Source organism: Plantibacter sp. CFBP 13570, from assembly GCF_014841395.1.
In the GTDB taxonomy this organism is placed as follows: Bacteria; Actinomycetota; Actinomycetes; order Actinomycetales; family Microbacteriaceae; genus Plantibacter; species Plantibacter auratus.
Genome location: NZ_JACYTW010000027.1, coordinates 1 through 49,219 on the forward strand (window position 1 = coordinate 1; position 49,219 = coordinate 49,219).

At 63.4% G+C, this 49,219-nt stretch carries 35 protein-coding genes and 5 pseudogenes; 19 read left to right on the plus strand and 21 right to left on the minus strand.

Going from position 1 to position 49,219, the window contains the following annotated elements:
• From IFT89_RS10725 to IFT89_RS10750, 7 genes and pseudogenes are all read left to right on the plus strand, one after another.
• Positions 1–203, plus strand: a pseudogene (locus IFT89_RS10725) (hypothetical protein); the annotation flags it as partial.
• A gap of 196 nt (positions 204–399) precedes the next feature.
• Positions 400–711: pseudogene (locus IFT89_RS10730) on the plus strand (tyrosine-type recombinase/integrase); the annotation flags it as partial.
• 525 nt (positions 712–1,236) lie between these two features.
• A complete protein-coding gene (locus IFT89_RS10735) occupies positions 1,237–3,057 on the plus strand; it encodes a hypothetical protein (RefSeq protein ID WP_202938927.1) in 1,821 nt (606 codons plus the stop codon).
• Between the two features lie 230 nt (positions 3,058–3,287).
• Positions 3,288–5,948: a hypothetical protein gene (locus IFT89_RS10740; protein WP_192018403.1), complete on the plus strand. Its 2,661-nt coding sequence runs from the start codon at positions 3,288–3,290 to the stop codon at positions 5,946–5,948.
• A 1,427-nt stretch (positions 5,949–7,375) separates the two neighbouring features.
• Complete coding sequence (locus tag IFT89_RS20045; RefSeq protein WP_213014250.1) at positions 7,376–7,561, plus strand: hypothetical protein; 186 nt, start codon at positions 7,376–7,378, stop codon at positions 7,559–7,561.
• A 221-nt stretch (positions 7,562–7,782) separates the two neighbouring features.
• The gene (locus IFT89_RS10745; protein WP_137243535.1) at positions 7,783–8,370 is read left to right on the plus strand and encodes a recombinase family protein; all 588 of its coding nucleotides are present in this window, start codon (positions 7,783–7,785) and stop codon (positions 8,368–8,370) included.
• 208 nt (positions 8,371–8,578) lie between these two features.
• Positions 8,579–9,349, plus strand: coding sequence for a COG4705 family protein (locus IFT89_RS10750; protein ID WP_202938928.1), 771 nt, complete (start codon positions 8,579–8,581; stop codon positions 9,347–9,349).
• A gap of 20 nt (positions 9,350–9,369) precedes the next feature.
• On the opposite strand, the gene IFT89_RS10755 is transcribed toward IFT89_RS10750, so the two are convergent.
• The 4 genes from IFT89_RS10755 to IFT89_RS10770 all read right to left on the minus strand — a co-directional run bounded on the left by IFT89_RS10755 (position 9,370) and on the right by IFT89_RS10770 (position 13,118).
• Positions 9,370–10,782, minus strand: coding sequence for a sensor histidine kinase (locus IFT89_RS10755; protein WP_202938929.1), 1,413 nt, complete (start codon positions 10,780–10,782; stop codon positions 9,370–9,372).
• Positions 10,783–10,790: 8 nt separating this feature from the next.
• Entirely contained in the window at positions 10,791–11,471 is a 681-nt protein-coding gene (locus tag IFT89_RS20785; protein ID WP_137243538.1) for a response regulator transcription factor, read from the minus strand.
• A gap of 57 nt (positions 11,472–11,528) precedes the next feature.
• Complete coding sequence (locus IFT89_RS10765; RefSeq protein WP_137243539.1) at positions 11,529–12,371, minus strand: COG4705 family protein; 843 nt, start codon at positions 12,369–12,371, stop codon at positions 11,529–11,531.
• A 105-nt stretch (positions 12,372–12,476) separates the two neighbouring features.
• Positions 12,477–13,118 (minus strand): DedA family protein, encoded by a 642-nt coding sequence (locus tag IFT89_RS10770; protein WP_240044053.1) that lies wholly within the window; start codon positions 13,116–13,118, stop codon positions 12,477–12,479.
• A gap of 195 nt (positions 13,119–13,313) precedes the next feature.
• Between IFT89_RS10770 and IFT89_RS10775 the strand changes: the two genes are divergently transcribed.
• Together IFT89_RS10775 and IFT89_RS10780 are read left to right on the plus strand one after the other, a co-directional pair.
• The gene (locus IFT89_RS10775) at positions 13,314–13,703 is read left to right on the plus strand and encodes a VOC family protein (protein WP_137243540.1); all 390 of its coding nucleotides are present in this window, start codon (positions 13,314–13,316) and stop codon (positions 13,701–13,703) included.
• Between the two features lie 60 nt (positions 13,704–13,763).
• Positions 13,764–14,228 carry a phage tail protein gene (locus IFT89_RS10780; protein ID WP_137243541.1) on the plus strand — a complete coding sequence of 155 codons (465 nt, stop codon included), beginning with the start codon at positions 13,764–13,766 and terminating at the stop codon, positions 14,226–14,228.
• A gap of 300 nt (positions 14,229–14,528) precedes the next feature.
• On the opposite strand, the pseudogene IFT89_RS20920 reads toward IFT89_RS10780, so the two are convergent.
• Positions 14,529–14,612: pseudogene (locus IFT89_RS20920) on the minus strand (hypothetical protein); the annotation flags it as partial.
• Between the two features lie 815 nt (positions 14,613–15,427).
• On the opposite strand from IFT89_RS20920, the gene IFT89_RS10790 reads away from it, so the two are divergent.
• Positions 15,428–16,201, plus strand: coding sequence for a hypothetical protein (locus tag IFT89_RS10790; protein ID WP_137243542.1), 774 nt, complete (start codon positions 15,428–15,430; stop codon positions 16,199–16,201).
• A gap of 408 nt (positions 16,202–16,609) precedes the next feature.
• Here IFT89_RS10790 and IFT89_RS10795 read toward each other — a convergent pair.
• Positions 16,610–17,502: pseudogene (locus IFT89_RS10795) on the minus strand (IS5 family transposase); the annotation flags it as partial.
• A gap of 764 nt (positions 17,503–18,266) precedes the next feature.
• Between IFT89_RS10795 and IFT89_RS10800 the strand changes: the two are divergent.
• Together IFT89_RS10800 and IFT89_RS10805 are read left to right on the plus strand one after the other, a co-directional pair.
• Positions 18,267–18,455: a hypothetical protein gene (locus tag IFT89_RS10800; protein WP_137243543.1), complete on the plus strand. Its 189-nt coding sequence runs from the start codon at positions 18,267–18,269 to the stop codon at positions 18,453–18,455.
• Positions 18,456–18,908: 453 nt separating this feature from the next.
• Positions 18,909–19,670: a hypothetical protein gene (locus tag IFT89_RS10805; protein ID WP_202938930.1), complete on the plus strand. Its 762-nt coding sequence runs from the start codon at positions 18,909–18,911 to the stop codon at positions 19,668–19,670.
• Positions 19,671–19,701: 31 nt separating this feature from the next.
• On the opposite strand, the gene IFT89_RS10810 is transcribed toward IFT89_RS10805, so the two are convergent.
• From IFT89_RS10810 to IFT89_RS10855, 10 genes and pseudogenes are all read right to left on the minus strand, one after another.
• Entirely contained in the window at positions 19,702–21,327 is a 1,626-nt protein-coding gene (locus IFT89_RS10810) for an L-lactate permease (RefSeq protein ID WP_202938931.1), read from the minus strand.
• Positions 21,328–21,332: 5 nt separating this feature from the next.
• On the minus strand, positions 21,333–22,286 hold the full coding sequence (locus tag IFT89_RS10815; RefSeq protein ID WP_202938932.1) for an L-lactate dehydrogenase: 954 nt from the start codon (positions 22,284–22,286) through the stop codon (positions 21,333–21,335).
• Between the two features lie 37 nt (positions 22,287–22,323).
• Complete coding sequence (locus IFT89_RS10820; protein WP_307783496.1) at positions 22,324–23,172, minus strand: universal stress protein; 849 nt, start codon at positions 23,170–23,172, stop codon at positions 22,324–22,326.
• Positions 23,173–23,593: 421 nt separating this feature from the next.
• The gene (gene nrdF / locus IFT89_RS10825; protein ID WP_244650688.1) at positions 23,594–24,586 is read right to left on the minus strand and encodes a class 1b ribonucleoside-diphosphate reductase subunit beta; all 993 of its coding nucleotides are present in this window, start codon (positions 24,584–24,586) and stop codon (positions 23,594–23,596) included.
• An 85-nt stretch (positions 24,587–24,671) separates the two neighbouring features.
• Positions 24,672–25,070 (minus strand): class Ib ribonucleoside-diphosphate reductase assembly flavoprotein NrdI, encoded by a 399-nt coding sequence (nrdI, locus tag IFT89_RS10830; protein ID WP_192018390.1) that lies wholly within the window; start codon positions 25,068–25,070, stop codon positions 24,672–24,674.
• A 271-nt stretch (positions 25,071–25,341) separates the two neighbouring features.
• A pseudogene (locus IFT89_RS10835) lies at positions 25,342–25,804 on the minus strand (ATP-binding cassette domain-containing protein); the annotation flags it as partial.
• 14 nt (positions 25,805–25,818) lie between these two features.
• On the minus strand, positions 25,819–26,115 hold the full coding sequence (locus tag IFT89_RS10840; RefSeq protein ID WP_192018389.1) for a type II toxin-antitoxin system RelE/ParE family toxin: 297 nt from the start codon (positions 26,113–26,115) through the stop codon (positions 25,819–25,821).
• Positions 26,112–26,345: a type II toxin-antitoxin system ParD family antitoxin gene (locus tag IFT89_RS10845; RefSeq protein WP_192018614.1), complete on the minus strand. Its 234-nt coding sequence runs from the start codon at positions 26,343–26,345 to the stop codon at positions 26,112–26,114. The genes IFT89_RS10840 and IFT89_RS10845 overlap by 4 nt, the downstream gene beginning before the upstream one ends.
• Positions 26,346–26,432: 87 nt before the next feature.
• Positions 26,433–26,708, minus strand: coding sequence for a hypothetical protein (locus tag IFT89_RS10850; protein WP_202938935.1), 276 nt, complete (start codon positions 26,706–26,708; stop codon positions 26,433–26,435).
• A gap of 217 nt (positions 26,709–26,925) precedes the next feature.
• On the minus strand, positions 26,926–27,690 hold the full coding sequence (locus IFT89_RS10855) for a CPBP family intramembrane glutamic endopeptidase (protein ID WP_202938936.1): 765 nt from the start codon (positions 27,688–27,690) through the stop codon (positions 26,926–26,928).
• 659 nt (positions 27,691–28,349) lie between these two features.
• Here IFT89_RS10855 and IFT89_RS10860 point away from each other — a divergent pair.
• From IFT89_RS10860 to IFT89_RS10880, 5 genes are all read left to right on the plus strand, one after another.
• Positions 28,350–29,609, plus strand: coding sequence for a hypothetical protein (locus IFT89_RS10860; protein WP_202938937.1), 1,260 nt, complete (start codon positions 28,350–28,352; stop codon positions 29,607–29,609).
• Positions 29,609–32,140, plus strand: coding sequence for a DUF7507 domain-containing protein (locus IFT89_RS10865; RefSeq protein ID WP_202938938.1), 2,532 nt, complete (start codon positions 29,609–29,611; stop codon positions 32,138–32,140). Before IFT89_RS10860 ends, IFT89_RS10865 begins: the two co-directional genes overlap by 1 nt.
• 1,210 nt (positions 32,141–33,350) lie before the next feature.
• Positions 33,351–35,795: a helix-turn-helix transcriptional regulator gene (locus tag IFT89_RS20575; RefSeq protein ID WP_274605573.1), complete on the plus strand. Its 2,445-nt coding sequence runs from the start codon at positions 33,351–33,353 to the stop codon at positions 35,793–35,795.
• 362 nt (positions 35,796–36,157) lie between these two features.
• The gene (locus tag IFT89_RS10875) at positions 36,158–37,726 is read left to right on the plus strand and encodes a SpaH/EbpB family LPXTG-anchored major pilin (protein WP_202938939.1); all 1,569 of its coding nucleotides are present in this window, start codon (positions 36,158–36,160) and stop codon (positions 37,724–37,726) included.
• Positions 37,727–37,891: 165 nt separating this feature from the next.
• Positions 37,892–38,809, plus strand: coding sequence for a class C sortase (locus tag IFT89_RS10880; RefSeq protein ID WP_192020021.1), 918 nt, complete (start codon positions 37,892–37,894; stop codon positions 38,807–38,809).
• Positions 38,810–39,076: 267 nt separating this feature from the next.
• Here the strand turns inward: IFT89_RS10880 and IFT89_RS10885 are convergent, their stop codons facing one another.
• From IFT89_RS10885 to IFT89_RS10905, 5 genes are all read right to left on the minus strand, one after another.
• Entirely contained in the window at positions 39,077–39,556 is a 480-nt protein-coding gene (locus IFT89_RS10885; RefSeq protein WP_192020020.1) for a hypothetical protein, read from the minus strand.
• 47 nt (positions 39,557–39,603) lie between these two features.
• Positions 39,604–41,823: a SpaA isopeptide-forming pilin-related protein gene (locus IFT89_RS10890; protein ID WP_192020019.1), complete on the minus strand. Its 2,220-nt coding sequence runs from the start codon at positions 41,821–41,823 to the stop codon at positions 39,604–39,606.
• A 721-nt stretch (positions 41,824–42,544) separates the two neighbouring features.
• Positions 42,545–43,270 (minus strand): DsbA family protein, encoded by a 726-nt coding sequence (locus tag IFT89_RS10895; protein WP_202938940.1) that lies wholly within the window; start codon positions 43,268–43,270, stop codon positions 42,545–42,547.
• Between the two features lie 163 nt (positions 43,271–43,433).
• A complete protein-coding gene (locus tag IFT89_RS10900) occupies positions 43,434–43,991 on the minus strand; it encodes a PepSY domain-containing protein (protein WP_192020017.1) in 558 nt (185 codons plus the stop codon).
• Positions 43,984–44,670 (minus strand): hypothetical protein, encoded by a 687-nt coding sequence (locus IFT89_RS10905; RefSeq protein WP_192020016.1) that lies wholly within the window; start codon positions 44,668–44,670, stop codon positions 43,984–43,986. Before IFT89_RS10905 ends, IFT89_RS10900 begins: the two co-directional genes overlap by 8 nt.
• 1,584 nt (positions 44,671–46,254) lie before the next feature.
• On the opposite strand from IFT89_RS10905, the gene IFT89_RS10910 reads away from it, so the two are divergent.
• Complete coding sequence (locus IFT89_RS10910) at positions 46,255–46,797, plus strand: hypothetical protein (protein WP_202938941.1); 543 nt, start codon at positions 46,255–46,257, stop codon at positions 46,795–46,797.
• Between the two features lie 2,015 nt (positions 46,798–48,812).
• Positions 48,813–49,219: iron chelate uptake ABC transporter family permease subunit (locus tag IFT89_RS10925; RefSeq protein WP_202938943.1), on the plus strand; the 407-nt coding region annotated here is incomplete at its 3' end.

Consider the following 49,219-nt stretch of genomic DNA (forward strand, 5'->3'; position numbering starts at 1 on the left):
TCCTTCACGATCTCAACCAAGCCGCACGCTACGCCGACCACATCATCGCGATGAAAGACGGTGAGGTCGTCGACGCCGGAACCCCGGCCGAGGTCATCACCGAGTCGCTTGTGTCCGAAGTGTTCGGACTCGACGCGCGTGTCATCCAGGACCCGGAATCGGGCAGTCCCCTCGTCCTGCCGCGTTGGCCGCACCCCGTATAGAGGCGTACTTCCGTTGCCGTTGCCGTGACTATCGATCATGCGCCTGCGTCGGAGCGAGACGAGAACCCAGGAGAGTGTTCCGTCCAACATCACGCAAGGAAGGGACCCCACACGCGATCAATGACTCACGGTTCCCATAGTCGTCGTCGACGCGCTGCCGCCCGTGCTGGCGGTGTAGCTACTCAGGCGATCAAATTCTGAGCCGCACTCGGCGCACCGCGACATGCGCCACACCTGCGCATCCTTGCTCCTCTCGCAGGGTGTGCAGATGCCCGTCGTCATGGAAAGTCTTGGACACTCGAACATGGCGATCACCTCCGACATCTACTCGCACGTCGCTCCAGCGACGCTGAAGAGCGCTTCTGCGGAGATGAACTCCGTGCTCGACGCCCGAGGTCCAAGCCTCAACCGACCGCTGTCGTGCGCCGGCGTTCGTCGTCGTGCTTTGGCATTGCCGTCAGCCGTTGCTGCCAGCGTTGCTGTCAATCGGGCCGAAAACCACACCTGACGACCAATGCCAGAAGACGTGTGCGGCCGGCTCGGGGCAAGAAAATAGCCGCTGACCAGGGGTGTCCAGGGCAACGGCCGGGTGGTGCTGGTGGAGCCACCCAAGGGAATCGAACCCTTGACCTTCTCATTACGAGTGAGGGCGACGGGGTCCGTGGCGATCCGCACTGGTCCTCTGATCAGGGAATTTCCTGGCCCTGGTTCGCTGAAGTTTGCCATACCGGTCCCGCGTTGCTGTCATCTGTGCCTCGCGAATGAGAACACCGTCGCCACCCTGCTCCCCTGCGCTCATCGGGTTGAACAGTGCCGCCCTGCCGTCATCAATCCGACTCCGGACGAAACCCCACCCTCTGAGGTTTCGAGCAGTTCGGGTTTCGACAACGAGTTCTGAGCACCCGACACAAGCGGAATCTCGCCACATCGCCCGACCGACTGGCGGGTGGTCAGAAACGATCGTTTGCGAACGGCGTGAACCTAGACGCGCGTCCATCCCCTCCGGTTTCCTAAGAGCTGACACCATATGCCTATGGTTGACGTCGAAAAACGAGGGACGATTGCGGTCGAAGACCGTCTATCACTGTGCCCACATCTAGCCTCGTACATCGACACGCGCGACACGACACCTCTCACAGACGGCTTCATCCAGGTCTACAACAGCCTCAGCCACTCAAACGCAGACACGGCAGGTCGCCTCGACGTGCAAGTCAAAGGCCGTACCGCGTCCGGGAAGCTTGCACCGACCTCTTTCCCGATGTCGCGGACCGACCTCGAGGCGTTCCGACGACATGGAACAGTGCTCTTGTTCGTGGCGCACGTGTGGCCCAATGGCTCTTGGCACGGTGGTCTGAAGTACGCCATTCTGGCGCCATTCACGGTGGGCATGTTTCTCTCCGAGATGAAGAAGCGAGCGAAGTCATTCTCCGTACCACTGCAGGACCTCCCTGAGGACCCACAGGCGATCGAGAGCATTGTCGGCATCGCGCTCAAGACCCAAAAACAGAGCTTCTTCCTAGACTCAGCGATTGACCTGGAAGGAAGCAGGAGCTTCACGATCAATAGCGCTCGCGAGCTCAACCTCGACGAGCCCCAGGTGATCTCATCCAGAACAGGCGATTTCGCCATCGAGGTTGAGAATCAAGATGGGGTGATTCTGCCCCTGAACGGCGAGATTCACATCTTCCCCGCCTCGTACACAGAACGCCCACTCGGTTCCTCCGTCCGGTGTGGCGACACGACCTATGACACCCCAACGATTCGGCAGACAGACGCTAGCCACTACGAATTGAAACTCTCTTCAGGACTGCACCTCACGCACTCAATGGGCGATGGGGCTTCCCACGCAGGAACCACCTCCCTCAACCTGGTTGCGAATCTTGCAGAACGCGTGAAAGATATCGACTTGTTCCTGGCTCTCGCCTCCGGCGAACCGTTCTTTGTGAACGATCAGGAATTCACGCTCAAGATGAACAAGCCCCAGAAACACGCCGAACTTCGATCCGTGCGTGCCCGTCTAGAGGACCTGCTCGATCTGTTCGACCGGCTACACGTCGACCCCGCATTGATCGACCTGGACGACATCACTGACGCACAACACGCGACGCTTCGAGAGCTTGGCGGGGCCATGAGGAGCGAATGGGGGTTGTCGATCGAGAAGACCGCCCACGTAAATGTGGAGGTGGGGAGTTGGCGCCTCGTTGTCCTACTGATTCGTGATGAGAAAACCGGCGCCGCCCTGCCACTGAGCCTGTTCGACCCCAACTCTCGAGACCAGTTCAAGCTCTACCGCTCCGACGAATCAGGGCAGTCGGTCGAGGCACGAGCAACGATCTACGACGCATACGCAGATCAGGACCTGTCGATGATCCTGAACCTCAACCTCTCCTCCGTCGTCGACGCATACCAGTCGATATCGGATGTGGAGAATGTCGCATGGATGGCAAACCGCTTCGTCTTGCAGTTGATCCACTCAGCCGATCAGAGCAGTGCCAGGCGACAAGAGTTCCTAGACGCAGCGGACGCGCTCAACGGGTGGCTCGCCGAATCCGACAGCGAGGCGGTACACACCGCTCTCAATCGATTCCAGATACAAGCCCGACGACCGTCCGGACTCAGCGCAGACCACCGGGCTTCGATACGTGCACTCCGGCGTCAGATCTTGCGTACGCACGACGCTTCTCCGATGCAGGAAGCCGGCTGCGCGATTCTGCTCGGTGATGCAGACGATGTACAGGACTGCCTAGGCCGACTTTCTCAGCGGGAACGAGAAGAACTCGAGTCGTACCCAATCTGGTCGCTCGTGGATTCACAGGATCCCGCCGCTCTGGAGCAGTCCGCTCTGAGCTTATAATATACCTTATGTCAGTAATGACTCTTCTGCTGTCAACGTGGTGCGTTCAGCGCCCCTCGAGACGGCTTTTGACTACGAGCTTTCGACACATAGCAGATACCCAGAGAAAGAACCAGACTTGTGTCGCCGACTTGACACCTCGATGATCAAGCGTTCACAAAAAAATCTCTGGGGGAAAATTGAAAAAAGAGAGTCCCGTGCGAGGTTCATCCTCGGGGGCCAGGAAGAAGATGGTTGCCGCGCTCAGCTTCATTGCGGTCCTAGCCGGCTTCACTACGTTCACAGCGCCTTCGTCAGCCGAAGCGGCAATCACCGGGTCCTTGGTGACCGCGGCGGATGCCCAGGCCCTGTCTCTGACCATGGCCAAGACAGCATTCCCGAGCGGATCAGCGAAGGTTGTTATCGCTCCGAAATCTAACGCGACTCTGGTGTACCAAGCAGCTGCGTTAGCGAGCAGTCTCCAGGCTCCTCTGATTCTCAGCACATCCATCACGAGCGCATCAGCGATTAGCCCGACACTTAGCACTCTCGGCGCTACATCCATCTACCTCATCAGCGAGGCAACGACATTCTCATCAGCGTTCCGCTCAGGTCTGCCAGCTGCATCGTCGATCGCACTGGACGTGAAGTCGAACAGCGCCTTCACGCGCTCGACTACTATCGCCGGCGCCCTTCCGGTCGGGCCTCTCATTGTTGGCAACACAACTGTCGCCAACTCTCTCAATGCCTCCGGCGCCATGGCTGTCGCTCGTGGCCTCCCTCTAATTGTCCTTGACGGATCAGAGGCCGCGGCGACAGTTCAAAGCTTCTTCGCTACGAGGACGGACCACTTCATCGGCCTGATTGGTGGCGGCGCGGTGATCGATCCGTCGTTGCTACCCGCCATGCCTGACAACGGTCTCATGATCATCAATACTGCCGATCCGGTCGGCGCGTTCCGCGAGATCGCGCTCCAGCAGATCGGTGGAGAGCTGGCGGTGTCCGGCTCGACACTGTGGACCGCCCCGATGAACAACTCTCAGTCGCAATCGCTCGCGGCCTTGTCGGCAAAACTGTCGCAGACAACTTTCCTCCCTGCCGGCGCATCTACGGCGTTCACCTCGAACAGTCCCAGCCATGACTTCATCCGTCTTTGGGGGCCAGAGGCAACAAAGGTCACTCTGGCGGCCAGCTCCGCCACGTCGGCACAACTCAACACCCTCACAGCGGCGGCAAGCGTGACGCGCGATGCCACTCCAAGCTGGACGGTGACGAACATGCAACTCAACGCCTCGAACTACACAATCACGGTCAAAGCGAAGTCGGGAGCGACGAAGTACCAAGCCCGCACCCTGGGCGATGCGGTCGCAGGTGAGTCCACGTCACCCACAATCACGGTCCCAGGCCTTCCCGGAACTGTGACTTACATTGCAGCGCTCAACTCGGCAGGTGCCATCATCGACACCTTCCCTATGCGAACGAATCAGTACCAAGAGTCCATCGACAGGGAGTCGACGGTCGTCGCAACGATCCGAGATGGGAAGCACCATCTCAATTGGGTAGATGATCGACGAGTACCTCGCCTGATCACGCGATATGCCATCGACCCATTTGTGGATGATCCCACCGCCGCTCCGGTAGATCCGGCCTCGGCCGCCTATATGGCGATTACGTGCGGCACGGAGTTCACAACCCCGGCAAGCGATCTGACGAAACAATGGGCTTACGAAGTTAAGATACTCTCGACTGACGCTGCGAGCTGCGGAACGCGAGGAGCGTCTGGGATGGCCGCGGCAGTGTCTTCAGGTATCAATCTGCCGTTCATGCAATTTCCTGCTTCGATGCGCTCGGCCTCGTCGAGCGAGACTCCAGCGGAGTCGCCAGACGAAATTGTCCCGATGCCTGGGTACACCATCGGAGATCTGTTGATCGTGGAATCGGGCAAGCTCAACACACCGCCGCCGCCGGTTGCCGAGTCCGCAACTGCGCGATCAGCGAGTGACGATTCGCCCGACTCTGATGGAACTACCGAGCCGACGCCTGTTCCTAGCTCGTCGCCCGAGAATCCAACGTCTCCGCCCGAGGATCCAACGTCTCCGCCCGTAGAGCCCACACCCGTTGCCACGGATGAACCGTCCCCGGACACTTCCGATGAAACCGATGCTGACCCCGTAGCCGAGATCATCACCGAGTCCGCGAAGGATATTCTGGCCGACTCACCAGACGCGATCATTATCGACGGACCTCCAAGCTTTGGGAAGCAGACAGTCGGTCCAGCAGCGACAATTGGTCCGGCCGCTGCCGTTCCCGGCGATGACATGGCGCCGATAGCTCTCTTCTACAGGACATATATTCCCGGCGAGTATCTCGAGTTCCCTGGCTACTCGGGAGACCCGAATAAGCCTGTCATTGCATTCGGCGCAGACAATCGGGAGTGGTCAGACCTGAACAGCTCGAATCGAACATCACTCGAGTCGTATATCTTCTTTGGCGCAAACTATCAGGTAATCACTGGGAAGGATATCGGTGAGAGCCACAAATACAAGTGCAAGAACGGCCTCACCAGCTGTGAGCTCACGGAAAGAGGTACAGCTTCGCTGAGCACGGTCGGCGCCACCGCCGGCTCCGGTGCCACGAGGGCCGTAGTCGGTCACTGGGTTCATTCTCCGAACCCAGTCCAAGCTTTCGCCCCCGCAATCGACGGCGTCGCGCTTTGGGATATGAAGCGGGGGGGATCTACTCTTCGCGCGGAATTCGACCGGATGCCCGTACACCAATTCTGGTACGGAACTTTCCAGTCGGAAGCACATCTCTTGTACAGCAACAAGCACTACGAGCCGTACTGCCTCCTAAACGGGACGACGGCTATCCATATCCCGCTATGCACCATAGCAATTAATAGCCAGTTCTAGGGCCAATTTGAAGAGGGTGACGTGAAACTATTTCGTTCGCGTCACCCTCTTGGCAAATAAGAAAGTAGAGCGAGAGGATTACCAAACCATAGTACGGGATAGCAGACAAGTAACAGCAATACAGAGAAAGCAAAGATTAGCATTGACGTTTTGCGATAGTGGTGAAGCGCAAATGTAATTAACGACAAGACGATTGCAATCACAACAAGCAAAAATAATATTGGTGCGATTCCGAGGATCAGATAAGACCAATACACCGCTTCACCAGGTTGGCCATAAATGGGCCCCGGTAGCCACATCCATACGTACATATGCGCGAATAGGTTCAGAGCAGCTCCCGCCGCTCCCACGGATGCGCACAGGAGGGCCTTTGAGGATGGGCCTTGGCTTGAGGTACTCATGCTGACAGTTTGGCCCATGGTGGCGCCTTTTTGTGACCATGCCCATAGGGCAACACCGCGTGTTCTGCTCGACGAGGCGCCTTCGACCTCCCGTCTGAACACGGCTGTCCTCCAGCGAAATCCCGAACAGGCAAAGCTTGTTGACGTTCAGCGCTGAACCAAACACGACGTCGTCGACAAATGACGAACCCGTGTCCGCCGCAGCCCGCGGATCGCGCACCGGCCCTGAACGGCCCGAAGAGAGCGCCAGCCATGCGCTGAGGCGCGGTGGCTCTCTGTATAGCCACAGCCCAAGGATGCCGTTGCGGTAGCTGCCCAGAGGATGAGGTCGGCGCCGTGGCGGGACGCGAATCGCACGCCGTCGTATGGGCCGCCGTGCGAGGCATCCATGCTCAGAATCTCGCGGCCAATGCGCTGAGTCAGTGCTCGAGGTCGACTGTTCTGGATGGCTGAGCTGTCGAAGTCCGCGAGGTCGAACTCTGTAATTGTCTGCGCGGCGAACGAGACACGCAGGGCGGCGATCGAGTCCGAATGTGTGACGTCGCAGTATCGCCCGGTGAGCTCGGCGCGCCCGATCCTCCGCTTCGCGATCACAGTCTTGTAGGTTGGGGCGCGAAATCGCTCCCCTGAGTTGGATCAGGCGCAGCTTGAAACTAGCGCCGCATGCCTGCTCCGTGTCACACTTGTCCTGCCTACTACACCTCTGCCCACCCGGCCACATGAGCCGGGTTTTTTCGTATCGGGGCAGAATCCTTGACAGGCACGGCGTGTCACCCCCTAGAGTGAAAACTGCCTTCCTTAATGGGAAAGCGACAGAAGCGCAACGGCAACCTCCGCCAGCGCGATCCACAAGCCGGCCTCCGAGTGAGACCGGCTTCTTTCATGCCCGGACGGGATCTGAGCAACACCTGCTCTCCTGGCCGTCTTCTGCTCTGCCCGCGCTTCGCGTGCAGCACGAGCCTCATCGCGCCACCCGGCGCGGTGTCACCTGGGCGCGCTCGCGCCCGAACCTGCGGAGGTCACATATTGAACCTGCTGCTCGAGTCACTGAAGGAGGTGGACCCCACCGTCGCGCTTGTGTGCACCACGAGCTATTTCGCGCTCCGATACCTGATCAAGAAGATCGAGGACTTCCTCATCCTCTTTGGCCAGAGCCCGGAGCCCGCGCGACGCAAGGCCCTCCTGATGAAGAACCGCACGCCCAAGGCGTAGCGAAACTCGAAAACGCCCACCTCCTCCGCAAGGGGAGAGCTCTATCTACTGGCGTCTCGTAAACCTACAGGTTTACAAGACACGTGGTGCGTCGACGTCCGTGCCGAACTCAGGTCCGGAAAGCTGCAGGTTTCACCGGCGGGCGCCCGTCTCGGAAACTCGTCTCACAGAGCGGTGTGTCTCATTGAGGGTCGCGTGGGTTTCTGAGACATGCTGGTGCCATGAGGCAGATCGGGTACACCAGAGTCAGCACCGCTGGCCAGGACGCACAGCTGCAGCTCGACGCGCTCCTCGCCGCCGGCGTCCAGAAACGCGACGTGTTCGCAGACGTGACCTCTGGCAGCAAGACCGCGATTGAACGTCCCGGCATGACGAAGCTGCTCGAGTACGCCGAGGCCGGCGACACCGTGATCGTGTGGCGCATCGACCGGCTCGGGCGCTCCCTCATCGACGTCCTCAACACCGTCGAGCTCCTGCGGGGCCGCGGGATCCACGTGCGATCCCTCTCCGATGGGATCGATCCCGCGACGTCGACCGGCCGGCTGATGCTCCATATGCTCGCCACCCTGGCCGAGTACGAGCGCGAGCTCATCGTCGAACGCGTCAACGCCGGCATCGCCGCAGCACGCGAATCCGGCACCCGCTTCGGGCGCCCACCCGTGAACCCCGACATCATCGCCGAGAAGCTCGCCATCGTTGCCGAAGCCCGCGATCGCGGCCGCACAGCAGCAGAAGCCGCCGCACTCGTCGGCTGGAGCAGAGCAACGCTCTATCGACACCAGACCGGCGCTACGGCACGAACACACTGACGGTCCGGGGCAGGACGCCCGCGGCAACCTGAAACGCTTCCCAGATCGGAGCCGGTCGTCATGGTGCCGGCGGACCTCATCGTGGCTGGGGCTGGTTGCTCGCCTGGCTTGCCGACACCGAGCGGGATGGCGCTGGCTGAGAGTGCTCTCAGAGCTCCGCGCTCGCTTTCCGTGTCATCTCTCCGGACGCCAGTGCAGGCTGCACTTCATGACTGTTCCATCTGGGCCCGCGTTGTCCGTCGCGTCGAAGGTGCCCGAGGTCACGGCGGTCTTTTGGGTGCTGAAGCTCCTGACCACGGGGTTGGGTGAGACTGCGTCCGACTGGATGGTCGTGCACCTCGATCCGGTACCGGTCGTCCTGGGCACCGCGGTGGTGTTCGGCGTATGCCTGACCATCCAGCTGCGGGCGCCGCGGTATTCGGTGTGGCGGTACTGGTTGTTGGTGGGCATGATCGGGGTGTTCGGGACGATGGTCGCCGATGTCGCGCACATCGTCGTCGGGGTGCCCTACACCGTCTCGACGGCGGCGTTCGCCGTGGCACTCGCCGTGGTGCTGGGCGTGTGGTGGCGGTCCGAGGGCACGTTGTCGATCCACTCGATCACAAGCCGGCGGCGGGAGGTGTTCTACTGGGCGACGGTGTGCGCGACCTTTGCGCTCGGCACTGCCGTCGGTGACCTCGCCGCGCACGACCTCGGTCTCGGCTATGGCGGGTCCGCCATCCTCTTCGGCGTACTGTTCCTGCTACCGGGTCTGGCATACCGGTTCTTGGGTTGGTCGGCGGTCGCGATGTTCTGGGCGTCGTATATCGTCACGAGACCGCTCGGCGCGTCGATTGCGGACGGGCTCGCGGTGGTGCCGTCGCGAGGCGGGCTGGGTTTCGGAACGGGTCCGGTGACGCTGGTCGCTCTCGCCCTCGCGATTGGACTCGTCGCCGTGTTGGCGCGACGTGACGCTCGGAACCTGATGCCCGCCGGATGAGTATCAGGCTGCGGATCGGGTCAGCTGTCAGGCGATGGCGCCGCCTGAACGGCAGGCAGGCCGATGCGGATCGTGAGCCCGTCGCCCGGCCGGTTGTCCAGCTCGATGGTGCCGTCGGCGTTCCGAACGAGCGCGGCGACGATCGCGAGTCCGAGACCGGTTCCCTGGCCGCCGGTTCGGGAGGCATCCTGGCGGGTGAAGCGGTCGAGCGCGAACGGCTCGAACGCCGGGTCCATCCCGCCGCCGGTGTCGGTTACGAGGAGCCACGCGAATCCTCCTCCAACCGTCAGCTGGACGTCGATCACCCCGCCGTGGCCGACGGCGCGCAGTGCATTGTTGAGCAGGTTGTCCAGGATGCGTCCGAACGCCTCAGCGCCGATCGGGAAGCTGCCGGTGTCCTCGGTCCCGTCGTCGGACGCCAGGAGCTCCGGCCCGTCGTACAGAATCGAGACCTCCGTGTCCTGTGCGCGGAACCGAGCACGGTCGGTCGCGTCATCGGCTTCACGACCGAGGGCTCCGATCGAGCTTCGAACACCGTCGTGGGCAGCTTCAATCGCCGAAAGTTCCAGCAGGGAGGTCACGAGGGCCGCCAGGCGGGTGACGTTTCGTCTGGCACCGTCGACGTCTCGCACCATCTGTTCCACCGAAGACGCCTCAGCGACCGCGACCTGCAGTTGGGTGTTCAGCAACGCGATCGGCGTGCGGAGCTCGTGGCTGGCGTCAGAGACGAATTGCCGTTCCCGGCGGGCGGAGTCGCGCAGCCGCTCGATGAGCTCATTCAACGTGCGGGCGAGGTCCGAGATCTCGTCGCGAGCCTCGCCGACCGCGAGGAGATCCGAGGACGACCCAGCGCTGAGGGCATCAGCACTCCGGCGAAGGCGACGGACTGGGCCGAGGGACAGACTCGTGAGCGCCCAGGCGGTCCCGGCAGCACCGACGGCGATCACCGCGAGGCCCGTGAACAGCAGCGTTCGCATCTGCGCGAGCACGGTCGTCTCCTCCTGCGCGTCTCGGGCGGCCACCACAACCCAGTCCCCATCTGCGACTGCGACCGTCGTCGACAAGACGATGAAGGACGCATCTCCCACCCGGACGTCGTGCGCCTGCCCGGATCCGCCCACATCCGGCAGCTTGTCGGCCAGCGAAGCCGGCAGTGTGTTGATGGGCGTCGAACCGTCGGGAGCTAGGACGGCGACGAGTTGTGACGGCCCTGGCGCGTCGAAGGAGTCGTCCGGTTCCGTCTGCAGGGCGACGACGTAGGGGGCGCTGTCGCTTGAGAGGACCGAGCTGGTGCCGTCACGGACGATGCGTTCGATCTGCGCGTTCAGGACGATGCCCGCGGCGACTGCGATGAGGATCGCGATGAGGAGACTGCCCCCGGCGATCCTCATCCGGATGCCGAGACGGTCGATCAGCCTGCGGGTCGTCGCCACGGGGACCCTCACGAACCCTTCGAGGCGACGAGCCGGAAGCCGACGCCGCGGGTGGTCACGATGCGCACGCCCGCCCCGCTCTGCTCGAGCTTCCGCCGCAAGTAGCTCACGTACTGGTCGACGATGTTCGGGTCGATGTGCGCACTCGTCTCCCAGACCTCCGCGAGGATGTCCGCGCGGGTCACGGTGTCATCGACACGAAGCGCGAGGACACGGAGCACGTCGAACTCCGTGCGGCTCAGCGGGATCTCCCGATCGCCCAGCCGGGCGCGATGGCGTGCGAGATCGACCGTCAGGTCGCCGAGCAGGATACGGGCGGGTGCGTGCAGCGCGTCGCGGCGGCGGACGGCTCTGATGCGCGCGGACAGTTCGGCCAGGTCGAACGGTTTGACCATGTAATCGTCAGCACCGGCGTCGAGCCCCCGCACCCGATCGTCGACGGCGTGCCGAGCGGTCAGGAGGATGATCGCGATCGTGGGATCCAGCTCTTTCAACCGGCGGCTGAGCTCGAACCCCGACATCCCCGGAAGCATCACGTCGACGACCGCGAGCTCGAACCCCGTGTCCGTCGCGAGTCCGATGGCGTCGATACCGTCGTGTGACTCGACGACCTCGTGGCCGTCGGACGCCAGCCCGCGAGCAAGCAGTTCCGTCATCTCGTGCTCATCGTCGACGACGAGGATCCTCACGACCTGCCCCCTCCCGCCTGTTGCCGGCGATGCCCGCCCGGCCCCCGTTTCCACATCCTAGGACGCAGCGTGTCGCCGGGCGCCGGCTACCGCTGAGACGACCGACGGATCGGACGCCACGAGCTGTCGACGCTGACGCGCGAGCTGCACTGTCATGAAGACGACGAGGGCGATGATGACGATGCCGAACACCGCGCTCGTGGCGGTCGTCCCGAGCCCCAGCCCGCCGTCCGCGACCGGTTGGGAGGCGAGATCGCCGAGTGAAGCACCGAGCGGGCGGGTGAGGACGTAGGCGATCCAGAAACACACCACGGCGTTGGCATGGAAGACGACATACGCGATGGCGACGGCCGCGATGACCGCGGCGAACAGGACCGCGGCGAGCACGTAGCCGAGGCCGAGCGCCTCCGACAGGAAGTCTCCCGCCGCAGTACCGAGCGCGAAAGTGAACAGGATCGCCAACCAGTAGAACGCCTCGCGCCGGCGGGTCACGATGGAGTGGATCGACAGGGTCCGCTCGCGCCGGAACCACACCGTGAAGGTCGCCCCGAGCAGGACGGCGAAGCCGAGCGTCGAAGCCCACAGCGGCACCCCCACGACGTCGGTGAGGTTGTCGGTGATGAGGGTGCCGACGACGCTGATCAACACGACGGTGATCCAGTAGACCGTCGGCACGTAGCGGCGCGTCCGGAACTGGACGGCGAGGGCGATGAGGAACAGTGCGCCCGTCACGATCGACGTCGCCGTCAGTCCGAAGCCGAGCGTGTCGTTGAAGTAGTCGGCCGCGGTCTCGCCGACGGTAGTGGAGAACACTTTGATCACCCAGAAGGCCAAGGTGATCTGGGGGACCTTGCTGAGCAGCAAGTCACTGACGCGAGTGGATTCGAGTGTCGAGGTCATGCCTCAACGCTCCCGCTCCACCCTGCAGCCGGCCTGACGTTGACGACCCGCATTCGTGAGGGTGCTCACAGAATGCGCGGCGCCCGCGCGTCCCGGACGGCCGGTTCAGCGGTCCGTGCGTCCCGCGCGACGACTCCGGATCACGCTGACGATGATCGACAGAATGGAGATGACAACGATGCCGCCGAGGATCAGGTCGATGTATTGCGACACGAAGTCCGCCACGCCGGGGATCTGTCCAAGGAAGAACCCAGCGAGAATCAGCAGGGTCGGCCAGGCGATGCCGCCGACAATGTTGAAGAGCAGGAACCGCGGATAGTGCATCCGGGCCGTGCCGGCGGCGACCGGTGCGACGGTGCGGACCACGGGGACGAACCTCGCGATCGTCACCGTCGCCGAACCGTATCGGTCGAAAAATCCGTTCGTGCGCTCGAGGGTGGCCCGACTGATGAGTCCCGCGGCCTTCCGCTCGAAGACCCGAGGGCCGAGCCGCCTCCCGATGAGGTACCCGAGCTGATCCCCTGCGACCGCCGACACGGCGACCGCGAGAATGACGACTGCGACGGGCACGTCGATCACGCCGGAGAACGTCAGCACCCCCGTGAAGAAGAGCAGGGTGTCGCCGGGAAGCACGAACCCGATCAGCAGTCCCGTCTCGACGAAGATGATCAGACACACGACGGCAAGCGCCCACCCGCCACTGCTCTGGATGATGGACTGAGGGTCGAAGAGACCGGTGTGGATCATCTCCCGAGCCTCGCACGCCAAGCGGCGCTGCGCCCTCGAACGCGGACTGACGCCCTGAGAGTTCTGACAGAACCGACGCCAACGCGCCCCCACCAGACCTGCCGGTGACACACCCGCTTGTCGAAACACGTGCCGGCCGAGCACACTGGAGCACGACGGGCATTCGAACCCGTGATCGTCGCGAAGGAGTGCCCGGTGCAGTGGAGTCTCGAAGTCGTTCCCGTCAGCGTCGCCGACGTCGATCAGGCGAAGGACTTCTACGCCCAGCAGGTCGGATTCCACTTGGACCTCGACGTCCGAATCAGTGACGAGCTCCGCATCGTGCAACTCACACCGCCCGGCTCAGGTAGCAGCATCCAACTCAAGACCGGTGAGACCCGGCTGGAGGGCTTGCAGCTCGTCGTCGACGACATCGATCAGGCACGCGCCGAGTTGGCCGACCGCGGTGTCGACGTGAGTCCAGTGACACACTTCGAAGACGGCGTCCGCCTCGAGGGCCGAGGTGGCGACTGGAACTCATTCGTCTTCTTCGCCGACCCCGGCGGGAACGCCTGGGTGATCCAGGAACGCCCCCAAACCAGCTGACGGCCACCGCGTGTGCATTTCGCCCTACAGTCGGATGGGTCGGTAACCGAGGAGGAACCAATGTCGTACGTCGTCGATTTCGTCACGGTGTCGGAGGTCGGGCTCGAGTCGTCGCCGGTGGCTGCGGCACTGGCCGGACTGCGGGCCAACGAGGCCCGCTACTTCAAGAACAAGTACGACCACGTCTTCACCGTCAGCCCCGCGAGCCAAGTGCCGGAGATCATCGAACGAGTGCACCGCATCTTGCAGGACGAGCGCAGCCTGACGATCGAATCCAGACCGCTCGAAGCCACCAGGTTCGAGGTGGAGGGCATCGACATGTCCTATGTGTTTTACGAGTCCGGACTCTCCATCAACGTCATGTACACGATCGAGGACGGTGGGAAACGCGCCGTCGGGTTCAAGCTCTCCGACGGTATGGACGTGCCTGCCGAACTCGAGTCGAGGTTCAAGTTCGCCCGCCAGAAGTCGAAACTCGCCGGCACCATCCGCGGCACGTATTTCGTGATCAAGAGCGTGTACTGAGGATCGACCCGCGGCGGTTGAACCCTCACCGGTTGTTCGCGCGTCAGTGCCGCAGTCATGGCTACGCTGGCGACAATGACCATGATGACGGCCTGCCGCAGGTGCGAACGATGCTAACGGGCAGCGACCAAACGCATTCGGAGCGGAGCCGTACGCGGCCCGGAACCGATCGATTTCGTTGCTCGCCTTCGATTGTCCAGACGTCGATGTGGCAGACGGTGAGGGTGCGGCCGGCGGCACGACATCGGCCACAGCTTCGAGGTACTGCCCTGCAGCAGGTGCGAGCAGGTTGATCTTGTACTCAACGGTCAGCACTTCCGAGCCCTGGTCCATCAGCGTGAGGGCAGCGTAACCTCCGGCGCTGTCCGCGATCGCGCTCGTCACACCGGCGTGGACGTAGCCGTGCTCTCATTTCTGGTCGACATCGGACCGCATCAACCTGTGGATAACTCACCGGGAATATGCCCGATAATATTAATTATGTCAGTTTGCTTGTTATAAGGCGGCAAGTCTGGACACTCTTTCACTGTCCCGTACCCGCGCTCATGAGCTCAGAGAGGCTCGTGGATCCTTGCGTCGATCTCGTGCGCCTCGGCCTCAGCGGCGAGCTCCTTCACCGCTACTTCCGATTAGACCGCCCGCTTGCGCTCCGGCGCCCCCAGGTGCAGCACCGGTGGCAGGTGCTTCAGCTCCACTGGCCTGGCCGGCACCTTCCCGAGAAACACTCGGCGCAACCGCCGCGGTCGCATCCCTGCCAACATGGCGATGTCTCGGGCTAGCCAGCCTCCCTACTCAGTTGATGCGTAAATCCGCGTATCCATCTCCAAAAAGTCCACACACCCACGAAACCGTCACACCAATGATGGGTCACCTCCCTCGGGCGCGACTTCCGACGTCGGTAACAGGTCGCGAAGCCATGTGCATTGCCGTCGCTCAGGTCAGTCTCATCGTCGCACCCGTCGACGCCGAACCGGACCGCGTTACCAAACCTCAGCCCCAGGGTGGCGGCCACTCCCCGACCTACCGAGCGCCCCCGTGGCCCATGCGCCCCCGCGACCGCACGGCGGCGGTATGACGTCCCGGAACAGCCCGTGTGGACTCACTTCCTCGAGCCGAGATCACACGACCTGCGACCCAGATCCAGCACCCGAACAGCTTCTGGCCTTGTCCCTCCACGGCGTTCAAGATACATTCGCGGAATGGATCCCATCGACTGCCTCCCCCCGACTGGATCGGATGCAGGCATCTGGCCACTCATCGCCGTGCTGCTGGTCGGTGTCGGTCTCGGGCTGCTCCTGATAATGCGCGGCCGACGCAGAACGACTACTCTCGTGCTCATTCTGGCGCTGGTCGGAGGCGGTGCTGCATTCATCACGCTCGATGCGAGTCCAGCCCAAGCGGACAGCTGCATCCCCACTACGGCACCGACCATGACGCCCACAACCACGCCCCCAACGACCGTTCCGACTCCACCAGCCGTCACGGCAGACTTCGCCGTCGCATTCGACCCCTTCACACTCCCTCCTCGCGGAGGCGGCGAGGAAGTCCTCACCGACTACACCGAATCGGTCCCCGTCACCCTCACGAACGTCACGACAGGGACAGCGGCGGCCCCCGTGTCGATTACCGTCACTGGCACTCCCGGCACCTATTGGACAGTAACGGGCGTTCTCAATAGCGACGGCACCGGACCGGCAACCGGCATCACCGTGGCCGCCGCCGGCCCAGGAACAGCCACGCTGACCGTCGACCCGGCCCCCGCTGCCTCTACAGCGATCTCCTTCCAACTCCAACTCACCTACGATGTCACCACCTGGGACTCCAACTTCCAGACTCAACCGGACGACTCGGAAGTCCGCCTCGCCCGACCGGAAAGTACGATCACCCTCCAACTCACCGGGCAATCCCCTGGAGGCGGGCACACAGCGACCGCAAACCTTCCCGGCTACGTGAACGTCGTCCCTGCGCCCTGAGACGTGTCTCCCATAGGCTGCGTGGGGCGGTTCTGATGGGAAGATTCGTGCTGTGCGATGTGCGTTGACTGCCGATCATGAGATTCCAGATCGGGCCCCCTGGTGATTGTTCCCGGCGACGCCGTTTAAATCGGAGACCGGGACACGGAACGACCCGCTTTCGTGTTCGTGACAGCAGCCCAGGGCACGGGATGGATTCCCACGCGTCACCTCGATATCGACGGCGCGGGCGGTACCGCTCGTGCCGGATACAACACCACCGCGCTACCGGCCAGGCTAGGAGAAGACGTCGACATCCTCGTGGATAACTCAAAAGCGGCTTGCCCTGGTGCAGGAACGCTGACGGACGTGAAGGATGGATTCCTCACCGCGTGCTCGCCGTTGCGTGATCAATCGCCATGCACCTGGCCAGGTCAGGACGGCGCAGAGGGTAATCCCAGCACGGTAGGTGATCGCGAGTTTGTCGAACCGTGTGGCGATACCGCGTCATTGCTTGGCGAACCGCTCGACGGCGTTGCGACCCTTGTAGAGCTCGGCATCGAGGCCGGGTGGTACCCCGCCCGTGCTGCCTCGCCGATTGCGGGCGGCAGCTTGGTCGCGTTTGTCGTGGATCACGGCCTGGATCCCGCGATGGCGCAGTCAATGGCGGATTACGCCGGTCGCGTAGGCGCGGTCAGCGAGTAAGGCATCCAGGCGGGTGCGTGGCCGTCCACGACCAAGTCGGGGAACGTGGATCGCTGCCAGCAACGCGCCCAGCACACCACCGGCATTGCGCAGCCCGCTCGCGACGATCGCGAGCGGTCGGCCATGTCCGTCGACGGCCTGATGGATCTTCGTGGTCAGCCTGCCGCGGGAGCGGCCGATGCCATGACCAGGCGGTTCAACCTCGCGCCAGGGCAGATCCCTCTGATTCGATCCCACCCCCTGTGTCTTGCTCGGGGCGAGTCGTGTTCGTCGCATGCTCGGGCGCACGCGCGATCGTCTCGTCGATCGACACCGCCCAGCCGATCTCCCCGGCGGCATCGGCCTTAGCGGGGAACCGTGTCGGCACGCGATTCCAGGTGCCATCGCCAGCATACCGGCGACGTCTCTTCCACACCGTCTGCCATGCGCCGAACCGATCGTGCGGCCGATCACGCCACGGGACACCGGTCCGGAACCGCTAGACGATACCCTCCACGGCCCGCCGATTTTCACCGAAAGGGTGACCACGCAGCCCCGTGGTCGAGGGCAAAAAGCGGCTCGATCCTGGCCCACTGATCGTCTGCGAACACTCGATACCGCGAACCCGCCGACCTCACCCCCTCAGGCTGCTGTGAACCTCACGATCCATCTTGGAGAGATGCCCTCGACACCCGCCCTTCGTGGGCGTAGCAACCAGCTCGAGCAGGACGCTTCCGCCCACATGCCGGCCACCGCGTCTCGAAGACGGCCACGTGTGCGAACGGCCGGCCCACGACATCGCTACGCGCAAACCCGCCCTCAAACAGGCCACTCCCCCACGCATACCGCAAGGCCCACCCGCACCCATCGACGTCGGGCTGCGACGGTCCCCGCGAGTGCGATCGTCGATCCGGACGGCAGCAGATCGGTCAGGAACACGGAAACCTCGGACCCGAAACACTCGACCAGCCGGTCCGGATGCACGCTTCCCGCAACATCCATACCCAGCAGCCGCACCCGTTCCTCCACTCCCCGGTCAGCTGCACGACGAAAGTGTCCCCGTCGACGACCCGAACCACCTCAGCCGGGACGCCATCCGAGTGACGCACACGCGCAGTGGGACCGGCTCATGAACGCAAAACCATGTCGCTTGCCGTGCCCCCACCCATGCGGTTCGGCTAGACGCCGGGTTCAGTTGCCGCCGCCTCCCATTTCTGCCCAATCCACCACCAGCGGCCCCCGCAACAGGGCTGTCCGGACATACCCTCACCGCGACACCCATCACACCGACCACCGAGAGGAACGCCAACGACCGCACGCCACCCGCGCCCAACCGGCGCGCTCTGCACCGCAGCAGCAACAAAAGAACCGCCCCGCCAACCACACCGAAGGGAACCACCCTATGAGCACCAGCACGCCAGCCAACGCGACCCCCCGCTCGTTCGCCTGGATGGAGGCGCTGCGTGACCGCTACCTGGCCGCGTGTACCACCCATCCCGTCGTCGGACCCCTGGACCAGGCGCAACAGCTCGAACGCGACAACGCCGACTACTGGACCCACCGTCTCACGCAGAGGAACCCTAAAGCATGAGCCGCGGCCTGGACACACCTGGCCGGTGAAGGTCCCCGACATCGGCACCCGGCCCGACCTCACCCACGAACCTCCGCAGCTCTGAACGGCCCCGTCGGCCGGCCCCCACCATCACAAGAGGAACACCACCATGAACTCCGACCTACCACCTCGCTCCGAGCAGCGACACCCCATCCAGCTCGACACCCCCATCCGCCGCATACAACCGCCGGCAGTCACCCCACAACCCGGTGACGACCCATACCAGGACTACCTGGCCTGGCTCGACACCACCGGAAACCCCTCCTTCATCGACCGCACCCAACCGCTCCCCGAACACACGCAAAGGAACCACTCATGACCCGCCCGAACCTCCCAGACGACCCCACAGACCCGGCCCCCACACCGAACTCTGTGGCGACCGTTCCGGTCTCCGCCAGGCCCCAATCCCGGTGGGCAGCCGTTCTGGCTTGGATGCGCCGACACACCCTCGGCAAGATCCTCGCTGTTGTCGTGGCCGCCGCCGTGCTCATCACAGCGGTGGTCATCACGAACGCCGTCGCAGCGAACGCCGAGTTCGAAGACAAGCTCGCTTCAGCCCGGGGTGCGGTGAAAGCGCTCGGGCAGGCTGAGATCCACAACAACGCCCAGAAGATCGCCCTCGACGCGGAAATCACCAGGACACAAGACACCAGCGCCGCCGTCGCGACGATCGTCGCCGGCGCCCCCGCCTACTTCGACACCAGTGCTGCTGCTGACCTCGAGCAAGCCCGACTGGCCCTCGACGCAACCGTGACCGCGGTGAAAACCCCACCAGCCGAGGGACAACCGGCCGCATCAACCACCCTGGAACCCGCGTCCGTGGACCGGATTTTGCCGAAAGACCCAACCCTGCAGCAGCTCACCGCGTTCCGGAAGACCCTCGCGGGTGCCACCCGGGCTGTTGAGGCGGACACTGACCGGAAGGACACCGCGATCGCCGCCCTTGTCCAAGCCCGCGAGGACCTCCGTGTCCCGCTGCGGAACCTCGCGAACACGGTCGTGACGGTGAACGCACCAGCCGTCCGCGCGTTCGCCCCGGCCGTCGATATCACCGCGTTCAACGAAACCGTCACGGCCCTGCAGATCACGATCGACGACAACGACCCCCTCATCCCACCCCTCGAGACCTACGAAACGGCCGCGGCCGCCGTCATCACCGCCCACACCACGATCGCCTCAGCTGACGCCCGGTGAAGTCCGGGCGAGAACCGGGCTCAGCGGCAACTCAACCGATCACCATGAACGAGAGCACCAAGGTCCAGACGCTCAACACGGCGAGGATGCCGGCGCTGTAGGCGATGGAAGCACGCAGGATCTCACTCTCCCGACCTGACAAGCCGACCGCACCCGCGGCGATGGCGATCGACTGCGGCGAGATCACCTTGGCCGCGGCACCCCCGGCCGTGTTCGCCGCCACCAGGAGCGTCGCGTCGACACCGATGCGTCCGGCTGTCGTCGCCTGGAGCTGGGCGAACAAGGTGTTGTTGTTGACGACGGAACCGGTGAGAAACACCCCGACCCACCCGATGACAGGCGCCAGCAGAGGGAAGAGCGCCCCCGCCCCGGCGAGAGCGGTGCCGATGCTGGCCGAACCGCCCGAGAGGTTCGCGATCTGCGCGAGGACGAGGATCGCGGCGATGAGGATCAACGCCCGCCAGAGATCCGCAAAAGTGGAGCGGAGATTCGCCCAGACGACCGCCGCGGTCAGCGACCGTGTGGTCAGGGCGGTGACGATCACCGCGAGAAGGATCGCCGTACCGGTGGCTCCGAGTGGCGACCAGCTCCACACGGTCTGGACCACCGTCCCTCCCGCGGTCGTGATCCGGCCCGTCACCTCCGGGATACGCACGTCGACCACCGACCACGCCAACCCGCCGCCGGGTGCGAACAGCGCCTTGAACGCCGGGGTGCTCCACACGAACACGAGCACCGTCAGGACGTAGAACGGGCTCCACGCCGCAAGGACCTCACGAGGCGTGTGACGATCCATCTCGACGACCGCGGCGCCGTCCTCACGGAACACCCGCCGCGGCGACCAGACGAACCGCAGCGCGGCGAGGGTGAGCATGCCGAGGAGCCCCGGCAGGATCGCCGCGAGTTCCGGGCCCAAGAAGAGTAGGACGGCGGCCTGGCTGCCGCTGAAGACCACGCTGACGGCGAGCGTCGCAGGCCAAGTCTCGCGGAGTCCGCGGAACCCGTCCAGGATCACGACCAGGAGGAACGGGATCAAGAACGTCACCGGCTGCAGGATGAAGGCCAGATCGCGGGAGAGGTCCATGACGTCGACGCCGCCGACCTGAGCACCCACGATGACGGGGATGCCCACCGCCCCGTACGCGCCGGCCGCGAAGTTCGCGACGAGGCTGACCATCGCCGCTCGGACCGGCCGGAATCCCAGCTGGACGAGCATGGCCGCGCAGATCGCGATGGGGACCCCGAAGCCGGCGACGCCCTCGAGGAACGCTCCGAAGCAGAGGCTGATGAGGAGCACCTGGATGCGCTGGTCGGGCGAGATCAACGCGATCGACGAGCGGATGACCGTGAACTTCCCGCTCGCGACCGCCATGCGGTACAACCACACCGACATGACGATGATGTACGCGATCGGCCAGACGGCGTTCAGCACGCCGAGGAGTCCGGCACCCGCGGCCGAGGGGGCGGGCATGCCGAACACGCCGATGGCGACGACGAGCTCGGCGGCGAGCGCGACGGCTGCCGCCTGGAGCCCCGTCAGCTTGAAGACGACGAGGCAGAGCAGGAAGATCACGATGGGGACGGCGGCGACGAGGGCGGACAGCCAGGGCGCGCCGAGCGGGTCGAGGCCTTGGAGCCAGGTGTCCTGAGGTGACATGGTCGTCACCGTGCCAGTCCGGCGATGACGGACGACAACGCATCCGCAGACCGCCCGAGCAGCGTCAGTTCCGCATCGGAGAAGGGGGTGTTCCTCACGGGTTCGGCTCCCGTGGCGCCCACGATCGACGGCACCGACAGGGCGACACCGTCGATCCCGTGGAAGTCGGTCAAGACGGTGCTCACCGGCAGGACCGCTCGTTCGTCCTGTAGGACGGCCTCGACGATCCGCGCACTGGACAGACCGATCGCGTAGTTGGTGGCACCCTTGCCCTTGATCACCCGGTACGCGGCGTCGCGCACGTCGATGGCGATCCGGTCCAGTTCCTCCACCGTCATCCTCGGGCACGTGTCGGTCTGCCATTCGAGGATCGGCACCGGCCCGATCATCGCCTCCGACCAGAGCGGGAACTCGGTGTCGCCGTGTTCTCCGATGATGTTGGCGTGCACGCTGCTCGTGGACACGCCTGCGCGCTGCGCGAGCTTCCACCTCAGGCGGGACGTGTCGAGCACGGTGCCCGAGGAGAAGATCCGATGGTGCGGGAGGCCGGACGCCTCGGCGGCGATGACGGTGAGCACATCGCACGGATTGGTGACGAGCATGAACACCGCGTCGGGCGCGACCTCGAGCAGGCCGGGCATCATGCCCTCGACGATCCCCGCGTTCACGTCGGCGAGTTCGGTGCGCGACTGCCCGGGACGCTGCTTGGCCCCGGCGGTGATGACCACGACATGCGAACCCTCCGCCACGGCGAGGTCCGAGCCGCCGGTGATCTCGCTCGCGCCGACGAACTGGGTGCCGTGGGCCAGGTCCAGCACCTCGGCTTCGACCTTGTCCGTCGCGATGTCGTAGAGGGCGACGTGCCTGGCGGAGCCTCGGATCAGGGCCGCGTAGGCGACACTTGCGCCGACGCTTCCGGCGCCGACGACGGTCAGTTTGCTGTTCTCTCGGGCGGCCATGTTCATTCCTGTCGTTGCGCTGGTGGAGGGACGGACATCAGGGCAGGACCATGACGGGGACGTTCGCGTTGATGAGCACCTCGTGCAGGGTGCCCCCGACTCCGGGCGCGGCGTTGCGACGGGAACGACCCATGACGAGGAGCGCACGATCCCGTGCGAGGTTGAGCATCGCCTCAGCGGGCCGCCGGTTGGCCAGATGACGGCTGATCTCGAGTCCGGGCGCCACCGCTCGAGCCGCCTCAAACGCCTCGCGTAAGACGAGCTCACCGAGGTGTCGTTGCTCCAATGTGGCCTCCACAGCCACGGAATGCACGAGGCCGACCGCGCACTGCCGGGCCATGGCCTCCTCCGCACCGATACACGCCAGCCGCGAGGACTCCGGTCCCCCGTCGATCGCCACAAGCACGCCGGCGCGAAATCGGAGATCCGCGGCGGGAACAACCACGAGCGGGCCGGACACGAGGGCGGCGAGCTGAACGCTACGGACGCCGAAGAACTGACCGTGCGCATAAACCGCCTTGTCGGCCCCGACCACAACGATGTCGTTGGGTCTGGCGGCAGCCGCCAAGGATGAAGCCACCGGACCAGTGACGAGCCGGTTCGCGACGACGAGTCCGGGGTACCTCTCCGCGAGGAGCGCGAACGCCAGCGACAACAGCTGTGCCTGAGCACGGTCGCGGTCATCCGCGCGCGCGCCTCCCAAAGCGCCAGCTTCGTCGTCGACGACCCCCACCAGATGCACTTCGCGGTGGTTGCGGGCAGCCCAGGTAACAGCCCAGTCGAGTGCCATCACACTTGCCGAGGACCCGTCGAACCCGACGATGCACCGGTCGCGCCTGGCGATCGGGGAGCTGCTGACGTTCATCCGTGTTTGCTGCGACATCATCGTCCTCTCCTCCGCTGTGGTCCTTCCCTGCGGCGACTGTGCTGGAAGGTTCCACTGTTCACTGCACCACCATCCCTCGCCCGGGGACCGGACGCGTCTGAAAAGACCGTGGACATCGCGCACAAACTCCGTGGCATTGCTGGCGGCACTGGGTACACCGTCATTACCAGATCTGCTCGTGTCGGCTGGCCAGACGTCTACCGGGTCGTGACTCCCGCCCCGTCCTGGACGATGTCGGCCCTGCGCAGGTCAACCACGATGATCCAGCAGACGCTCGCCGCGACGTCCGTCATTGACCACGTCAACGGTTTGCACGAAGAACGAACACCGCCCGACCCCCTGCATCGACGACGACACCGCAGCCCGGTCGTTCTGACATGTCTCCGGCGCCTCAAACCTCGATTGGCGTCTCTTCGAGGTGTCAGAAATCCCAGTCTTCGTCTTCGGTGTGTTCCCCGCGCCCCACCACATACGATGAACCGGATCCTGAGAAGAAGTCGTGATTCTCATCGGCACCCGGGGAGAGCGCCGCGAGAATTTCCGGACTCACTCGGCAATCTGCTGCAGGGAATCGTGCCGGATAGCCGAGGTTCATCATCGCCTTGTTGGCGTTGTATCGGACGAACGCGGCGACGTCGTCCATCACCCCGAACGGTTCGTAGAGTTCCGCCGAATAGATCAGTTCCAGCTCATAGAGCTCATCCAGCAGCTCAGCGGTGAACGTACGCATAGCCGTGCGCTCAGCTGGTGTTCGTGTTTCGAGGCCGCGCTGATACTTGTAGCCGGCGTAGTAGCCGTGCACGGCTTTGTCGCGGAGAATCAATCGGATCAGATCTGCGGTGTTCGTCATGAGTGCCCGGGAGGAGAAGTACAGCGGCAGATAGAATCCGGCGTAGAGCAGCAGGGACGACAGCAGCGTTGAGGAGACCTTCCGCTTCAGCGCGTCATCCCCGTTGTAGTGCGCCAGGACCGTCTTGCACCGCCGTTGCAGCACGTCATTGCCGATTGCCCACTGGTACGACGCCTCGATCTCCGATGTGCTGGCAAGCGTCGAGAACACCGACGAGTAGCTCCGGGCATGCACTGACTGCATGAACGCGATGTTGGTGTACACCGCTTCCTCGTGCTCCGTGCGCGCATCTTGGATCTGGCAGATCTCGCCGACGGTCGCCTGCACAGTATCCAGCATCGTCAGACCCGTGAAGACCCGCATGGTCAGCGCCCGCTCCGCGAGACTCAGCCGCTGCCAGTCAGCGACATCGTTGGAGAGCGGCACTTTCTCTGGCAGCCAGAAGTTTGCAGTGAGCCGATTCCAGACTTCGAGATCCTTGTCGTCGGTGATGTCGTTCCAATTGATCGGGCGCAGCGGGGCACGTGGGTCGGTCCGATACCGAGGCGGCGAAACCGCGCGCATACGGTGAGTGACGTGCGGGGTGTGGTCGATCATGGTGACTCCAGTTCCGGGGGTACGAGATGAAGGTCGTCCAACAGATGGTTGATTAGCGACTCCAGAACCGGTCGAGTCCGTTCGAGACCGCTTCGACATCATCCGGTGTGCCGAGCAGCTCGAACCGGTACAGCTGCGGCACTTGGCACTTCGCGGAGATGACTTCCCCGGCGCGGCAAAAGGCATCACCGAAATTCGTGTTACCGGCAGCGATCACACCGCGCAGCAACGAACGATTGTTCGGATCGTTGAGGAAGCGCACCACCTGGCGAGGCACCGCTCCAGGACCTCCCCCGCCATAAGTGGGGACGACCAGGACGTACGGTCTCGTAACCGTCAGGTCACCCTCGGCCCGAGGCCGCAACGGGATACGTTCCGCCGGACGTTCCAGCCGATCAACGAAGCGCCGAGTGTTCTCGGAGACGCTCGAGAAATACACCAGCCCGCTCACTTGCCGCCACCCATCAACATCAACCCTCAACCACTACATATAGATACATGCTCAGACCCAAGCACTACATCTAGGTCTACCACGAGATCGGGGTTTCGTCTCGAAACACGCACAGCGGGGAGTTAGATCGCCCTAACATTGCCCGCGGCATGCCACCGCGCCTTGAGCAGTAGCTAGCCATGCGCGTTCAGCTTCCGGTCTCCGACCTAGGCGACGGCATTAGGGGAGGCTCGCGTGCATCAGCTACGCGGGCGCCGGGAGGTCCTCACGATCACTCAGCGGACGCACACAGCAAGTAAGTAGTCCCGTCCGTACATACCTCCACGGCGGCATGGAATACCCGCTCGAGCACGTCGGCAGTCATGAATGTGGCAGGCGGCCCGGCGTGCATCACGGCGCCGTCGAGCATCGCGACGATGTGATCGGCGTAGGCGGAAGCGAAGTTGATGCCATGCAGCACGATGACGATCGTTCGTCGAGTTCATCCGCTGCTCGCTGGAGCGCTGCATCATCGACGCTGCGTGCAGCATGTCGAGGTTGTTCAATGGCTCGTCCAACAGCACGTAGTTCGTGTCGTGTGCGAGCGCCATCGCAACGTAGGCTCGCTTTCGCTGCCCACCGGAGAGTTCGTCCAGGTACCGGTTCTGGAGCGGCACGAGGGTGAGGAATTCCATCGCTGCGCGGATCACCGCCCCGTCGGCGGAGGTCAACTGTCCGCGTGATTTTGGGAATCTGCGTCGGTCGTCATTCACAGATGGTGGGCTGGGTCCATCCGCTGGTGGAGAACGCGGATGACGTCCACGCCGCCGATCTCGTCGTTCACACGGTAGAACACGACATGGCTGACGACACTGTAGCTCGAATACCCTGAGCGGACCTCGTCGCGCGCACGGCCACGTCGGGGGTCGTCTGCGATGCGCTCGATTACGGCTCGGAGCTCACCGATGTAGGTCTCGGCCTGCTGGGCGTCCCAGCGCTCGGCGGTGTAGTCCCAGATCAAGGAGAGGTCGAGCTGTGCGGCCGGAGTGAGCCTGTAGCCGGTCATGCCTTCTTTGCTGCGACGAAGGTATCGAAGTCGAAGGGCTGAGCTCCTCCACTGGCTTCGCCGTCCGACAGTGCAGAGCGCAGAGCAGCCAGGTGGGTCTCCTGGTCCTCGAGCAGACGCAGACCGGCACGGACAACGTCACTCGCCGAGCGATACCGACCGGAGGACACCTCCCGGGAGAGCAGGCTCGTGAAATGGTCATCCAGGCTGATCGAAGTGTTCTGGGCCATGCAGCAATAGTACCAAGAATTGGTATTCATGGGAAGGCTGTTCGCTGGTCGCTCCACTCGACCGGAAGACCGCCCTCAGCGCCCGAGCTACACCACCATTCTCGCGAGAACGATATTGCGGTCACCGACGGGCATGACGGGCCGGCCCACCGGCCGGTGCACGCGACGAGCGATGCAATCGGTCGGTTCGAATGCGGCCACGAGCGTGAATTGCCCATAAATGGTGTCGCGACGAGTACGCACGCCCTCGAGCATGAGCTCCACCACTCCCAACGCCGTCCCGCCTGCGACGGGGCATCCCGCGCCGAGCAGGTGGTCTACAGCTATGACGCTGACGCCGGATACGCACTCGATGGTGCGCACTGCGCTGTCGCGGATCGAGGTGCGGGCCCTCCTAGGAATAACACTGACCGCCGGGATGCCTTCACGACGGTCAGCTCCACCTACCCTACTCGCCAGACGCTGACCGCTCATCCCGCCGACTGATGTGGGCCACGTGTTCGCCGCCGGGACCGCGGTCGAAGGACGATCCGCCTGCTTGATGAACGAGGCGCCGCGTCTGCAAGTAGACGGAGCTGCGCTACTGGGCGCCGAGCAGGTGCACAATGACCACAGCGAGCGGTCCGCCGAGGACGAAGTTGTTCACACCGTGCATGAGCAGCACGACCCAGATGTTCCGAATCCAGAGATAGATCAGGTTCATGAGCAGACCGGCGCCCGCGAAACTGAGCGTGAGGAGCCAGTCTCCACCGAAGTTGTTGACATGGATGGCACCGAACACGAGCGCGTTCCCGGCCACAAGGGACACCGCGAGGAAGCATCTGTGCCACACCGGGAACTTGAGCAGGAGCGTGTGCCGGAACGTGAAGTCTTCGATGAGAGCCGTAACCACTGGCGAACATGATGCGAAAAGCAAGACGAGGAACGAGACTGTCTCAGCTGGTTCCGGCTGAGCCGGCGTGATGTCGCTAGCACTGTGCCCCAGAGACCGCAGGAGCGTGCCGAGGATGGTCGTGACGACCTGCAGGGCCATGAAGCCGAGAATGACCAGGCCAGTCGCGCGCCATTTCACTCGCGCGAACGCACGCCAGTGGCGCGCGAGGAGCTCACGATTCGCAATGACGAGCACCGAGAACAACACGATCCGCAGCGTGGTGTCTGAGATGACCTGTACGGCCAGGTCATTGGTGAGGGCGGACGTCGACCAGGCCAGAAGGAAGACAGTCGGGATGGCCGCGAGTGCGATCCAGTCTCGCCCGTGCCAGGTGAACGTCCGCGGATACTCCTCCGCTCGGATAGCTCGCAGAAACGTTGACTTCGTTGCGCCGTCGTCGTATCTCATCATGGTCCTTCCTTCAGCTGGTCTGTCAGCGGAACACGTGCACGCCGAACGACGAGCTCGTTCGGATCATCAACCGGCAGTATGACCAGATCACATCTGACAGCAGCACAGCGATAGTCCGGCCCAAACCCGTGGCGATGCTGAGCAATTCGGCACAGGTTTGAGTGGTCGATCGACACATCCCTCGGTCACCCGACGACGCATCACGCACGCGCGGCCACGGAGGCGAACGCCAGGCCACGGCGCGGCTCCTTGCAACCCGCCGGCGGGCGGAGTCCTCTGCGCCAAGGACGACGCGGTGTCCCACACCCGCATCCCGAATTCCTCCCCAGCGACATGGTCGGTCCACTCAATATTTCTCCCCTGGCCCAGAGGAAGAAGTTCACGCGCGACGGTCGTGACATCGAAGATCACGTTCCCGCGGACCTCGTCGCCTCCACCGCCTTGCGCGCAACAGGGACGCATGACCACTTAGAACGGGCAAAACAACCACTCTGAGTGCAACCAACAACACTCAGGACCCGTTCGGCGGGCCAAGACTTAGTAGAGCCGTCGGGGAAATGGTGGTGGGCGTTCTGTGCATTGATCAGTTCCCGGACGAGTGTGTCCGTGGGCGCCGGGAACTTCGACCAGGCGCATGTCTGATTGAGGTCTGGAAGAACATGAAGTCCAAGCAACACAACCGTTTGTTCCGAACGCTCCCGGCGGCCTTCGCTGCCGCGATTCTCGGAGCCATCGTTCTGGCCCCGACCGCGGCGACCGCCGCGGAAACTGATGCGCTGGTGATCACGAGCCGGGCCGGGAGCCTCGAGGCCTTCGCTGGGCTCAACGGCACCGTCAGTACATCGATACGCAATGCGTCCGGCGCTGACCTCGCTGACATCTTCGTCAGCTATGAGCCGACTGTCCTGGACTCGGGGATGACGCTGCCGGGCGTTGGCGAAACCTACTTCGACCCTTCGTGTGCACAAGTCGCCGGAGCCGGGACCACTGTCGTGTGCGGCCCGCTCACCATTCCAAGCGGTCAGTCCGCCAACCACAATCTTGCCTATAACCTGCCAAGTGACTTCCTCCTCGTTCATGGGGACGGACCGACCCTGTTCGGGACGACCGCTACGGTCTCGTCCGCAGCAGCGGGGTATACGTCTGCCGGCTACGTCGATCAGCAGCGTGTCCGTTCGGACATCTACCTGCAGACCACGGTGAACGTGGTCGACGAAGGGGCGGCGCCCGCAAACAGGCCGACAGCGCCACGGAATCCGCAGTTCAGCGCAACGCCGTCGCAGAACAAGGACATCCACATTGTTGTGACGCAGGGCGGACACAGCGATATCCGCGACGTTCGCCTGCGATTCGCCCTGTCTGACGGGCTCTCCCTCCGCTTTGTCCCCAACCAGTGCACCGTCGAAGGCTCCGCGGTGGATTGTGTATGGCCGCGTGCGAACGCCGGCACGTTTGCCACCTTCGTCATTCCCGTTCGCATCTCCCCCACAGCACGTCCTGGAGAGGTCATTCCATTGCTCGATCCAGCCGCGACCGTGCACAGCAGCAACGAGCCAGCCACTGTCTCTGGCGTTTGGACAGCAGCCGTTGTCGGCGGACCATTCAGCGTTTTAGTGGCCGCACCGACGGACCCCGTCGACCCGGCAGTACCCGTCGACCCGGCAGTACCCGTCGACCCGGCAGTACCCGTCGACCCGGCAGTACCCGTCGACCCCGCAGTGCCGGTCGGCCCGGTGGCTGTAGATGCAACGGCGGCGACGTCCGCCGCTCTAGCGAAGACTGGTCTGGACGCGATGATGCTGCTGACTCTTGCCGGAGTCGGCGTGCTGTCTCTCGCCGCAGGGCTCACGCTGGTGATGCGGCGGCGGCGCGCGGCGCGCCCTGCACACACGCCGAGCTCTGCTGAGAGGACCTTCTGATGCGCGCCTACACCCGAACACTGACAGCCCTTGCTGCCGCGGCAACGCTGTTCCTTTCTCTGTCGCCCGTGAGTGGCGCCAACGCCCTCAGCAGCCCCGACACCACCTTCTCGGACCTCGCTCTCCGGGGGTGCGTAGCTCAGGCCCTCGGCATCGACGCGCGCGAGCCGATCAGCTCCGAGCAAGCAGCATCTCTCCGAGAACTCAATTGCAACGGGCACCGAATTGCCTCTCTTGAAGGCATCGAGGCACTCTCGGGCTTGAGCAAGCTCAGTTTCACTGGCGCGCCGCTGACGGCTGGCCTTGCCCCATTGAGTGGCCTGCCAGAGCTGGCATCGGTGAGCGTGACCGACGCGCAACCGCTCGACCTCACCAGTCTCGCGAGCCTGCCGATGCTCACCTCACTCTCCGTCAACCGCTCAGAAGTCCTCGACCTCACGGCACTTTCTGGGATGACGCAACTTACCGAGGTGCGACTCAACTCCGTCAAAAACAACCACATCGAACCGCTCGCAGGTCTACTCAACCTCACCACCCTGCAGTTGAACAACAACGGGATCTCCGATCTGGCTCCGTTGCAGGATCTGCGGGAACTGCAATTCTTCGAAGCGACCGCAAACCAGATCTCGGATCTCTCACCGATGTCGGGATGGACCAAGCTGCAACACGTGAATCTCCGCACCAACCAGATCACGGACGTCACTCCGCTACGAGCTCTCACGCAGCTGCGCACCATCAACCTGGAGTCCAACACGATCTCTGACGTGACGTCATGGAGCAGTCTCACCGGCGTCACCTATCTCTCCCTGGACCACAACAACATCGTCGATCTGGATTCGTTCGTCCCCATGGTCGGCTTGGAGACGCTCACGCTGAGCAACAACCGTGTTGAAGACGTCGCCCCACTCCGCGACCTCATCTTCATCGATCACCTCGACCTGTCCCGGAACCAGATTGTCTCCATCGAACCGATCCGAAACCTGTCGGCCCCGAACTATGTTCTCCTGAACGGACAACGCCTCACCCTTCCCGTCATCCTCACGGGCCACACCCAGCACAACCCGGTGCAGTTCCTCGACGGCAGCCCTCTCCCCGTTTCATCTTCGAGCGCGCGGTACGACGAGAGCACTGCCAGCTGGACGTTCGACACTGCTGGCCAGAACACGCTCACTTGGACCTCTCCTGACCTGGGCATCGGGAGTTACTCGGTGTTCTCCGGCACCATCACCCAGGAATCCGTCACGGAATCCGCATCGCTCACACTCACCAAGACAGGTGCCCTCACAAACCCGACAGCAGGACCGACAGCCGGGCAGCAAGCGCACTACGCGTTCGAGCTCATCAACACTGGAAACACGACGCTGACTCAAGCAACCATTGACGATCCGATGCCGAATCTGTCCACGATCTCCTACTCCTGGCCGGGGACCCCTGGTCAGCTGCTCCCCGGCGAGTCCGCCACCGCCACCGCCACGTACACGCTTCAGCAATCAGACGTCGATTCCGGCTCCCTCACGAACGTCGCAACCGCTGCCGCAACAACCGAAGGCGGGACGCCGGTTGCTTCCGATCCGGCGACTGCAACGATCACCCTCGATGAAGAAGCCACACTGACACTCACGAAAACGGCCGACAGCTCGAAGATTTCCGACCTCGCCAGGCCCGGAGACCTCATCTCCTACACGCTGGGCGTTGAAAACACCGGCAACGTCACGGTGTCCAACGTGGCAATCGTCGACCCGATGGAAGGGTTGTCAGTCATCTCCGTCAGCTGGCCTGGTCCTGCGGGCGAGCTACGCCCCGGAGAATCCGCATCGGGTCAGGCCCTATACGCCATCACGCAGGCAGACATCGACGCAGGTGCGGTCGACAACAGCGCATGGGCGACCGGCGAAAGTCTGGCAGGCACACCCGCACAGTCGAACACCGCGTCCGTTCACACCCCCCTGCCGACTCAGGCAAGCCTCAGCCTCGTGAAGACAGCAGACGACGCAGCACTCCAAACGCCCACCCAGCCAGGCGACACGATCCGCTACCAGATCGAAGGATCAAACACCGGCACGGTGACCCTCCACGACATCATCGTCGCGGACGAGCTCGAAGGCCTCACCCCGCTGTCGTTCGACTGGCCGGGAACACCAGGCGAGCTCGCTCCTGGTGAATCCGTGTTCGTGTCGACAAGCTACAACATCCAGCCCAGCGACCTCGGATCATTGATCGTCGTGAACACCGCTATCGGCACGGCCACCTCCGCCAGCGGAACATTGCTCGAGGAGCGCGCGACGGTCACGACCACCCTCCACCAGCCCGATGCGGTCCCGCCTGTTCACCCTGACGATCCGGCTGCCGTAACACCACCCGGAAGCCCGGCAAGCGCCGATCCCACTGAATCATCGGCATCACCCGCGACCGGCCTGCTCGCGCTCACGGGTAGCACGCCAATCATTCCGCTGACGATCGCGACGGGTGTCCTCTTGCTCGGCTTCCTGCTGCGTGCACGTCGTTCCCGGAGTGCCACTTCGCCCGAATAGCCAAGCGACAATCGCCGCCCCGATGCTCACCTCGAGCACCGGGGCGTTCGCGTGGAGCGGAAGTAGGCCTGTGGCGTGGTCCATCGGCTCGGGTTGGGTGACGCACCTGAAACCTGCTCGGGGACGGTACGACCTCCTCCTGGCCGCCTTCCCACAATCGGACCCGACCCGCTGACAGTCCTGCTGATCGGCATCGTGCTGACCGCGGCCGGCTTGATCTTCGTGCTCCGTCAGCGGCGCAACCGCGCGGCGGCCAGCGGCCCAGGTCGTTGTCTCGTCGCAGGTGGAACGATGGGCTTGGCGCTCACCACGTCCGCTTCCGCGGCCACCACGCGCGCTTGCGCCCCGGCTTTGTCCCCGACATCTGACCTGGTCGTGGGGGCGCTGCACTGGTCCGGACGGCCTCCGGTTCGCGGGAGCTTCACCGAGCTCGCACCTGGTTCACTCAGCAACGCAACGCTCCGTGACGATCCCCTTCTCGCGGTGACGATCCCGAACCAGCCACACGGTCACCGGGCCGTGAACCACAGCTAGGTCTTGCAACCTGACGAGAGCAACATCCGCCCAGACCGACCAGGATCATCACTCACTGCCCGCGTTGAACCAGACGCCGACAACCCGAAAGATCGACGACCAGCACGGCGTTCCCGGCTACTCCTCCATCATCATCCGCCGTGACTTGCACCTCACTCTGGCCTGCCCCGAGGAAAACGAGCGTCCGATCGACACTCAAGCGATGAGCTTGCACCACCCTAATGTGTGATTAGGGCACCCAGGGCCGGGGCTTCCCTACCCACATCGGCTCGGCGCAGCGCATTGTGGAACACGTGCTCTTCGCAGGTCTTCGACTCAATACCACGGTAGGTTTCGGGCCCGCCTCGGTTTTCCGGCATGCAACCGGATAGTCGCGGCCTGTGGGACACGCCATGCCTCTTACCCATCTGGGCGGCATGGCACGGGCGGCGCCCTCTTTTCGGGTAGAGATGGTGCCGCCCCTTCAACTTCACACGCTGCTCGCGAATCCTTCCCCGGCGTCGCGAGTGGGGCGCGCTCTTCGATCGCGTCTGGCTCAGGTGCATCTGAGCTGCGCCCTGGAGGCACTCACCTGACTGTCTCCAGGGCGCTCAATGGAAGACCATCGTCAGCGTCCGCTGGTAGGTTGACATCCACACGAATCGAGCGGACCTCGCCAGCGGAGATGAAGGCGCCCATGTATCTGTTCAAAACGGTAACCCGCGACGTCGTCGAGCATGTCACCAGCGGCCGCAATGTGATGCTGTTCGGGCCCCTCGGAAGCGGGAGAAGCTCGGTCCTTCGCGAAGTGGCCGCGACGCTTGAAGCACGAGGGGGACGTGTCCTGAGCGCACAGGGAGACCTGGGCGGGCGGCAACTCGGTGGGCAGATTCTTGAGCAGCTGGGATTGCTGCGGCGCTCATCTGACCGGAGCCCTGCGGCGATGTTCACCTCGGCACGAGATGCCCTCCTCCAGCAAAACGATGCGGTACTGGTGATCGATGACTACGAACAGGCGGACCCGCTATCGGTACACTTTCTGAGCTCTGTCACGTCACGGGTGAGGACGGTTCGGTCTTATACCTCGGGCGCGCTCGCGTCCCCCTCCTGGCCAGAGGTATCGATCGACCTCGAACCTCTGGACTTCGAGCAGGTCAGAGTCCTCCTCCACGAAGAACTGGAAAGTCCCGCCTCACTCGCCCTCACCGCGCGGGTGATGAGCAAATCCGGCGGGTTGCCGGAACTCGTTCGTGCGATCGCCGGGAGCAGCCGACTCGAAGGACTCATCGTGCTCGAGAATGGCGTATGGCATCTGTCCTCCTCGTCGCTGTGGAGCACCCACCTTCGCTCGTTCGCCCAGCGACACTTGCACGAATTGAACGACGAAGAGACTGCACTGCTCTACCAAATTGCTCAGGGAGAGCAGACTCATGAACCGATAGCTGCTCTTGCCAGCCGCCCCCCTCTGCGCTCCCTGCTGCGCCGTCAGCTCGTGCGAATGGCGCCAACCAATCAGTCAGAGCCAGTTCTGTACGTGTGGCCGCCGATCGTTGCCGACCTCCTCCGCCGGGAGGTGCTTCCAGGTTCAAATGTCCCGGCACGTCCGACTTCCGAAGCGTCAGCACCCATGGAACAGACGCTGACGGGGCGGATCTTCCAGCAGGACGCAGACGAGCTTGCGCCGCTCATGCTCCAATCCTGGGAAAAGGAGCGCACGCCGGCGCGCGCCCATGCCTATCTGCGAAAAGCAACGGGCAGCCGTTTTCAGCGCGCCGCGATCGAGCGGGTGTTCCACGAAACGGTTACGTCCGGGGTCGACCCACTGGACGCATTCCTGTTCGAATTTCAACACGCGCAGTGGGTGGCGCTTGACCTCGGGGATCTTCGCGGCGCGTTGGCCGTTCTGAGAGCGTACGGCGAACAACCGTCGGCTCTGCGCCCAGCCGCCCAAGCCGCCGCGGTCCTGTTGACCGTCTTCCTCGACCGCATCCCGGAAGACTATGGCGACGGGCTCTCCGTCGAACACGACGTGACAGGCCTGACAGGGATTGTGCGGTCCATGATCTTGCTGTTTTCAGGGAAAGTCGATCGGGCGCGAGACGCGGCACCGACCGCGGCTGATCAGCTGTTCTCGCCAGCCTTTCATGGCTATATTCTCCCCCTCATCAGTCTCTATGAGGGAAACCTCGAGCTGGCCGCGGAACGTGCCGACGCCTCGCGCGCGTCCGCGCTCATTGCGCACGATCGACTCCATTATCTGGGTGCGTCCTACGCACTCGCGTTCACTTACGCGGGTGGCGGCCAGATAGCGTCACTGGATGCGGTGATCGGCGATGCACTGAGTACCGCGAAGGCCACGATGTTGCTCCGACCGTTCTTCGGGGCAACGTTGGGAATCGCGGCCGTCAACGAGGCGTTCCGGACTGGCGCATCAGATAGTTCAGCGGCACTCATCGCCGAGGTCGAATATTACGTTCCTCGCCCAGGTCCGTTGTATGGGATGGGGAGTGACGTCCCCGCCATCGTCGCACATCATGTTCTTGATCCGGTGTCCTTCGACCGCGACATGGCGAACGCCATTCGTCGACGTCGAGAACTCGGCTACTTCGCTGCGGCAGCCAGCCTGACCGTTGTCGCCGGCTGTGTCTATGCCGGCCCGCTCGTCTCTGCAGAAGCGACGCTTCTCGGCCAGCGCGTGCAACTCCCCCTCTACGCTCGGGCGCTCAACCTGATCCCTGCGCTTGCCCGTTCAGATTTCGCTGCGGTCAACGACATTCTGGTTGCCCCGGCAGCGGGAGATATCACGTTGCTGGAACAGATCGTGGGATCTGAGTTGCGTCGGGCTCAACGCAGCGGGGACGACGATATCGTCAGCGCGTTGCAGGGCCCCCTAGCGGAACTCCAGCGCAGGGCCACCGGCTCCTTCCAGCCGATCCGTTCGAGTCGAAGCGCTCTGAAAGTCGCAGAGCTCACTCCTCGCGAACGACAGATCGCCAGTTTGGTTGCCGACCTTAAGAACGCTGAGATCGCTGAACAGCTCAACATCAGTGTCCGGACGGTGGAGAACCACATTGCCAGCGCTCTGCGCAAGACCGGCACGGCAGATCGCGTGGCACTGTCCAGACTCGTGCTGAGCAGGTAAAACCAGCCGGCCGGTAACGCGATCGGTCGCCATCGCGTGCATTGTGGACGCGGCGAAGCATTCGCTCGCTACAGGCACCTATCTCACGCTACCTGACCCCCACTTGGCGTGCTCGGCTTGCTCATTTTCGCGCTCTGCCCGCCGACAGTCGCGGCGAGCCCGCGAGCATAGCACCGGCGGTTGGCAACCAAACTGCCATCACAACCATCTCGATACCGGGTGTGCTCGGGCTGATGTGCGACCGGCAGCACGGAACTGGGCCTGTCGCAGCGCGGCCGGCCACGTCGGCCGTTGGGTGATGTCGATGGCTACGCGGTGGGCCGGCGCTGGTTCCTTGCCATCCATCCAACATTGGAGCAAACATGACAAATCCTGCACAACGCAGGCTGCTGAGGGCAGCTGCCGCCACACTGGTCGGCGGTGCGCTGGCCCTGGGCAGCGTGGGCAGCGCGTACGCAGCGACGAGTTCGACAATCGACGCCACCCAGTCGGGATCGCTGACGATCCACAAATACGAGCAACCGAAGAGCCCCACGGATCTTCCGCACGACGGTCGGGAGCTCTCGGCTGCTGATCTGACGGAGCTCACACCGCTTCCCGGCGTTGAATTCACAGCGACGAAGGTGGCCGGCGTAGACCTCACTACCAACGCCGGATGGGAGTCGGCGCAGGCCATGACGACAACCACGGCCGCTTCCGCCGTCAGCACCGCACCCACAGACATCCACCGGGGAGTCACCGCCGCGGACGGGACGCTCTCCCTCACCGGGTTGGACCTTGGGCTGTACTACGTGACGGAATCCAAAGCCCCAGCTGGCGTGGTCCCGAGCGCACCATTCCTCGTGACGCTGCCGCTGACCAACCCGCTCGACCAGTCGAGCTGGATGTACGACGTGCATGTGTACCCGAAGAACTTCGCGGCACACACCGAGAAGACCGTCTCCGACAGCAGCACTGTCGCCGTGGGAGATGACGTCACCTGGACCGTCCGCTCGATCCTGCCGATTGACGGCACGGACGGTTACCAACTCACCGACACGCTCGACAAGCGCCTGACGTTCAAGTCGGCAGACGTCTCGATCAACGGCACCAAGCTTGACGCCGCGGACTACACCTCCTCCTCTGTCGTGAGCAGTGTCACGGGGCGCGCGACTGTCCTCGTGAAGCTGACCGACCTTGGCCTCGCGAAGGCAAACCTTCCCGTGAACAAGGGGGCCGCTATCGAGTTCGCGTTGGTCACCACGATCAAGGAGCTCGGTGACATCAAGAACGTCGCCGAGATCTACGACAACGCCGACGACATCACGAACAAGACGCCCTCGGGATACACGCCCGGCCACCCGGACGAAGAGAACCCGACGCCCCAGCCGAACGACCCGACCGATCCGAACAACCCGTTCGACCCGATCCCGGGAGACGATGCTCCGGTCACGAAGTTCGGCGAGCTGACGATCAACAAGATCAGCGCGGCGGATTCCAAGGTCCTCAGCGGCGCGAAGTTCCAGGTGTACACGAGCCTTGACGCGGCCAAGGCTCAGGATGCTGCCGGCCTCGTCACTATCGGTAGTGAATCCGTGTGGACCTCCGACGCGAAGGGACGTGTTTCCATCGCCGGCCTGCGTTACTCGAACTGGGAGAACAACGCGGCAATCGCCGACCAGAACGCCTGGAAGCACTACTGGCTCGTCGAGACGGCAGCTCCTGCAGGCTTTGAGCTGCTCGCCGAACCCGTTCAGTTCGACATCACGAGCAACGACGCAACAGTCGTCGACCTTGACGTGAAGAACGTTCCCGGCAATGGCGGATTCTTCCTCCCCATCACCGGTGGCGCCGGTGGTTCGTTGCTGATGGGCGCGGGCGTGCTCCTCGTTGTGGGTGCCGTCGTACTCACGATCCGCAACCGCCGTGCTGACGCAAAGGTCGCACAGTAGCCACATCCCCAGTACGAGGTCGGTCTGGCGCTCACGTGCCAGGCCGACCTCTCTCTGTAGTAGCGATCCATCCTGCCCCCGGAAACTCACCCGCTCGACGAGGTATCTCCCATGAAACACTCCCCCGCGAGCCGCCGGAGACACGCGTCTCGTTCCCGTTCCTCGATGAGGGCGATATTTCGCCGCATACCGGTCACGATCATTGCTCTGGCTGGGATCGGACTTCTGCTCTACCCTGACGCGGCAAACTGGTTCGCTGCTCGAGCACACGCCACGAGTACCAACAGCTACGCCGAGAAACTCGACGACCTGTCAGCATCGGAACGAGCGGAATCGCTCGAGCGAGCGAGGACATACAACACCCGAATCGGTGTTCAAACGCTTACGGACCCGTACACCGATGTGGCAGAAGTCGCAGCGACCTCGGATGAGTACCTGGATCAGCTCCATGTTCCAGGAAGCGATGTGATGGCCCGGATCCGGATACCCGCGATCGACATCAGCTTGCCGATCCGTCATGGCACCTCCGATGACAGCCTCCTTGAAGGTGTCGGTCACCTGCAAGGGTCGTCGCTACCGGTGGGAGGGACGAGCACCAACGCCGTGCTCACCGGACACAGTGGCTTGCCCGGCGCCGCGCTCTTCACCCCGCTGCATGACCTGGACGAAGGAGACCTGATCTTCGTTGACGTGTTGGGTGAAACGCTCGCCTATCAGGCGTTCGACTTCGCGACGGTCGTTCCCACGGAAACCGATCGGTTGCGGATCGTCAACGGTGAGGACTACCTCACGCTCATCACCTGCACACCTATCGGGGTCAATAGTCACCGCATCATCATTCGAGCCTCGCGCGTGGATCTCCCGGACGATACTCGACCCGAGGACACGGTCGCGCCCGACGAAATACCGTTCCCGTGGTGGGTGATCATGCTCAGTGCTGTGAGTGTTGCCGCGGGGCTGTACCTGATGTGGCCCGCGATCGCGCGTGGTCGTCTCGCGCGTCGTGGTCGGCTCGCGCGTCGACACACGTTCGTCGAGGTCGACGGCCGAAGCCGCAGCAGACGCCGCCACCTGCTCAGTTAGCCTCGCTACACTGCTGGCCGTGCAACGCTCCTACAGGGTGTTCTCGCGCTGATTGATTCGTTGCGGAAGTGGTCGAATGGTCTGCGATTGCCGGGTTCCACCTGCGGGATAGGCGGCGCGATAGCACATCGAGGACGCTCTCGGCGGTTGGCCGATTCGTGCCACCGTAGGTGGTACGGCATGACGCGAAACAGATCGTGGATCATCCTCGGGCGGAGGCGGCTGGATCGCACGATATCAGGCCGTACGGCGTGCTGATCACACGGCCTACTCTGCGTCGTCGACGATCGACAGGCCAACGAAGTGCATCTGTGGACGACCGTAGTAACAGGTCTGCAGGAGCACGTCGCCAGGTATTCCAACGAGCGCATCTGACGTGACTCCGTATTTGGCTGTGTCCCGGGTGCCCGCCACCCGGTACTGGCGGATGATCCCGTCAACCTCGACGTTGACCAGCTGCCCGATCTCCCACGACAGCACGATGTCTCCCCCGCAATAATTATGTGCAGCCCACAGCGGTGGAACGTCATCCCGGTGTCCGTCCACCATCTCCGAGAAGGTGCCGTCGCAACGATCGAGCAGCGTTTCTGCGCCGGACTGACCGAGCGTGACCGTTGGGATGGCATCACCGGCGAGCGAGCGCGCAACCGTGATCTTGATGTCCCCATACGTTCGTTCCACGGTTTGAGGATCCACAACAGCGATTCCGACGGTGATGAGTCCTGCCCCGATGAGGGCGACGCCCAACGTCGCGAGCGTTCTGCGCCATGCCCTTGAGGCCCAAGACGGGCTCGTCAACGAACGCCGGGCATCTCATCGTGGTGTTTCTTGCCTCGTCGACCCAACCTCCGAGAGACGAACGCAGCACAGAGCGCAAGACTGAGCAGAGTTACTCCCCCCGCGACGAGTGTCCCCGTTCCGGCACCTCCCGTGGCTGGCATGTCGAAGCGAGGGCTGTCGGTCACGACCAGCGTCCCGCTTTCGATCGTCACTTGCGAGTTCAGGGCAGGGTTTGCCAGTTCGAGCGCTCCGCCGGCGGCGACGGTGAAGGGAACTGCTTGCGCAAGGAGGACATGTCCGTCTGGCGCTTTCGATTCACGGATCCAGTAGGCACCGGGGGTGATGCCGAGTACTTCAAATGACCCGGTGGTGCCGGGCACCGCAGAGACAGTGATTCCGTTCAGCGGTTCGCCTGGTGCGCCGTCGACATCGGTCAGGATCTCGAATCCGGCTCCGTCCAGCGGGGTGACCTGCCCGTTGACGGTGCCGCGCTTGAGAATGTCCATCCGCGCCGAGACGACGGTGTCGGTCTGGCAAACCGGCGCGGGAGCGGCGCCAGCCTCGCAGGTGGCAGGAGGTGTATCGCCGGTGCCGGCGACGACGTTGTGGAGAACACTGTTCCACGCATGGTCCGCGACTGTTGCTGTGTAAGTCAACTTTGCCGGGTACCCGGCGATGAGGGTGAAAGGGGACGAGGTAAGAACCGGTTTGCCGGGAACCGGGTCGGGGATGTTCTTGGTGACCGTCCGAGTGCCCGTGGGGACAAACCACAGGTAGGTTCTCTCTTCGTAGGTCAGCGTCGCGGAACCGGCAACAAACGCGGCGTTGTTCAACACGTTCGTGAGGTCATCGGTGAGGACAACGTTGCCGGTATCCTCGGTGGAGCGTGCTGTGACGGTGTACGAGACGTTCTCCCCCGGTGAAACGTAGGTTCCGCCCCCAGCCACGGATGCGGCCTTGTCGATGCTCCAGACGGGCCCCTTCGCGATTGCTGTTGTCGTCGTTGACACGTTGTTGGTGTTGTTCGGGTCGCTGTCGATGCCAATCACCGTTGCGGTGTTCTCGACGGACGTACTTTGCGGGGCTGTGACCGTTCCTCGAATGATGATCGGTTCAGCAGAAGCACCAGCCTCGAGAACGACGGGGACCGCTGCGGCACGGTCCCCCCCGGCAAGCACAGGGCGGTCCGGGTCGGTCTCGTCAATCGACCACCCGGTCGGCGCGGCACTGCAGGAGAGGTTCGGGCCGGCAAGACGGCAGCCCTCAGGACCGGACACCAGCACAGGATCGACGACCGTGGCTGGTATCGCGTCACGGACGATGTATCCGTGCGAGGCCTGATTTGCTGAGTTGTTCGTGACATTCATCGACCATTCGATCTCATCACCGGTGCGTACGGTTGTCGGCGCCGACTTCACGACCGAGAGATCAACAGCCGGGGCCACAAGACCCACTCGGACCGGCAGCCTCCCCACTTTGACCGCGAAGCGGTCATACGCCAGCGGGCCGATGACAACCATCGCTGCATACGAGACCGTGAGCGTGACCGAATGAACGAGACCCGAGATCTGGACGACCGGGCGGTCATGCGCGATTCCCGTCTTCTGACCGAGCGTCGGAGTGTAGGTGAAGCCGTTGTCGCGGTACGCGACGTCGACTCCTGGGACTGCCAACGGGTTTGTTTCGTAGGTCGTCATGGCCGTGCTGTAGGCGGTTGGTGATTCACCGTTGATCGCGGAGATTCGGGTCTCGCTCCACGATGCGATCGCGCCGAACTCTGGCAGCGTGTCTTCGGTCGTGGACATGGAAACGTCGTAAATAGCCAAGCCTGGGTTGAGCACCGGCTTGTCGTACGTGATCGTGACGGTGTTCACATCACCGCATTCGAAACGCTTCCCTTCCGCCAGCCACTCGTCTTGCGTTCCAGCCCAGTCGGCAGGGGGTTCAAGACAGCCCACCGTCAGCGGATCGTCCAACGTGGTTCCTGCAGAAGGTCCGCCAGGCGGGAACAGCTCGAATGATTGGGCATACGGGTAGGCGGCTGACTTCAACCGAAGCTGTCCTTGACCTCCCACCTGGAGCCTGGCGGTCTGGTTCCCCAACTGCACCTCAGCCTCATTGGCGTCAACGAAACTCGATGAACTGACGTACGAACTCGAGTTCTCTGGAACAAGAGCAGACGAACCGGCCCCGGCCGCAGAACTGGTCGGCACGAGTCCGAGCGACAGCGTCACCACGAGTAGCGTCGAGGATGCACACCACTTCGTCACGCCAGACAACGAATGGTTGCTCGACCGAGCTGTGGCCGGACCCAACAAGCGCATGGCATCTCCAGAGAATCGACAAGGGAACAGGTACCAGTATCGGGAGCACGTCACTCGTCTCCGTGCACGCGTTGCTTCTGCCTGCCATGACGCACAACAACTCAGGGGGCAATGGGGCAATGGCTAGGTGCTGGCATGCAGCATCGTGGGTGCGTGCACCCGATGAGATCGGCTCCTGAAGGCCTCGACCGACAGGTTGGGGTTCGTGCTCGGCCAATTGTCGGAGGCGTCGAGCACCACCGGGCCTGTCGCTACTGCGGCCTCAAGGAGCCCCATCGTCTCCTCGACCGGGTTCGTCCTTCCGCCTCATCGGCGCGCCGACGAGGCGGGCACTGCGAAGCGCAAGGAGGCATCGCGATGCGATCCAAATCCGGGAGGGCGTCTGACGCTCGGTTCGGTGGGAGACAGGACGATAGCCGAAACACACTGCGGGGAGGAGGCACTCAATCCCGGTCCTTGATCCAACTCCGGCAGCGGGCACGGTGTGAGCCGCGGTCTCGTTCGAAGGCTCCGACCAACAAGCACGGTCAACACCGGGGCGCAACCACGTGCACTGCAAACCTGCGGTCAGGCCGATTTCGGTTGTTGCTGCGCACGTCACAACCTGCGGGAGGGGACGCCGGCATTGGCTCTATTGCGTCAGGGAAGCCTGGTAGAACTGTGCAAAGTGTTCAGCGTCGTCGCTGTTTCCGGAGTAGAGATGTCCGTTGACGATGGTGGTGGGAACGGCGGTCAGGGCTAGTGCTTCGCTGGTCGGGAGCGGACCCTGTAGAGCCTCGGCGGTGATGTCCCGCACCCAGGCTTGATAGGTGCGGAGCGTGGTTGCGTCGCTCAGCGAGACGTTGAGCTGGCCGGCAATGCTCACGAGCTCCTGATCGGAGAGACCAGGGGTGTTCTCTGCGGGCTGGTTGGCGAAGACGGCAGAGAGGTAGCCGGGGAGAGCAAAGGGATGGGATGCCGCGACATCGACGATGCTGGCTGCTGCGCGAGTGGAGTAGTTGGTGCCAACCGAGAGCCGGTCAAGGAGCGCCACTGGGTGGATCCGCAGCGTTGCGCGCCCGTCGTCGACCTCGTCGAACAACAGCTGTCCACTATCGGCTTCGAAGATCTTGCAATACGGGCACAGCGGGTCCAGGTAGAGGTCGATGACTGTCGCGCCCGAACCGAGGCTGATGTACCCGCCATCGAACTCCACCGCGCCGACAACACCCGTCAGCGAAGACGTAGGGTATGAGTCCTCCTCCTCGGATGGCATGGCTTCGCTGCCGAGACAGCCGCTGAGGATGATCGCATTGATGAGCGCTGCGAGGAAGACTGCACCCCGGCGTCGCCGCGGACTGAGTTGAAAGAACGCCATATACTGCTCCTCAGGGTATGTCTGGACACTGTGGTTCTCAGGACTGAGCCCTCGTGCAGGGGCTCACGGTCGTGGACGATATGAGTGAACCAGCGAGCCGATGGGTTTGTAGCTGCCCGGTATCGTCTGCCGGACATCTGCGGATCCGTGATCGTTGCGGTGGCTAGTCATCAACGTCTGTGACTGCTCCGGTTTCACCGTCAACAGTGACGGTGATTCGTTGGCGCCCCGTCTCGAAGTCGATCTTCCAGCTCAAGAGAGCGCCTTCGTTTCGAAGATCGATGTTCGTGACGTGGACTGCTCCGCCGACCGATCGGCTAGCCTCTTCGACTGCCTGAGCTGCGGACCAGGAGAGTCCCGGGCCGGTCGCGTCACGATTCGTGTTGAGCCACAGGTCGCTGCGGTTGATCTGTGCTTTCGCGCTGACGAATGACTGCAACGTTTGTCGGAAGTCGTCATCTGCGAACCAGTTGGAGTCGGAGGAACTCGATGAGTGTGCTTCGAGATACTCACGGTATTGCTCCCGCGCGGCGAAGAACACCTCGAGATCGGATGCTGGATTCGTCGACGGTGTGGCCTCGCTGGCGGAAGTAGCGGGCGTGCTTGGGTCTGCGGCTCCGATCGGTGCGCCCGTTCCAGGCGCGGTGCACGCCGATGTCGACGCGATAACGCTCCCGACGACAAGCGCAAGCGACATCCGCCAGATGCGTTTCTTAGTCATCAAGTCTCATCTCCACAATCTGAAAGTTGGTGTCAAGACGTAATTTGTGAACAGATCCGTCGACGAGTTCGATCCGATAGGGAGCATGCGAGGAAGCGTCCAGCTCCAATTCGGTCAAGTAACTGCCGGGGTATGCCGCCAGTGCAGCAAGAACGGCTGAGTTGATGTCCTCGATGCGCCAGGTGCCCGGGAACCTTCCATCGTCGGAGCGTTCGGTCTCGATGATGGTGGCCTTGTCGTCGACCACGCGAACCTTGCTTTCCAGACCATCCGCCGTCTCGAAGTGAACGTGCCACGCGCCAACAGGTTCAGCCTCCACGGACCTCAGATCGCTCACATCGCCTCCGACGGCCACGTTGGCCAGGCGAATGACCTCCAACAGCTGTTCAGCGCTGTCCGTACCCTGTGGGCCGGCCGTCCGCGGCGGGTCGTTCGAATCGGGTCGGCCCGGCGTATCAACGGTTGGACCGCTCGCAGCTGAAGGCGAGCGATCCACGAAACGGGAGCTCGCATCGGCCATGGGCGTGGACTGGTTGCCATTGACGTTGCCGATCAACAGGCCAACGATCACGGAAGCGAGGACGACCAATGCTGCCAGGAGCGCCAGGGTGAACCAACGCCAACGACGTTTTTCCGGTCGAGGTGACCTGTCCAGATCTATCTGTTGAGAGGGCTTCACGGGGTTCAATTCGGAGTATTCGCTTTCTCAGGCGGGCCGCTGCCGCGGCGGTGGTTCTGGAATCTGGTGGCGTGTTGGGCGTCTCGCCGACCACTCATTGCTTCAAGGACGGACGCTCACGCCGATAAGATCCGGCTCGCCAGGTCACGCAACGTTTTGTCTGGTGCTCGCCGTCGGTGCCGGCGACTCACGGGCAATGACGCGGGCGAGTAGGTTCGGTCCTGATCGACTGTCCCGCACCGTGAAATCGCCGATGTGTAGACGCGTACCGGTGCGTTTAATCTCTCCGACGATCAGGTCCTCTCGTGCAGAGACGACGACAAGGCGATCGCCCTCCTGCACATTTCTGGGATCCGAGAGGGAACGATCAGCCCCCCGGTCGTCCTCGCGTGAAGACTCAGGCAGGTCGGGAACTCGTGCTGCGACCGCGGAGCTCGTCGCGGTTGTCGTGACGACGGTACCCAGTTTTCGGCCGGCGAAGCGAGCCAAAACTTGCCATTCACCAGCCGCCATAGGAAGGTCGATGGCCCGGTGTACCGAGGTTCCTGTAGCGATGAGGTCTCGAGTGATTCCGGCGATGATTTGGTGAATCACGATGGTTGTCCTTGCGGGTAGTTGGGTTGACTCGGCACTCCGGGAAGACGACGAGGCGCGCCGGCCGCGCCGAGATATCACGCTCCCCGATGGGTCGCATCGTGAAAACTGGATGCTCGGGCCTGCTAGGACAAGTTTCGAACTGGGAGTCTGTGCTCGTTCTGACTTGACACCGTTTTGAGTACTAAACAGCATGAAAACCAGTGATCGGTGGGGTGCCATGCGTGGCTGAGGACCACCATTCAGGGGAGGGCGCGGGGCGCGACAGCGCTACCCGGCTGACGCGGAACCTCTCGATGACCTGACACGCACGATCGATCTGATCGAACTTCGCCCGCGGTGCACTTCTCACTGGGTGCGTGCGAGGGAGGGCGTGACATCCATCGTTACTCAAGGAGCGTAGATGCACCTTCGCAACCATCCCCGAAGACCGGGCACAGCGCGCATGGGCGACACCAAAACGGGGCGGCTCGAAAGCCGCCCCGCCTGTGGATAACTACCCGCCTGACATGCGCGGATAACGTTCAATTATGTCAAGATTTCGCTTTCGCGCAGGACAAGCATCTTCTGGTTCATCGTCATCGTCGTTCGTTTTAGCTTCGTGTACATGACCGTGGTCGTTCTGTCTGCCAGGTGATTCGGAGACCAGCACCAGGATGCGGATCTCCCCCGACGTCGTGGCGACCGGTGAAGGTCGGTGTTTGCGGTCTTCTGTTGTCCCGCGTAAACCGAAGACGGGGCATGTTTCGAGGCCTGGCATCCTCTCAACAACTTTCGACAGGCTCGTTTGGGGGAAATATGAATGCAGCGACAGATACACGCCCGGGTTCACCGACGAAAGAGCAGCCGATGCCGCGGGGCGCATCATGGGCGCGTCGCCATCAGCGAAGCGCCTCCCGCCTTGGATTCTCCACAGCGGTTGCCGTTATCGCCATCTCGCTATTTTCAGCGCAACCCGCGTCTGCGGCTTCGGCCGCGGCTGAGGAGCAGGTGACGCTGAGCGCCGCTGAGGCAGCTGAAGTTGCCGCCACTGCGGCGATCCCAGCGGTCTCACCGACGGGACTCCCTATCGACAAGAGTGCAGTCGAGGGGTGGCGCATCGAGGGCGTTGTTACCTTCGTGAGCTACGAGTTACAGGACGCCGATACGAGTTCTCGCTCGCTCACCGGCGCGTACCTCGACGCATCAGGAGCCACCGTCTCCACCGTCGATGTGGTTGGATCCGGGGAATCGATGCAAGCATGGTCCAACGGCGCACGAGTCGACATTGCTGCACAACTCAACACGCCGGACTCGAGCCAGAACGGCACCAACAGTGCAGAGCGGGCCGCTCCCACCACGACACGAGACTTCTGCTGGTACTTGAATAAGTACGCCGAAGGGGAGATCGCGCTCGGCACCCTGGTCGCCGCCGCCGGCGGTGTTGCCGCGCTCTTCTCAGGCCCAGTCGGCGGCGCTGTCGCGGCCGCGGGTGGACTGAAAGCTGCTCTCGGAGGAATGTACAAGTGGCTGATTTCACTTTGGTGCATCTAACTATTGTGGAATCGGGAAGGAATTCGAGCTATGAATAACCTCACTCCACGGTGGCTGCGCATCCTGCTCTGGATCGTGGGAGCGGTCAATGCCATCCTGGTCGTCGTCAATCTCCTCAATGGAGATCTGGCAGCAGCGATGCCGTTTGGGATCGCAGGCGGCGTGTGCTTGGTCCTGGCCGCGACCCTCCCTCGGCGCAGGCCTGGCTCATCACCCGCAGCCGCGGCCAGTAGACGCTGAGCGCCGGAGGTGGGGCGGCCGAGCGGTCGGCCGCCCCACCTCCCCCGCAGCCGCACCGTCACTCGTAACCCCAGTTCCAAGAGTGTTGTGGCCGCCGCATCGCTCGCGGAGTCGTTGCGGTTCCAATGGCAGACAGGGTGGCCGCGGATCCACAGCCGAGCAACCCAGAAATACCTCGCGGCCGCAGCAACCCACGGCCCCAACCGAGCCTTGGAGCCTCCGTTGAGCGGCGCCTAGAAGCACCTTGCTGAGATCCGAATCTCCCTCTCCGAACCGCCCGCCGATGGTGCGGACCCAGGCATCAGGTACTTAGGTGGCGACGGAACGGAATGGCGATCGGTTTGGACGTGGTCCATGCAGCCGACGCCGATACGGTTCGAGATCCGAACACCGCTCGGCGTTAGCCCTATCGATCTGTCGGCTCCAAACTGACCGCGGGCGCGTCGTGCGAGCCCACCGCGGACGGCCCTGATTCAAGCAGGAACAGGCCCGAATTCGTCAGCTCCTCGGAACCACGACAGGCTGGGTGAGAGACAAACGCATACTTCAATCACCACGGCGACGACCGGCCCTTGCCAAAGGGGCCCACCGAGGCGCCAGACCGGCGCTGCGTGAACCCCTCAGAGAAGCGGGCCCGCGCCGATTGCTCAGTCCATGCGCTTTCTGACGCATACAGCGGGGAGCATCGCAGGCCCAAAGACTCAAGGTTGACCTAGGTTTAGTTAGGTATACCTATCCTAACTTGATCTTTGCTACAGTCGAAGCGCTTCCCTTCCGCCGAAAGATTGGTCTTCGCTGTGCTCCGCCGGTCCTCCCTCGCTGTCCTCGTCGCCACGTCCGCCCTGCTGCTCGCCTCCTGTGCCTCGACGGGAGCCGCCCCCGAACAGTCCGCCGGCAGCGGCGGCGGCTTCACCCTCGAGCACCCCTCGATCGACGGCCTCGCGATCGACTTCGACGCGCAACCGAAGAACATCGTCATGGACTGCTACGCATACAGCTCGCTGCACGAGTATGGCGTCGAGCCCGTCGCTCTCTTCGGATACGAATGCGACAACCCCTTCGTGATGGGCGATGCCGACATCTCCAACATCGAGGTCGTCGGCACCGACGGAGAGATCGACGTCGAGAAGCTCGCCAAACTGCGACCCGACGCCATNTCTTCGGCGGCGACGTGGCCTCCGATGCGATCGTCCAGTCCGACGAAGACCTTGAGCAGGCAAAGGAAGCATTCAGCGATGCCATCACCGACAAGAAACTGAACCTCATGCTCACGAGCCCCGCCAAGGAGATGCTCTACACCGGCGTCGGCTTCGCGCAGGCCGAACTGCTCGAAGAGCTCGGCGCCACCATCGTCGGCGCCGACGCTCCCAAGACCGGCAACCCGTGGGGCCAGGTCGCGTGGGAGGATGCCTCGACCTACCCCGCCGACATCCTGCTCGTCGAGGGCTACAGCGAAGACTTCTCGTTCAGCTCCGAACTGTGGGACGCGCTTCCCGCCGTGCAGGCCGACCAGCTGGGTGCCTGGAGCTCGAAAGGCGCGATGACCGCCTCGACCTACGCGGCGTGGCTGAACGACGTCGCCGCGCTCGTCTCCTCGTCCACCAAGGTCTCCTGACCTTCCGATGCCCTCGCAGCCCACGGCATCCGTGTCCGCCCCGAACACTTCCCTGTCCGGGGCGGACCCGCGTGCGTCGGCAGCGAGCAATTCGAGCCGACGGCGGTGGATCGGACTGATCCCGCTGGCGCTCCTATGTCTCGCGGCGCTCGCAGCCAGCATGCTCGTCGGTTCGCGCAGCCTTCCGCCAGCCGATGTGGTGCACGTGCTCTTCCACCCCGACCCCGCCGACGCCATCTCGCAGACGGTCTGGCTCTCCCGCGTGCCGCGCACGGTCCTCGTGCTCATCGCGGGCGCAGCCCTCGGCGTCGCCGGGGCCCTGATGCAGGCTGTCACCCGCAACCCGATGACCGACCCCGGCATCCTCGGGGTGAACGCGGGCGCATCGCTAGCGGTCGTTGTGGGACTGGCATTCTTCGGAATGACGGACATCTCCCAATACATGTGGTGGTCCTTCGCGGGCGCAATGATGACCTCAGTGCTGGTCTTCATAATCGGCAACACCGGCTCGGCCCGCGGCAACCCGGTGCGCATGACGCTGTCGGGTGTTGCCCTTGGGGCCGTGCT

Excerpts from the sequence above, each read along its gene's own strand:
- IFT89_RS10840 (WP_192018389.1), bottom strand. The coding sequence starts at position 26,115 with ATGACCGGCTACAGGCTCACTCCGGCCGCACAGCTCGACCTCTCCTTG.
- IFT89_RS10765 (WP_137243539.1), bottom strand. The coding sequence starts at position 12,371 with ATGACCTCGACACTCGAATCCACTCGCGTCAGTGACTTGCTGCTCAGC.
- IFT89_RS10860 (WP_202938937.1), top strand. The coding sequence starts at position 28,350 with ATGAAGTCCAAGCAACACAACCGTTTGTTCCGAACGCTCCCGGCGGCC.
- IFT89_RS10865 (WP_202938938.1), top strand. The coding sequence starts at position 29,609 with ATGCGCGCCTACACCCGAACACTGACAGCCCTTGCTGCCGCGGCAACG.
- IFT89_RS10815 (WP_202938932.1), bottom strand. The coding sequence starts at position 22,286 with ATGGCCGCCCGAGAGAACAGCAAACTGACCGTCGTCGGCGCCGGAAGC.
- IFT89_RS10880 (WP_192020021.1), top strand. The coding sequence starts at position 37,892 with ATGAGGGCGATATTTCGCCGCATACCGGTCACGATCATTGCTCTGGCT.
- IFT89_RS10800 (WP_137243543.1), top strand. The coding sequence starts at position 18,267 with ATGAGCACCAGCACGCCAGCCAACGCGACCCCCCGCTCGTTCGCCTGG.
- IFT89_RS10855 (WP_202938936.1), bottom strand. The coding sequence starts at position 27,690 with ATGATGAGATACGACGACGGCGCAACGAAGTCAACGTTTCTGCGAGCT.
- IFT89_RS10820 (WP_307783496.1), bottom strand. The coding sequence starts at position 23,172 with ATGATGTCGCAGCAAACACGGATGAACGTCAGCAGCTCCCCGATCGCC.
- nrdF (WP_244650688.1), bottom strand. The coding sequence starts at position 24,586 with ATGCGCGCGGTTTCGCCGCCTCGGTATCGGACCGACCCACGTGCCCCG.
- IFT89_RS10740 (WP_192018403.1), top strand. The coding sequence starts at position 3,288 with ATGGTTGCCGCGCTCAGCTTCATTGCGGTCCTAGCCGGCTTCACTACG.
- IFT89_RS10900 (WP_192020017.1), bottom strand. The coding sequence starts at position 43,991 with ATGACTAAGAAACGCATCTGGCGGATGTCGCTTGCGCTTGTCGTCGGG.
- IFT89_RS10895 (WP_202938940.1), bottom strand. The coding sequence starts at position 43,270 with ATGGCGTTCTTTCAACTCAGTCCGCGGCGACGCCGGGGTGCAGTCTTC.
- IFT89_RS10780 (WP_137243541.1), top strand. The coding sequence starts at position 13,764 with ATGTCGTACGTCGTCGATTTCGTCACGGTGTCGGAGGTCGGGCTCGAG.
- IFT89_RS10770 (WP_240044053.1), bottom strand. The coding sequence starts at position 13,118 with ATGATCCACACCGGTCTCTTCGACCCTCAGTCCATCATCCAGAGCAGT.
- IFT89_RS10790 (WP_137243542.1), top strand. The coding sequence starts at position 15,428 with ATGGATCCCATCGACTGCCTCCCCCCGACTGGATCGGATGCAGGCATC.
- IFT89_RS20575 (WP_274605573.1), top strand. The coding sequence starts at position 33,351 with ATGTATCTGTTCAAAACGGTAACCCGCGACGTCGTCGAGCATGTCACC.
- IFT89_RS10735 (WP_202938927.1), top strand. The coding sequence starts at position 1,237 with ATGGTTGACGTCGAAAAACGAGGGACGATTGCGGTCGAAGACCGTCTA.
- IFT89_RS10810 (WP_202938931.1), bottom strand. The coding sequence starts at position 21,327 with ATGTCACCTCAGGACACCTGGCTCCAAGGCCTCGACCCGCTCGGCGCG.
- IFT89_RS10805 (WP_202938930.1), top strand. The coding sequence starts at position 18,909 with ATGCGCCGACACACCCTCGGCAAGATCCTCGCTGTTGTCGTGGCCGCC.
- IFT89_RS10745 (WP_137243535.1), top strand. The coding sequence starts at position 7,783 with ATGAGGCAGATCGGGTACACCAGAGTCAGCACCGCTGGCCAGGACGCA.
- IFT89_RS10845 (WP_192018614.1), bottom strand. The coding sequence starts at position 26,345 with ATGGCCCAGAACACTTCGATCAGCCTGGATGACCATTTCACGAGCCTG.
- IFT89_RS10750 (WP_202938928.1), top strand. The coding sequence starts at position 8,579 with ATGACTGTTCCATCTGGGCCCGCGTTGTCCGTCGCGTCGAAGGTGCCC.
- IFT89_RS10875 (WP_202938939.1), top strand. The coding sequence starts at position 36,158 with ATGACAAATCCTGCACAACGCAGGCTGCTGAGGGCAGCTGCCGCCACA.